Raw genomic sequence first — 57,671 nt, 5'->3', positions numbered from 1 at the left:
CAAGCCGGGATACTCCTGTCCCACCGTGAGCGCGGGTCCGACGAGGGTGGTCTTGCCCGGATACAGCTCGTCGTCGGGGTCGCAGGTCTGCGCGTGGTCGGTGACGACCAGGATCCGGCAGCCGTCCACACAGTGCCGGCTCAGGTGCCCGGCCAGCGCCAGCAGGCTGTCGAAGCCGAGCCGCCGATGGGCACCGACACCGGCGGCGGACATCGGATCGTCCTGCGGCCCCTGCACCGACCACAGGTGAACCACCGTGCGGGGTAGCAGGTTCCGGTCGGCCAGCGCGGTCGTCAACTGGGCGTAGTCGCCGGATGCACCGGGCCGGAGCTGATATCCGCCCGCCGTGGTCGTCGCGAATTCCGTTCCGGGAGAAACGGTTACCACGTCGGCCCCGCCCAGGGCTTTGACCAGGTGCCGGGCCAGTTCGGCGCTGCACGTCTCGGGATCGGTGAAGACCAGGTAGGGGCCGCTGCGCTCGTTCACACCGTCGGCGACTCGGGTAGCGACCCACTGCGGTTCGAGCACCTCGATGGTCCCGGTGCTCGCCGGGCCGGCTTCGCGCACCGGGCGGGCCGCGCGCGCGTCCGGCCAGAACTGCTGATGCTGGAAGGAATACGTCGGCAACGAGACCGACGTACCCGCCGATCCGACCTTGGACCAGTCCACGTCCACCCCGGCCGCCCACAACCGGCCCAGGGTACGGGCGACCACCCGATCGTCCGGGTCACGCAGCGCTGCGGCGCGCAGCGTCGGCACGGTCAGCGCGCCGTCCGAGTGCACCAGGCTCTGCGCGGCCAAGCTGACGAGCTGGCCCGCCCCGAGATCGACGAGCACGCACGATTCCGAGCCCGCGAGTGTCTGCACGCCCTCATCGAAAACCACGGTCGCGCAGAGATGTTCGGCCCAGTAATGCGGGTCGCGCGCCTGCTCGTCGCTGATCCACGTGCCGGTCACGTTGGACACGAACGGAATTCGCGGAGCGCGCAACTCGATGCCGTCGAACAGCTCGAGCAGTGCCGCGCGCAGCGGCTCCAGCAGGTGCGAATGCATGGCTCGGGTGGTCGGCACGCGCAGCGCCGCGATCTCGTCGGCCGCGAGGCGTTGCGCGAGCGCGTCAACGGCGGCCTCGGTACCGGCCACGACGACCGTGTTCGGACTGTTGACCGCGGCGCAGGACAGATCCGGCCCGAGGTAGTCCGCGAGCCGGTGCGCGCCCATGGCCACGGTCAGCATGGCACCGGGCGCGGCGGCCGCGACGAGCTGCGCGCGCCGCACCACCAGCGGCAACGCGACTTCCACATCGAACACCCCGGCCAGGCAGGCGGCGGTGTACTCGCCCAGGCTGTAGCCGAGCAGACCGGTGGGCTCGACGCCGCGATCGCGCCAGAGCTGCGCGGCGGCGAAGCTCAACGCGAACACCGCCGCGTGCGCAAGATCGGTTCGGGACACCAGCTCGTCGGCCGGGGGCGTGGTCGCGCCCCGGTTACGCAGGGCGGCAAAGGGATCCGCCGGCGCGGGTGCCGAGTCCGGATACAGGACCGTGCGCAGATCCAGGCCGAGGGGCACGGCCGCGATCTCGGCGCAGTGGTCGAGTGCCGCGCGGAAGACGGGATCTGCCCGGTAGAGGTCGCGTCCCATCCCGGCGAATTGATCGCCGGTACCGGGCAAGACGAAGCGCACCGTCGGCGCCTGCCTGTGCGGTACCGCCGTCACCGGCACCCGTCGTCCGACCTCGTCGAGCGCCTCGGCTGCCTCGAGCAGCGTTTCGAACGGGATTGCAGCCCGATGCGGCATCGCCGAGCGACCCGTCTGGAAGGTGGCCGCCACGTCGGCCGGGTGCAGGCGCGGATGGCTGCGCAGGTGCTCGGCGAGCGCATGCGCGGTGGCGGTCACGGCCTGCGGCGAGCGCCCCGACAGCGCCAGTATGTGCCTGCGCGCTTCGTCGGCCGCGCGCACCGGCGTGGGTGGTGCGGACACGACGACGTGGGCGTTGGTGCCCGACCATCCGAACGAGCTGACCCCGGCGGTCGGGGTGTGCGCGTGCGCGTCCGGCCACGGAATGTTCTCGTGCGGCAGGCAAGCCGGGCTCGCCGCCCAGTCGATCGCCGGATTCGGTTCGCGCAGATGCAGGTTGCGCGGGATGGTCCGGCGGCGCAGTGCGAGCACGGTTTTGATCAGCCCCGCCATTCCGGCCGCGCCGGTCAGGTGGCCGACGGCGGTCTTCACCGCGCCGACGTACAGCGGCCGTTCGCTCGCCCGCGCGGTGCCGAAAACCTCGGTCAGCGCGGCGATCTCGATCGCGTCGCCGAGCTGGGTGCCCGAGCCGTGCGCTTCGACGTAGTCCACGCTGTCGGCGTCGATGCCGGCGGCGCGGTGCGCGGCCCGGATCACCGCGACCTGTGCCGCTCGGTTCGGCGCGGTCAATCCGTTGCTGGTGCCGTCCTGGTTCACGGCCGACCCGCGCACCACCGCGAGGGCCTGGTGCCGGCGTGCCCGGACGTCGGACAGCCGCTCGACGACGACCGCCCCGCAGCCTTCACCGAGCAGGAAACCGTCCGCTCGGGCGTCGAACGTCTTGCAGCGCCCGTCCGCGGCGAGCATTCGCATCTTGCACGCCTGCAGATAGGTGTCGGGGTGCACGATCGCGCTGACCCCGGCGACCACGGCGCGATCGCATTCGCCGGTGCGAATGCTGTTGATCGCCAAGTGCAACGCGACCAGCGAGGACGAACACGCGGTGTCCACCACCATGCTCGGGCCGCGCAGGTCGAGCAGATACGACAGCCGCCCCGCCACCACACTGGTGGCGCTGCCCAGCCCCACGTACGGGTCGTCGAGTTCGCCGTGACCGCCGCGGTCCACCAGCAGGTGCGCGTAGCGACTGTCGGCCATCATGCCGACGAAGACACCGGTCCGGCTCGCCCGGAGCCGGTCCGCGGGGATCGCAGCGTCTTCGAGTGCCGCCCAGGCGATTTCCAGCAGCATCCGCTGTTGCGGATCCATGCGCAGGGCCTCACGCGGCGAGATACCGAAGAACTGCGCGTCGAATCCGGCGAGGTCGTCGACGAACGCGCCGCGGGTGGTGTACGCCGTCCCTGGCGCGTACGGGTCCGGATCGAAGTATCGCCGGGCGTCCCAGCGGGCGGGCGGCACGTCCGTGGCGGCGTCGACGCCGTCGGCGAGATTGCGCCAGAACAGCTGTGGCGTGTTCGCCCCGGCCGGGAACCGGCAGGCCATCCCGGCGATGCAGATCGCGTCCTGCTCGTCGGGTGGTCCACCGGCAGCGAAGGCGGCAGCCGGTCGTTCGGGTGTGCTCGCGACGGCGGAACCCGTATCCGCAAGCGCCGCACCGAGTTGCGCCACCGTCGGATGCTCGTAGAGCAGGGTTTCCGGCAGCTTGCGGTCGAGCCACTCCTCCAATTCACCGGACAGGCCCACCGCATCCGAGGATGTCAACCCGTACGCGGCGAAGGTGGTGGTCCGATCGATCGTCGCCGGATCCGCGCCGACGATCTCCCCTATTTTTCCGGACAGCCATTCTTCGATCGCCGCTCGATCGACGGCACCGGACCCCACCCGATTCGTCTCCACCAATACCGCCCTTCAACCACCGGGGTCATGGCCCGGCCCGCGCCGCGTCGGTTACCGGTCGAATTTGTCACAAGCTTTCGCCGGACACCCGAATCAGGGAAAGCTCAGCCCCCGTCGGCCCGAATCTAGCACCGACACACCCACCTCGCAACGCTGCCGGGCGCATACTCCTACAAGCGCGGTGTTGAATGAGAGGCGTTGCGACAGAAGTTATTACACGCACGGGCGGGCTGGCATTCTCGCCATTTCGGCGACAACGGCAACCCCCCGATCAGGGGGTTTTCAGCACTCTCGCGAGCGAGGCATGCTACAGGTTGTCCATCTTGAGAGCGGGGGGTTTCTATGCATTCGACCTGATTCATAGGGGTATACACACCGCTCGGGCCGCAGCACAGATAGCCGCAAGGTTACTCATCTGCCCGGACACCACGTCAACGGTAGTTATCCGGGTTGCAGGCTAAGGAAATCCATTGGAAACTCAGCAGCTCACCTGCTCGACCGACAGTATTTCGACGGCGCGCGCGGCGACCGATCGCACGCCATTTGCAAAGACCCTGGACGGACTGCGCACCAATCCGGAACTGAAATTGTTCTGGGACTGCATCTGGACCCCGCCGGCGACCAGAGATCAGTTCTTCGAGTACGCCGGACAACTGCGCCGATTCGCGACCTACAGCGGTGGACTGCTCGGCCGCAGCCCCGATTTTCTGGCCGGTATCGTCTCCGCGTGGGCCACCAATGCCACCCATTTCGGCGAAAACGCCGAACGCGTGCAGGAGTTCCATCGCGGGTGCCGTGCGGCCAATTCGATCCTCACCCATGCGATTTCCGACATCTCCGAACGCGGGCGCATTTCCGAACACCATCTGCTGCGGGTCGTGGCACGAGATTCGGACGGCATCTATCTGAGCGGTTTCAAGCAGCTGGCCACCCTCGCGCCGTACGCCGACGTGCTGCTGATCTACCCCTACCGCATGCTGTCGCAGGCCGAGGCGTCCACCGCGCTGTGCGTCGCCATCGAGCCGGGCAGCGACGGCGTCAAGGTGCACGCACGTCCGGGTTTCCGTGGGGCACACGAGATTCCGGACGAATCCATCGACGTGCTCGACGAGCAGGACGCGATCATCGAGCTCGACCACGCCTTCGTGCCCAACGCCAACGTGTTCATCGACGGCTCGGTCGAGCAGTGCAATACGTTCCGGGCCCGCACCGGCATGACGCACCCCGCCTGGGTGCAGGCGCTGGCGCGGATGTCGGCGAAGGCGCAGCTGTATCTCGAACTCGCACAGCGGGTCCTGGACGGCGGCCCGACCTCGGCCAAGGAGCCCGCGGTGCTGCTGGCGAAGCTGCGCCGGTTCGCCACGAGCACCGAGCGGGATTTCGCCGCCGCCCTCGAATCCGCCACTTTCGATGAGCGCTACGGCTTCTGGGCCGCCGATCGCACCACGCTGCTGCAGGGCATCGGTAACTTCACCGAGCGCATCGAGGGCGCGGCGACGCTGCTGTCCCAGATCGCCGGATTGGACCTCATCTGCCCGAAACCCGGTCGGACCAGCCGGCAGGGCCTGTTGCCCGTCGCGCCGCAGCTCTCCGATTGGACGCTGTTCACCAACCTGTCCTCGGGGGCCTACGGATACCGGCAGAACAAATACGAGCTCGCATTCGTCGGTGATCCCGATCGGCTCGCCGCTGGCTGACCCGCGCAGTACTACCGCAAGAGAGGTATGAACCACATGCTCACCCGGAATCGCCTGATCGAAGCGCTGGAACCGTTCAGCGGATTCGTGCAGTCGGCTGTGCTGTACAACCTGATCGAGCACGGCATTCTCGAACAGATCGTCGTGAACGGCGTCCCGGCCCGCAAAGCGCTGGAGTCGGTCGTGACGACACCGGAACGGGTCGAGGCGCTGCAACTGTTCCTGCGCACCGCGGGATACACCGAGAACGACCGCGCCACCGACAAGCTGGTACAGATCTGGGAGGCCCGCGGCTGGTATCAGATGATGATCGGCGGCTACGGGCGAACCTTCCTCGAGATCGGCCAGGGCTTCACCGATCCGGCGGCGGTGCCCCGGGACGGCCGGATGGTCGGGGTCGGCAGCTGCGCGATCAGCGTGCACGACGCGATCCCGCTGATGTACCGGGTGCTCGATCAGCGCGGGAAGACCTACCGCAGCGGCATCGATCTGGGTTGTGGCAGCGGGATCTTCCTGACCACGCTGGCCGAGAAGTATCCGGACATGCGGCTCACCGGCATCGAGCCGAGTCCCGAAGGCGCCGCGGCCGCGGTGGAATTCGTCGCGGGCTCGCTGCACGCGGATCGGATCGGCATCGTGAACGCGGACGCGATCGGCCATCTCGAGCACACCGACTCGCACTACGACTTCGGCATCATCAGCTTCGTCATCCACGAGATCCTCGGACAGGAAGGCGAAGCGGGCGTACGGAAGTTCCTGCGGACCCTCTTCGACAACAATCCCGGGCTGGAACTGCTCGTCATCGACATCGACTACTGCTGGGACAACGCGGAGTCGATGAAGGACCCGCATCGCACGAACTACTACAACCACTATTTCCTGCTGCACCCGTTCACCGACCAGCGCCTGGCGACCAAGCAGTACTGGCTCGGCCTGTTCGACAGCGAAGGGCTCGAGGTGGTGGCCGCGGACGTGGACACGCCCGGCCTCGACGAAACCGGGATCGTGACGGCAATCCTGTTGCGGTCCAAGGAATCCAACGATGACTGACTACACCGACAGCCAGGCCGTCTCCCGGTTGAGCTCGGGCCCGCGCACCTTCTTCCGGCTCCCCTATCGGCCTGTGCGCGAGCTCACCGCCGGCGACGGTGTCGACGCCGTCATCCTCGGGGTGCCGATCGACGGCGCGACGGGCTATCGCAGCGGCGCCCGATTCGGGCCGGAGGCGGTGCGCGCCGCGAGCACGCTCGCCCGGTTGGGCAGCCGGGAACGCGATCTGGTGATCACCGACCTGCTCTCCGTCGTCGACGGCGGCGACGTGCACATCATCCCGGGGTATCACCTGCAGACGCTCGAGCTGATCGAGCACGGCGTCGACGCCGTGCACGCGATCGGCGCGCTGCCGATCCTGGTGGGCGGCGACCACAGCCTGGCGATCGCCGAACTCCGCACCGCGGCACGGCATCACGGTCCGCTCTCGCTGGTCCAGCTGGATGCCCACCGGGATGTGCTGGACAACTACTTCGGCGTCGAGCATTTCCACGGCACGGTCTATCGCCGGGCGGTCGACGAAGGCCTGATCGATCCGACGACCAGCGTGCAGATCGGCATGCGCGGCAGCGTGCCCCGCGAGGACCTGGCCCCGGATGACATGGGGTTCACCGTGATCCACAGCGACGAGGCGCTCGCGCTCGGCTGCCGGGAACTCGGCCGGATCGTGCGGGACAAGGTCGGCGCCAACCCGGTCGCGCTCACCTTCGACATCGACTTCGTCGATCCGTCGTGCGCGCCCGGCACCGGCACCCCCGAGGTGGGCGGCCCATTGTCGGCCTTCGCGCTGCAACTGTTGCGCGAACTCGAGCTGCCGAACATCCGGACCGTCTCGCTGGTCGAGATCTCGCCGCCCTACGACTCCGCCGATATCACCGCGCATCTCGGCGTCGCGGTGATCTTCGAGATCATGGCGCTCGCCGCGGCCGCCCGGCGGACCCGGATACAACAGGATGGTCGTCTGCATGCCTGACAACATCACCGAGCTCGAGGTCAGGGCGCTCGTCGACGGCGTCAACCTGTCCGACGGGCACCCTCGAATGTCGCTGTCCACCAGTCAATCCGAGATCGTCGCCGCGTTCCCGGAGGTCTTCGCGCATACCCGCAAGCTGCCGGTGGACGTGGTCGAGAAGAGCGCGCGGGCCGCGTTCCTGTCCTCCCTCGGGCAGCACAGCGCGCTCGACGAGCAGATCAGCTTTCGCAGCTGTTACTCCTCCTCCACCGCCATCGACATGATCGGCAAGGCGGTGCGCCTCGCCGGTCGCCCGGTGGCCATGGTCGAGCCGACCTTCGACAACCTGCACGACCTGCTGGCCGGCCACGGCCTGCGCATCCGCTCGGTGGCCGAAAACGCTTTGGCCAGTGGCCCGCTCGACGACATCCCGCCACCGGGCGGGGTGCTGTTCATCGTCTCGCCGAACAACCCGACCGGCACCGTGCTCGCGGCGGACCGGCTGCGCGAGATCGCGGCCGCGTGCGCCGAGCGCGGCACCGTGCTCGTCATCGATTCGTGCTTCCGGGCCCAGGATCTGCGCGCGCAGTACGACATGTACGCCGTGCTCGGCCGCTTCGCGCTCGACTGGGTGATCATCGAGGACACCGGAAAGCTCTGGCCCCTGCAAGAACTCAAGGCCGGATTCCTGAATTGGAACGCGGGCAACCCGCTGCCGCTGGCGCGGATGTACTCCGACCACATGCTCTCGGCCTCGCCGTTCATTTTACGGGTGATCGAGCTGTTCGCCGAAGACGGCAGGCACGGCGGCTACGACCAGCTGCGCGACGGCATCCAGCGCAACCGCGCCCTGGCCCGGGAGAACATCAATCTGCCGCCCGCCTATCCGGATTCGCGGATCTCGGTCGACACGTTCCGGCTGCCCGCCGGCGTCGCCGCCAACGCGCTGTATACCGACCTGGGCGAGGTCGGGGTACACGTGCTGCCCGGCGAGCTGTTCTACTGGGAGCAGCCGAATCTCGGCACCGACCTGATCCGTATATCGCTGGCACGCGATCCGGAAGCCGTCGTCACGGGCTGCCAGCGCGTCGACCAGCACCTAGAGGCATGGAGGCGTGTTGTCATCAGGTGAGCGCGCGACGGTGGTCCTGTTGCAGGCGAAGCAGTCGCTCGGCAGCGAAGGGCTCGCCGACTTCGGAGCGGCCGTAGCGGCGACGGGCGCCCGGCTACGAATCCTGCGAACCGGCGAGGTGCCGCTGGTCCGCGATGCCGAGGTGACCCTGGACGACCTCGGCGAGCAGCGCATCGCCCCGATCGACGAATGGCGGTCGCTGCTTCCCGCCGGGACGAGCGCCGTCGTGACCAACGACGAGTATCTGCTGGGCCTCGCGGCTCAGCTGTGCGGCGAGCGCGGCCTGCCGACACCGGTGCCCGGCTCGCTGGAGAACTACCGGCACAAGGGGCGGATGCGACGCGCCCTGGAAGCGGCCGCCATCCCGGTGCCCGAGTCACTGATCGTGGCGGCGGGCACCGTCGAGACGACCGCCGGATTCACCGGGTTCGGCGACGACGAGCTCGTCATCGTCAAACCGGCCGCGGAGGCCAACCTGCGCGGCATCCGGATCGAGCCGTTCGGCGCGGTCGATCCGGTCGCGCTCGGCGACGGGCTGATCGAACGGTTGCTCGCCGGGCCGCAATATCATTCGGAAGTGCTCGTGGTGAACGGCACTGTGACGCACCTGTTCTCGGGGCTCTACATCCGCTCGCTGCTGGACCTGACCACGGGCGGGCCCTCCGGCTCGGCCCGGGTCGCACCCGAGCTCGAGGCCCGGCTCGCCGATCTCGCGATCCGCACCTGCACCGCGCTGGGACTCGACGGGACGTTCACCGCGCACGTCGAATATCTCTCCAGCGGAACGGAATTCGCCGATGTCGTGGTCAGCGAGGTGTGCGCGCGGGCGTCCGGCGGCGAGGTGCCGTTCCAATCCCGGATCATCACCGGTATCGATCTCGAGCTGCTGAATCTGCGGATCCAGGCCGGGCTCGACTGGTCCGAGCCGAAGGTGGACGCCGACGCTTCGGGCGGCTGGTTGTGGCGCGTCGGCAGGCCGATCGAGGGCGCCGACCGCATCGACGAGCTGCCCGTCGACGCGATGTTCGATCACATCCGCCTCGGCGGCCGGGCCCGGCTCAGCGGCCGCACCGACGCCGTCCTGACCGCACTCGAACTGCTGGCGGTCGCGAATGAGGGGTGAGCAGTGCCAAGCAGGCGACAACCCATAGATCGGTCCCGGCGGCGCGGGAAACCGCTGACCGACTTCGCCTTCCAGGAGTGGAAGGTACCGACGCTGCCGCCGCCGTGGGAGCTGACCCCGGTCACGCCGGACACCGCCGCGGAGATCGATCAGGTGGTCGAGTGGATGGCCCGCCCGCACGTGCAGTTCGCCATGCACAAGGACTGGGATCGGGACGGCTGGCAGGCCGAGATCGAATTCCAGTTCTCCGACAACAAGACTCGGCCGTTCCTCGTCGGACAGCACGGACAGCGCGGCGGCTACGTCGAGCTCTACCGGGCGGCGCTGGACGTGGTCGCCGACTATTACGACACCCCGGACCTCGATATGGGTATGCACGGATGCATCGGCGAGCCGGACTATTTCGGGTACGCGCTGCCGTTCTGGGTCGCGCTCATCGCCGGTGTCTTCGACACCTATCCGGAGTGCACCGGGGTGATCTCCGACCCGTCCGCCGCCAACCAACTCGTGCGTGCACTGGACCGCAGCGTCTGCACCGTGGTGGACGGCCACGAACTCGGCGAGGTGGACCTGCCGCACAAGCAAGCCGCGCTGTTCCGCTTCGAACGCGAAAACTTTTATGCCGCAATGCAACGACAAGGGGGTGTCGACGTTGTCCTCCGTGAGCTCGGTGGTCACTGATCCGATTCGCTGGTTCCTGCTGCACGGCCCACTGCGGTTGCTGCCCGATTCGATGCTCGGTGACGGCAACGACGTGGGCCGGCTCTTCCTGCGCCCGCCGGAGAAGGGCGATCCGTATCGGGCGATCCTCACCGAGATCGGCGCGGACGCCGGCGTGCACGACAGCGCCGCGGGCCTGGTGGTCACCGGATACGAAGAGAGCGAGGAGATCCTGCGCAGCAACGACTGGTCCGCCGACCAGCCGGTGGCGATACCGCCCGCGGCGTGGCTCTATCGCTGGCTGACCCGGCGTTCCGTGCCGATCGCGCTCGACGCTCCCGCCCTCGTCTTCATGGACCCGCCCGAGCACACCCGGTTGCGCAAACTGGTGTTCCCGATGTTCACCCATCGCGCCGTGACGGCATCCATCGACGTGATCACCGGTCACACCGCAGCTGTGCTCGCCGAACTCGAAGGCCGCGAAGAGATCGACCTGGTCGCGGATTTCGCCCGCAAGATCCCGATCCGGGTGATCTCGGATTTCCTGGGCATCCCGGACCTGGGCGCGGACATGCTCGACGCGCTGGGCGGGCACGGGGCCAAACTGCTCGATGTCGGGATCACCTATCCGGATTACCGGCGCGGGATGACGGTGGCCCGCAAGTTCACCGACTTCGTGCTCGATTGCCGCACCGACCCCGACCAGCTCCGCGACGGGTTCCTCAAGGACTGCGTGCACATGCACCTCGCCGGCGAGCTGACTTTCCCGGAGTTGTTGACCCTCGTCGGTTTCGTGTTCGCGGCGGGGTTCGAGACCACGGTCAGCTTCATCGCCAATTCCATCGTCACCGTGCTCGAACACGGCCTCGGCGGCGAGGTGCTCGACGACGGCCGTTTGACCGACCCCTGGTTCGAGGAGCTGTTGCGCTACGACTCCCCCATCCAGCTGACGCATCGCACCGCGCGGGTCGAAACCAAGGTCGGAGACCGGGTCGTCGCACCCGGCACCGGCGCGTTGATCTGGGTCGGCGCAGTCAATTACGACACTCGCGCCTACCCGAACCCGGGCCGGCTCGACGTCGCCAATGTGGCGGCGCGCACCAGCATGAGCTTCTCCACCGGCGTACATCGTTGTCTCGGTGCGTCCTTGGCGAAGGTGCAGGGACAGGTGGCGGTCGGCAGCTTCCTCTCCGCCTACCCCGAGGCCCGGCTGCTGCCGGGCCGTCAATGGCGCGATTCTGTGGTACTGCACGGCCATATCCGCGTTCCACTGGCGTTGACCGCCGGACGCTGATGCGGCCCGTCACGGTGGATCGGTCGACGCTCTACTGTCTGGGCGCGTCGACCGATCCCGCCACGATCGCGGGCCCGCTGCGCGATGCGCAGGTGCGCGTCGAAGCGGTGCCGCCCGGAACTCCGCTCTCCCGCACCATGGTCGCGCTCGCGGCCCACGACCTCACCGCCGCGGAGCTGGCCGAAACCGCCGCCGCGACAAAGGATTGCTGGGTACACCTGGTCTCCTCCGCGCCCACCTACCCGCACGTTCCGGCGCTCGCGCGCGACAACCTCGTGACGCGCAGCGCCAGAGCGTATGCACCCGCCCTGACGGAATATGTGGTCACCCAGCAGGTATTGCACTGTGCCACCACTGTTTTCGAAGACATGCCCAAGCCGTTCCACCGGCGCGCGGCGCTCGTGGTGGGATACGGCGCATTCGGGCGCACCGTCGCGCAGACTTTGGCCGGACTCGGCGCCGCGGTGACGGTGATCCGTCCGCGATCCGGTGCCGCGCATCCGCTCGAGACCGGCGCGGCCGTGCCGCTCGACCGGTTGCCGGGCCGCTTCGCGCACCTGATGATCGTTGCGCTGCCCGGACTTCCCGAACTGGTCGACTACATCGGCGACACCCTGTTCGGCCTGCTGCGCCACGACGGGCATCTGATCAATCCCGCCCGCTCCGCGCCCGTCGACGCAGGCGCGCTGCTGCGCTGGCTGGCGGCCGGCACCGGACGGCTCACCAGCGACGTCGAATCCGAGGAGCGCACCGAGCTGTTGCGGCCGTGGATCGACCAGGGCCGCGTCACGCTCACACCGCATATCGCCTGGCGGCCCTGGGACGGTGATCCGCTGTATCACCGGGACTGGTCGGCGATCTTCGCCACGGGAACCCGCGATCGATCGACAATGGGCGAACGGTCGCTGCGCCTGGACCCGGACACGATCGCCACGGACTTTCTCATCCCCTGACCACCCGCCATTGGAGGCCCGATGCCGTTCTGGTTGATAGCGATCACCTTCGCCGTATTCGTCTTCTACACCGACGACTACATGATCGCCGGCGTGCTACCCGAGCTGGCCGTCGACCTCGGCATCTCGGAATCCGCGGCGGGACAGCTCGTTTCGATCTATTCGCTGGTGCTGGTGATCGGTGCGCCGCTGATCGCGTTCGCCTCGGCCCGACGCAGCCGTTTCGGCGTCTTCGTCGCCGCCGCGGCCGTATTCGTCATCGCGAATCTGCTGGCCGCCCTGGTCGATTCGTTCTGGCAACTGATGCTGCTGCGGGTGCTCGCCGCGGGTGCGGCCGCCGCCTGCCTGCCCGCGATGTTCGCCCTCGCACCCATGCTCGCGCCGCCGGAGAAGCGCAGCTCCTACATCGGCATCGTGTCCACCGGCATCGTCGGCGCGCTGGCGGTCGGCGTGCCCTTCGGCACGTTGTGTGCCAGCGTGTTCGGCTGGCGCGGCAATTTCGTCGTGTTCGCCGGGTTGAGCGTGCTGTCGACGGCGCTGCTGTTCGGGGTCCGCGCGCAGCTCGACAAGCCCGGCGAATTGGCTTCGGCGCGAACGCATCTGCAGGCGCTGTCCAGTCGTCCGGTGGTCACCGTACTACTGGCCAACACCATCCTGCTCGGCGGCGCACTGATGATGTTCACCTATTTCGGTCCGTTCGCCGCCGACTTCTCGAATTCGTCGCTGCGCCAACGCGGTCTGCTGTTCGCGGTGGCCGGTGTCGCGGGGCTGCTCGGTTCGGTCGCGGGCGGCATCTACGTGGACAAGAAGGGGCCCTCGGCCGCGCTGCGGATCGGCTTCGGATTGTTCCTCGGCACCATGGTCGTGTTCTCCGTGCTCACCGCGTTCGCCCCCATCCCGCTGCCGGTGCTCGTGCTGCTGACGCTGGTGTGGTCGCTGTCGCTCTACTGGAACGCGCCGGCCATGCAGACCATGCTGCTCGATTCCGCGCCCGATTCGGCGACCCAGGTGCTGGCGCTCAACTCGTCGTCGACCTACCTGGGCGTCACCCTCGGCAGCATCGCCGGCGGCGTCACCCTCTCGTTGTTCAGTCCCTTCGCCCTGCCGATCGCCGCCGCGGCGCTCAGCGCGGTCGCCTTCGTCGTCATCGAGGGTTACGCGCGGCGCGCGGGCGCGGCGGGGCGGCCTCAGCCCGACTCGGCGGAAAGGACCACCTGATGACCGGCGCATACCCACCGGCACCCCGACTACCTCGACTAGTCCAGACGGTGTTGCACACCAAGCGGCACGCCCAATTCCTCGGCGCGCAGGCGCGCCGCTTCGGCGATGTCTTCACCGTGCGGCTGCTGCCGCCCTATCCGGACCGGATCGTGGTGTTCTCCCGGGCCGACCATATCAAGGAGATCTTCGCCGCCGCACCGGCGGATCTGCATGCGGGCGAGGCATATCGGGAGCTCGCGATGATCATGGGCGAGCATTCCGTGCTGCTGACCGACGGCCGCGAACACGCCCGCGCCCGCCGGTTGCTGATGCCCGCCTTCAGCGGTGCGGCCCTCAACGGCTATCGCGCCCTGGTCGAGGACATCACCAAAACCCAGGTGGAACGGTGGACCGCCGGAAGTACCGAGCACCTCCTCGCGCGCATGGAAGACCTGACGCTGGACGTGATCACCCAGGTGGTCTTCGGCGTCGCCGACGAGCGCCGCCGCGCCGAGCTGACACCGCAGCTGCGCCGCGTCACCGCGATCAGCCCCGTCGTGCTGCTCGGCTGGAAATGGCCGTGGCTGCGGCGTTTCGGGCCGTGGCGCCGCTTCGCCGAGACGCTCACCGCGATCGATGACCTGCTCTACGCCGAGATCGCCCGCCGCAGAACCCAACCCGACATCGACCAGTACGCCGATGTGCTGTCGAGGCTGCTCGCGGTGGGTTCCGGGGACGATCCCGCCACCGCGCCGCTCAGCGACGCGGAACTGCGCGACCAGCTCGTCACGCTGCTGCTCGCCGGCCACGAGACCACCGCGTCCGCACTGTCCTGGGCCTGCCACGAATTGGCCGCCGCGCCCGCGGTGCAGGACCGGGCGCGTCAGGCGAGCCGCGACGGCGACGACAAATACCTCGAAGCGGTGATGAAAGAGGCGCTGCGCCACCGCATGGTGATCGGCCGGGTACAACGCCAGCTCACCCGCGACCTCACCATCGGCGGTATCGCCCTGCCGCGCGGCACCAGGGTGTCGACCTCGATCGTCCTGGCCCACCAGAACCCCGCCAATCACCCTGAGCCACACCACTTCCGACCGGAGCGCTTCCTCGACGGCGACGTCACCCCGCAGACCTGGCTGCCGTTCGGCGGCGGCGTACGCCGCTGCCTCGGCGCAGGTTTCGCCCTGATGGAAGGCGCGGTAGTGCTCCGCGCCGTCCTCACCCGCTACCAACTGACCCTCCCCGGCCCCCCAGAACCCGGCCGCGTCCGCAACATCACCAACGTCCCCGCCCGCGGCGCCCGCCTGGTAGTAACCGCCCTCCCCGACCGCTAGCAGCCGCCTCCCGCGCCCCTTTCAGCGTCCCGCGCGCGTGTCAGCCGAATGACACGCGCGCGGGACACCAACAGGTGCGCGGCAGGTCGCTGCCGCGTCAGTTGCGGGCGGCGAGGATTTGGGTGAGGTAGTCGGGGGTGCCTTCGATGCGTTGCAGGTGGGGGAAGCGGAGGCCGTCGTGGTAGTTCAGTTCGATGGTGCGGGTTTGGTCGAAGTCCTTCACCTGCAGGCGGATCGGGGCCGGGTTCGTCTTGGCCGCCTCGATCGCGGCTTCCATCGTGGCTTGGGAATAGGGGGCGTCGTTGACCGAAACCACCGTCATCCCGGTGCCGACTTTCGCCTTGAACGCGGGTCCGTCCCAGCGCACATCGGTGACCTTGCCCGCGCCGGACACGTTCAGACCGATCGAGTAGGTGTAGTTGACGGCCCCTTCAGCCGTTTTCATCTGCGCCGTGAGGAGGGCGCCCGGATTGTTGTCGTAGACCAACTTCCAGCCCGTCTTCTCGACGCTCGAGGCGAACGGTTCCTTCCCGTCGAGACGATCGCGCAGGTATTTCGACCAATCGTCGGCGACCACGCCATTCAGCGTCGAGACGACGTCGTCGAAATCGTAGGTGTTCTGGGACTCCCACTTGCTTTCGTCGACACCGAAGAACGCGCGCGCGAAATCATCGAGCGACTTCGTGTTCCCGGACAGTTCGCGGATCCGCGCGTCCACGCCCAGCCATACCAGTTGCCCGCCCTGGTAGTAATCCTCACTGAGCTGCCATGACCGATAAGGCTTCGTACGCCGCTGCGCGATGATCGGATCGTTGGTGGTGTCCTGCACATTGCGCCAGGAGAGTCCTGGCCGGTTGTCGGTGTACGCGGCGACTACCGAGGCCAACGCGTCACGCGAGACTTCCACGGGCCGCAAACCGGCTCGGCCGGTGAGCACGTTGCCCCAATACTGCGTCTGTCCCTCGTAGACCCACAGCAAACTGTCTTGCATCGGGACGTTGTAGTTGGGTGTCCACAGGTCGGCCGGACGCCGGAATTTGCCGTTCCAGGAATGGGTGTACTCGTGCCCGAGCAGATCGGCGCTGCCGACCGCCGGATTCCACCCGGTGAAATAGTCCGTCGGTTGACCGTTTTCGCTGGAACGCTGGTGTTCCAAGCCGTTGGAGCTGAGCTGATCCGACAACGACAGCAGGAAGTCGTAGTGGTCGTAATGTTGCGAGCCGTACAGTTTCACGGCCTGTTGCACGAGCGCCTTGTGCAGCTCGATGTGCTCGGGCTTGGCTTCGAGCTGCTCCGGCGCGTCGGCGAATACTTGCAGCCGCACCGGGGGTTTCGCGCCGGGAGCCAGGTCGAACTCCTTGTGATAGCGCCCCGCGTACACGGGCGAATCGACGAGGATGTCCAACGGAACAGTCTTGTAGTTCACGGTGTCGCCGTCCTTGCCGGCGACATCGAGCGCGGTTCCGGCTTCGAATCCCGGCGGGTAGGTGACACTCGCGGTGAAGGGGATTTCGCTGGCGGGCGGGCCGGCCGGATAGAGGACCACCGCATTCCACTGCAGATTCAGCATATTCGGGGTCATCACCACGCGCCCCTGCGAGGAGTCGGTGGGGGTCAGGTACTGGAACCTGGCGTCGATCGAGTCCACGCCGTCGGGCACCGCGACCTTGAACGCATACACGTTCTTCGGATCACGCTTCCACTCCAGCTTGTTCCCGGCGTTGGTGAAGGTGATGCCGCCGATCTTGTCGATCGGGCCGGACGGCGAGTGGTTACCGGGCAGCCACTGCGGAAACAGCAATTCCACTTCGCCCGACTGCACGGGGATCGTCTGTTTCACCTGGATCACGCGCTGCGGCAGATTGGTCACATCGACCGCGACCGAAATTGCTTTCTGCTTCGCCGGCGCGTCATCGGACTTGTCGCGCAAGCCGAAGTACAGCGAGCCGGCCAGAATAAGAACAACGACGACGCCGACAGCGCCGAGAATACGAACCTTCGACAACGACACTCCCCGAGTCACACAAACAATCCTCGGCGGATGGGTGTTCGTCGGCCAAGGATGGGACCTACCGATTTCACATACAGTGCGACCGCCTGCCCCATCCCCTCCTCCCACATCAAGCTTCGAACAGGCCGTCCGCCTCGGCGAACGCCCCTTTGCTGGCTGAGCTGATTGTCGATACTACGAGGGTTGGTATCACAGCGTGTGATGAGCGAGTGTGGGCTACGTCATACCTACCGTCCGCTGCACCGGCCATCCGGGTTCGGGGTGGTCCGGATCAGGTGGGTCACGTGGGCGGCGGTGACGAGTTGGTTTTCGCCGATCAGGCGGGCAAGGTGGAGCAGGGCGGAATCGTGCATCCGTTGCGCCGAGTGGCGAGTTGCGTTGGACGCCACCGCGTCTCGGACGATCCACGGGACGTAACCGCATTCGAACGCGTCCAAGGCGGTTTTGAGCACGCAGGCGTCGGTGGCGATGCCGCAGATGATCAGGTCGGTGACGCCCAGTGCGCCGATCAGCTGCGACCCCTCGGCCGTGAGGGCGGTGTACACCGTTTTGTCGAGCAGGTGCGACTTCGGGTGCGCGGTGTAGGGAGCCAGCTCGTCGATGAGGTCGGTTTCCGGTGGTCCCTGCAGCGCGTGCCAGCCGAGCAGTCGCTCCCAGGGCGAGTTCGGGTAGTTCCGGTATCGGGTGAAGACGGTCGGCCGGTCGCCGGCGGACCAGCCGGCCACCAAATCGACGATCACGGGCACTGCCGACGCCGAGCCCTCGTTCACGAACCCGTTCTGTACGTCGATCACCAGAAGGGCAGCCGCGTCCAGGTCGATGGTTGAATGCATAAGCTCCCGCTCCCCACTTGAACTTATATCCGACCCGGGGGCTTGCCGCAAGACCTGGGTGATACCGCAGAATGGCCGCTCGTTGCCGATTCCACCCGAGAAGGAGCGTCTGTGACCGATTTGAAGTCCTTCGCCGACCTGGTGCCCGTCGATTCCGGGCTGTGTGTGGCCGTCACCCTGCGCGCGGACGGCACACCGCAGGCCACCGTCGTCACCGCGGCGGTGCTGCCACACCCGGCCACCGGGGCCGACACGGTGGTATTCGTATCCCCCGGTGCCACTGTGAAACTCGCGAACTTGCGCGCCGATCCGACCATCACGCTCACCATCCGGGCCGGCTGGCAGTGGACCACCGTCGAAGGGACAGCGCAGCTGGTCGGCCCCGACGACCCCCACACCGGCATCGACGCCGAGCGACAACGCCTGGTGATTCGCGACATTTTCGCCGCGGCAGGCGTCACCCAGGACTGGGACGCCTACGACCAGGCGATGCAGGACAAACGCGGCACCCTCGTTTTCGTCACGCCGCACCGCACCTACACGAATGCCGCCACACCGTGAACCGTCTATCGGGTACGCCTGACATAGGTCAGCGATAGGCGATGCGCGCAGGTTTATCCAAGCGCACGAAGGGATTTCGGGCCCGCGGGTGACAGGGATCGGGTGAGCGGGGAACCGCGGGGGTGGCGGGCACCGTCGGCACCGCCCTCGATTCCCACCACGGGCGAAACGAGCCGGGACGGTGCACCATCGCGGTGTCCGAGCCCGGCGCGGTGTGTGTGCGGACGGCAGCGGAACTTGTTGTGGTCATTGCGTTTTCCGGTCTAGTGGAGCGGCGTCGAGCCAAGTCGCCCGCCCGGGACTCGGCCCCGTCGGCGGGCGGATCAATAGGCGAGGCAGTAGTAGTCATCGTCGAAGGGGGCGGGGGTGATCCAGTTCTGGTCGATACGGTCGGTGAGGTCGGCGGCATCGAACGCGGCGCGGATGCGTTCGGCCACCGGGTGCACGGCGGCGGTGTCGAGGCCGAGGTCGCGGTCGCGCTCATCGGCAAAGGCGTGCTGTCCGGCGCGGTCGACGTCGCCGCCGGCGGGAACGAAGGTGGTCATCGCGATCTCCTTTCTCGTGCCGAGAGTTTCGCACCGTCTCGCCGGGGCGCCGGCGAGGAGCGAAGGACCGGTGGGCCCGAGAGCAGTGCCCATGCGGGCCCACCGGTCGGAGGAAGAGATTTCGAAAACGTGATGGTCTTGCTCAACAGTTCGGTGGGGGCCGGGTATCGCAGCGCCTGCTGCCATACAAGGTGGCCGAGCACCTGTCGGTGCAGGCCCGGGGCGACATGGCCGCGCCCCCAACCGAGAAACCAGTGGTTGCATATTTGACAGGCATCACCTCGCTTTCACCAGTTGCCAACCGGGCGAACACGGTTGGGCAGTCCACGCTCGTACGCGCGTGCCGGCCCGGGACGACGTCCGGCACCTCGCGCCCGATTCAGGCGTTGATGGCCTGACGGTCGGCGGTTTCGCTGCGGATGACCTCGATCTTGCGCGGCTTGGCCTTTTCCGCGACGGGCACGGTCAAGCGCAGCACCCCGTCGCGGTAGTCCGCGCGGATCGCGTCGGTGTCGAGGTTCTCGCCCAGGAACAGCTGGCGGGAGAACACGCCGCGGCTGCGTTCCGCGGCGATCATCGACCGGCTCTGATCCAGTTGCGGGCGGCTGGCTTTCACGGTCACCACATTGCGTTCGACGTCGAGGTCGAGGGAGTCCGGGTCGATACCGGGCAGGTCGAATTCGACGAAGAACTCATCGCCGTCCCGCCAGGCGTCCATCGGCATGGCCGCCGGTCGCGCAGGTGTACCGAAGACCTGCTGCGTCAGGCGATCCAGGTCACGGAAGGGATCGGTACGCATCAGCATGGTCGCCACCGCCAACTCACTCCAATCTCGATCAGTAGGAACTCAGATAACCTCTGTCATCTGACATAGATAATATTTAGCACTCGACACAGGAGAGTGCAAGTGGGGTCCAGAGAAAATGTTCAGCAACCGGAAGGAGGCGATACCCCCTCCGCTGAGTACTCAGAACGGCAGCATCGGCACGGCGTCCAGGAGCGCCCGGGTGTACGGGTGCTCGGGGTGGGCGAGAACCGTTTCCGCGGCGCCGCGTTCGACGATCTCCCCGTCTTTCAGCACGAGGAGTTGATCGCACAGCTGCTGGACCACGCCGACGTCGTGGGAGACCAGGATCAGGGAGAGACCGAACTTTTCCACGAGATCGCGGAGCAGTTCGATGATCTGGGCGCGAGTGGGGGCGTCGAGGGCCGAGAACGGTTCGTCGCCGACGAGCACCTTCGGGTTCGGCGCGAGGGCGCGGGCGATTGCGATGCGCTGACGCTGCCCGCCGGAGAACTCGTGCGGATAGCGTGCTGCCGCATCGGGTTCCAGGCCCACCGCGACGAGCAGTTCCGCTACGCGATAATCGTGGTTGCCCGGGATCCGCAGGCACTCCAGGGGTTCGGCGATCGAGTCGCCGACGATCATCCGCGGATCCAGCGAACTCAGCGGATCTTGCAGCACCACTTGGACTTCCCGGCGAAACCAGGTCAGATCGCGGCCGCGGACCGGCTTTCCCTGATAGCGAACCGCACCGCGATCGGGACGATCGAGAGCCAACAGCAGGCGCAGCAAAGTCGACTTCCCGGAACCGGATTCGCCCACGATACCGAGGTGGCTGCCCTCCGCCAGCGTCAAACTCACCGCACGCACCGCATCCCGGCGCGGGGCATGGCCGAGCAGCCTGGTGCGGGGCAAGCGGAACGAGCGGCTGAGGTCGTCGGCCTCCAACAGGATCACGAAACCACCTCCGCCGAACCGCTGCTCACCTTCGCCGTACCGCGCCGGAACGACGACGCCCGTGCGAGTTCCAGTAACGTCCGCAGATACGGATGCTTCGACTCGCGCAGGGTCTGCGCCAGATCGCCGTCCGCCAGCACGCGCCCCTCCCCCAGCACCAGCACCCGCTGCGTCACCTGCGCGAGCACCGCCAGATCGTGCGTGACGAACAGCAGCGCCGAACCTTCCTCGGACACCAAATCCGCCAGCAGGGCCAAGATTTCGGCCTGCACGGTGACATCGAGCGCCGTCGTCGGCTCGTCGGCGATCAACAGCGCGGGCTTCGCGGCGAGCGCCATCGCGATGCCGACCCGCTGCCGCTGCCCGCCGGAGAGCTGATGCGGGAACGCGCGCACGATATGCGCCGGGTCCGGCAGGCCGACGCGGGCCGCCAACTCGATGGTCGCGGCGGCGGCGGCACGCCGGCTCAGCTTCTGGTGCAGCCGTAGCGGTTCCGCGATCTGCTTGCCGACGCGCATCAGCGGATTCAACGCCGACAGCGGTTCCTGGAACACCATCGCCATCCGGCTGCCGCGAATCTTCGACAGCTGACGGTCGCCCCGCCCGAGCAGCTCCATACCGTCGAGCGTGATGCTGCCGCGCACCCGCGCCTCCTCCGGCAGCAACCCCATGATCGCCAGGGCGAGGAGCGATTTCCCGGATCCGGACACACCGATCAGGCCGAGCCGACCGCCCGCGTCCATCCCGAAGTCGACGTCGTCGAGCAGCACCCGGTCGCCGATCTCGACCGTCAGTCCGGTCACCTTCAGCAGTGTCATCGAGTCGGCACCCCTTTGCGCAGCCGCGGGTCGGTGACGCTGCGCAGCGCGTCACCCAGCAGATTGAAGCCGAGCACCGTCAGCGCCACCGCCAGGCCCGGCCACACCACCAGCAGCGGCCGCACCTTGATGTAGTCCTGTTGCGCGCGCAGGATGCCGCCCCAGGACGGCGCCGAGGGCGAACTGCCATAACCCAGGTAGGTCAGCGCCGCCTCGGCGAGCACGGCCAGCGCCATCACCCAGGACAGCTGCACGATGAGCGTGGGCGCGATGGCGGGCAGCAAGTGTTTGACCACGATCCGGCCCGTCGACGCCCCGGCGGCCCGGGCCGCGAGGACGAAATCGCTGGTCAGCACGCGCGCCACTTCGGCACGCGCCACCCGCGCGACCGCGACGCCCGAGCTGATGCCGATGGCCACCGCCACCGTCAGCATCGACCCGCCGTACACCGCGGCCAGCACCATCGCGAGCAACAGCGCCGGGAACGCGATCATGATGTCGATCAGCTGCACCACCACCGAGCCGACCGGACGTGGCGACAGTTGCGCGGCCATCGCCAGCAGCAGGCCGAGTGTGCCGGCGATCGCGGCGACCACCAGCGCCACCGCGAGCGTCTGCCACGCGCCGGCCAGCACCTGGCTGAACACGTCGTGCCCGACTCGATCGGTGCCGAGCAGGTGGCCCTCGCGCAGCGGCAGCAGCCAGGCCCGGCCCGGATCGGTGGCCTGCGGATCGTAGGGCGTCCACCACAGCGACAGCACACTCGCCACGACCAGCGTGCCGACCATGGCCAGTCCGAAAGCGCCACTGGGCTTTCGGACCAGGGCGGCGAGCACGACCTGTATCGCACGGCGCCTGCGCCGCCACTTCGGCCGCTCGACGGCTCGGATCACAGCGTCGCCTCCACCCGTGGATCGATGAGCCGGTGCAGGATGTCGACCGCGAAACCGATCACCAATACCGCGCTGACGATCAGCAACACCTCGCCCTGCACCTTCACCAGATCGCGGTTCGCCACATCGGAGAGCAGCATGCTGCCCACGCCCGGCAGGGTGAACACCCGCTCGATCACCACCGCACCCACGATCAACACCGCGAACTGCAGGCCGAGGATCGAGACCACCGGCGGCGCCGCATTGCGAAACCCATGCCGTACCAACGCCTGCGTGCGGGTCAGTCCCTTGGCCCGCGCGGTGCGCAGGTACTCCGAATACAGCACGCCCAGGATCGCCGAGCGCACGAACCGGAACAGCACCGCGCCCTCGGACAACCCGAGGGTCACGCACGGCAGGATCAGACTGCGCACCGCATCGCCCGGTTCGGCCCAGCGATCGGCCGGAAATCCCTGTGCGGGCAGCACTTTCAGCTCCACCGCGAACACCAGGATCAGCAGCATCGCCAGCCACAGGCCTGGCACCGCGATCCCGAGCTGCGACAAGGCGTTCGCTGCCTCACCGGTCCGGCTGCGATGCCGGATCGCCGCCCAGGTGCCCAGCGATACCGCCAAACACAGTGCGATCAGCAGGGATCCGACGATCAGCGGGCCGGTGACCGCCAGTTTCTGCTGCAACTCGGGCCCCACGGAGGTCCCGTTGAGCTGGGAATGACCGAAGTCACCGTGGAACACCCCACCGATCCAGGACAGGTACTGCTCCGGCAGCGACCGATCCAGTCCGAGATCGGTGCGGATGGCGGCGATCTGCTCCGGTGTCGCCTGGAGCCCGGCGACGGTCGCCGCGACGTCGCCGGGCAGCAAGCGCAGCAGCGCGAAGACGAGCACGCTCGCCACCGCCAGGGATACCAGGAGCAGCCCGACTCGCTGGATCACATACCAGAGCAAAAGACCTCCGTCACTTGGCGACCGCCAGCTTCGTCAGCGGAAACCGGTTGTTGGTCTCGTGCTGCGGCACACCGTAAACCCCCTTGCGCACCACCGTGTTCAGCTCGACGAGGAACAACCAGTCACACGGCGCGTCCTCGGCGATCTGCCGGGTCATCTTGCGCAGCAGGGCATTACGCGCGTCCTCACTGTCCGCGGTGCGCGCTTCCCGATACCACTGCTGGACCTGTTTGTTGTCGTAGCCGAAGTAGTAGTCGGCGCGCGCGTAGTTGTTCACGTCCCGCGCCTCGGCGTGATTGACCACGCTCAACTCGTAGTCGTGGTTCTTGTACACCTTCGACAACCAGGTCTGGAACTCCACCACCCGGACGTTGAGCGTGATGCCGACGTCCTTGAGATTGGAGACCAGGATGTCGCTCAGCGCGGTGACGTAGTGGTTCGGATATTCCACCGACAGCGTCAGCCCGTTGCCGTATCCGGCCTTGGCGAGCAGCTTCTTCGCGTTCTCCGGGTTGTATTCGTCCAGCGCGGTGAGGTCCTCGTACCAAGGATCCTGCGGCGGCACGGGGCTACCGATCTGGATCCCCGCACCCACCGCCTTGATGATCGCCTTCTTGTCCAGTGCTTGCCGGATGGCATGGCGCACATCCGGATTCGCCAGAATGGGATTGGCTTCGTTGAAGGCGAGGGTGTACTCGTCGGTGCTCGTCCCGCGCAGCACGCTGAACTTGTCGCTGTCGGTGAACGGTTGCAGCAGGGTCGGATCGGTCGCGGTCTGAACGTCGAGCTGCCCGGTCAGTTCGGCATTGTTCGCGGTGTTGGCGTCGATGATGTAGTGGAACACCACCTTTGCGACCTTCGGCTTCGGCCCCCAGTAGTCGTCCCACCGCGTCAGGGTGAGGGTCGAGCCGCGGTTCCACTGCGCCAGCCGGAACGGACCGGAACCGTTCTCCGCACCGTCGAGCGCGGCGAAATCGGTGCCGGTCTTGTAGACGATGCCGCCGCGCTGGGTCAGGTTCCACAGCAGGTTGGTGTCGCGCTGTTTCAGCTGGATCGTCACGGTGGCCGGGTCGGCGGCGGACACCGACGCGATGGACGCGAGCTCGGCCGCGCGCAGCGACTTGGAGCCCGGGGCGATCTGCTGCTGCAACGACCACACGACATCGGCGGAGGTCAGCGGCGAGCCGTCGTGGAACTTCGCGTTCGGCACCAGGTGGAAGGTGTAGCTCAACCCGTCCGGCGACTGCTCCCATGAGGTCGCCAGGCCGGGCACGATCTTGTCCTGGGCACCGGCGTCCACCGTGACCAGGCCCTGATACACGTTGTCGAGCAACGCCTGATCGAGCGCGACGCCCGCGGTGGTGAAGGTGTTCAGGCTGACCGGCTCCAGCGCGAACCGAACGTTCGCCGTCGCATCGAGGTTCAGCTGATCGTCCGGGGGTGTCGCGGCCTGGGTGGCCTTGCTCGGGTCCCCACCGGGCACCACGTCACCGCCGGTGCCGCAGGCCACGCCGGTCAGCCAGACCGCGAAGGCGAGCGCGACGACGGCAACGGGACGACCGCGCCTCAACGGATGCCCCCGCGGGTGCGCACCGTCATTCTCCGAGACTGCAATTCAGCACTCCTGACTTCGTTTCGACGCCGATCGAGCCAGACACCGATGACACGATATCTCCGATCAGCGAATTTGTTTCAGTGGCATACCTTCACGGAACGCCGCGTGTCCGGGCGGCGGCGTCGGTGCACCGAACGGGTTGAGCCAGAGCCGAAGTAGCTCACGGGCGATCTGATCGGTGTCGATGAATGCGGTGCGGGCGTGCACGATCACATTGTTGTTGAGGAACTGGATGTCGCCGGGCCGAATCCGCATGGTGATCTTGTTCTCCGGCCGGGCGGCGATCGCCTCGAAGGTATCGAGCGCGTACCGCTCCACCGGGGACAGGTCCAGATCGAATCGATCGTGCGCGGATTCGACGAATTGCCGCAGGTAGTACCGGCAGCTGAGCCGGCCTTCGTGCCAGGCGTAGACGGAATTGCGGTAGTACGGCCGCTCGCCGTCGACCTCTTCGTCGCGCCGGTCGTAATAGAAACCGGCGTAGTACAGGCCGAGCAGTTCCCGGTGCTCCCGGAGCAGTTCGTTGTGGATGGTCACCGAACTGGTGAGGCTGCTGTAGCCGCCCTCGCCGGCGGAGTGCAGGCAGAGCAGTCCGACGATATCGGAACTGTCGGTGTGGAACGGAAGAGCCTCGTTGGTCTGGTAGCCGCGGGTCGCCGCGTTCAACAGACCGCCGTTGCCATAGTTCTTGACCGGCACCAGGAGGTCGCCGCGGGCGTTCTGCGTCACCGCGGGCCCCAGGTGCGCGCTCAGCCCCCAATACATGAGTTCGATATCGGAGCGCGGAATGTCGGCCGTGATCGGAAAGCCGCTGAGCACGGCGAAACCGCGCCCGGAGACCAACGTGTCCGATACCGCGGCGAGCTTGCGCGCCAGGCCGTCCAGCGGAAAGTCTGCGCGGGTGATGTCACCGAGATCCTTGCCGGTCCGTCGGCAGTGCTGCAGCGCGGCGAACAACTCGCCGACATCATCGGTGGTCAGTGGTGTCGTCCACTGGTCGGGATCGGTGTAATCGCTACTGCGCCACGCGGCGGGGCCGGTGAGCGTCTGGGTGCAGAGGGGAAGAGTTGCGTGAGTCATTTCGTTCGCTCATTCCTGTCACAAACGGAGATTGGTCACGAGTGGACGTTTATCGATGCCCGCGGGCATGGTGAGATCCGCGCCGGCACCGTAGTCGCAGGTGACCAGCAGTTCCAGGGCGAGGTCGCGCTGCACCATGCTGCCGCCGACGCCCACCACCGCGGGCAGCACGGAAATCAAACGCCGCACGGCCTGTTCGGGATTCGACTGGCAGTAATAACGGAAACTCTCCGCCACACCGACCGCGGTGCGCCGGGTGCCGATCAGATGCGCGGCGGTATCCGTTGCCTCCGCCCCGAGTTCGTTGGCCAACTGCTCGGCGAGTTCGTGCCGGTCGGCCCCGATGATCGCCAGCAGGACGTGCAGATCGACGAATGCCGAATTCGAGGCCGCCCGAATGTCCGGCGCCTTGTCCGCGACCGCCGTGAAATCGTCCGGTCCGGCCCGGCCTGCCAGCCGCAATCGCCACAGCAGCGATACCGCATCGCAGAATTGCATGGCCGAACATTCGGTGCCGAGTACGCCGGTGACCTCACCGGTGAGCCCGACCAGCGCGTCGTGGTCGGAGCCCGCCATCGAGTTCAACGCGTGATGCCAGCTCAGATGCGTACGCAGCAGGCACCTTTCGGCGTTCCAACGGGATCGGGTGGCGGACAACAGGTCCGCGACCCCACCGTGGTCCCTGGTTTCGAACAGGGCGTGCGCGCACGCGTGCACCGCCCACGGATTGTCGTCGGGGGCGAGCTCCAGCGCCCGGCTGCCTGCCGCGTGCGCCTCGGCGAATCGATGGTTCTCCCCGAGCGCGAAAGCCAGCATTGCCAGCAGGTACGGATACGCCTCGGTCGCGCCCTCGGTCAGCAGCGGACTCGCGGACAAGCGGGCGAGCAACGTCTCGGTGGCACCGGTCAGGAAGTCGACCTGATGCCCGGCGGCCAGCGCCAGTTCGTCCGCGGGGAACTGCCGCGATATCTCCAGCAGCGTGGTACCGGCCGTGCCGAAATCGCCGCGCAGCAACTGCCGGATCGCGTCGAGGTGCGCCGATTCCAGCGCGGTGATCGCACCCTGGTCGATATTCCTGAGGGCGGCAACGACTTCCACCGGTGGCCGGACCCCGCCCAGCAGATACAGGTAGGCGCGCAGCATCACGATGACCGGTTGCGCGTCGTCGTCGGGCTCCAGCGCGTCCAACGACGTGACCATGGAGCGGTCGAATCTGAGCAGCCCGTTCAGGGAGCCGGACACCGCGGCCGAGACCCGGTCGTCATATGCGGACAGATCAATCGGATTCATCTGCACCTACCTCTGGCGATGCGGGCAGTCCGCCGAGGTACAGCTCACGAATCCCCGGCCGGGCCCGGCGGGCCCAGGCCACCGCGCGGGCCACTTTGTCCATGTCGATATCGAAGTAGGGCTGGGACATGTCGGTCAATCCGAAGGACGGCGGCACGAAATCGACCTCCGCGAACAACTTTCGGAATTCCGACACCGCGGTGTCGCGGCTGGTCTCCCGGCTCCAGTAGGCCGTCATGATCTGGTCCGACTTCCGATAGAAGGCGTCGATGAAGCCATCGAGCCCGGTGCCGGGCGCCGCATCGGCCTGCTGCGTCGGTTCCTTCCCGGCGGCACGCGCGGCCGCGAGCGCGGTGACGTGCCGCAACCGATTCTCGGTGCGCATGGTGCCCGTCACCTGATTCACCTGCCAGACCCGGAACCACGCGTTCCAGAGTTCATAGTCGGTGAACGAGCGGAATGCGTTGCCGACCAGGAAGTCGTTCTCCTCGATCAGGCTGGACTGCATTTGTTCGATGTCGTCGAAGGTCTCCGGCGTGAAACCGCCCCGGAATCGGTCGATCAGCCGTTCCGCCAGCCGATCCACCACGACCGCCGTGTTCTGCATGCCACGGGAGAACAGCGGGTCGATGAACCCGGCCGCGTTGGAGGTGAGACACCAGCGATCGCCGACGGTTCGGGTGGCCGAGTATTGCAGCCGGCCCGCGCTGATCCACGAGCGCGCGTTCTGCGCGTGCTCGAACTGCTTGCCGATCTCCGGGTAGGTCGCCAGGAAGTCGGCGAAGGCCTGCTCCGGGTTCGGCAGCGGCGCCTCGTCGCCGTCGTCGATGCGCCAGACGACGCCCACGCTGCACAGCGGATTGGACGATTTCTCGTTGTTGTCGAACGGGATCACCCACATCCAGCCGCCGTCGAAGACGTGATGCAGTGTCCCCGTGTGCCATTCGCGCGGACCGTGCACGGTGGTGATCTCGTCGAACGGGGTCACGCCCGTCATATGGGTGAACACGGACTTCGAGGTGGTGCGCAGACCTTCGGTGGTACGCAGGCCCAGCGCGGCCGCGACGGGCGAGCCGCGTCCACCCGCGTCGACCACGTATTCCGCCGAAATCCGGGTTCCCTCATCACCTTCGAACAGCACGCCGGCCTCGGTGATGTCGAGCCGGCTGGCGCCCACGCCCTCCAGCAGGACGGCGCCGTAGTCGCGGGCGCGCAGCGCCAGCCAGTGATCGACATCGGCCCGGAACAGATGCGACTCGGTTTCCACGATCTCCGACAGCGGGAACTGATGGGCGCGCCGGGCCGTGGTACCCGGCTCGTGGTAGATGAAGCCGAAGTTGTTCTTCATGCCGCAGGTGCCGACCGACCCGATGAGGTTGTCGAACGACGACAGCGCGGCCAGTTCCGGCACACCGTATTTGATGCTCATCAACTTGTAGAGCTTCGAGGTGTTCGGGATCGTCGATTCCCCGATGGCGAAGCGAGGATGCGTTTTCGGGTCGACCATGCAGGTCCGCAACCCGGACGCCTGCAGACACAGCGACAATGTGCTTCCGGAAAGGCCGGAACCCAATATCAGAACGTCATAATCGGTACTCACCGCGAAACTCCCTCGGCCGATCCTCTGCGCAACGGAGTCTGCTGATGATATTGCATGAGCCAGCGATTGTCGCGACGTATATACACCGTAGAAATTGCGGCATAGATACCATCGAGCCCGACCCGCTTCTGATACATCTCGTAAAACACGATATGCGCGTCCGGACCCAGGGAACGCTCGTGGAACTCGAGTATCTGATAGGCCTCGATCGGCGGTGCCGTACCGACCGCGTTCAACATGATCCGCCGGGACAGCGAAGCATGCGGAGAAGGCACCGCGAACACCGCATCGGCCGCCGTGGCGTGGTCATAGAATTTCGCACCGTCACCCGCGCTCAGCGCACGCCACTGCAAAAACTCTATTTCGGTCGGACTCGGATCGGCCGGATTCCCGTCAACCGGGTTACCGGTGTTTTCTGACGCATGCATGACCATTGAGTACCCGTCTGATTCCCAAGCGGAGAATGCCAGGTCGCCGGCACCCTCCCCAGGGCCGTCGATAATTTATGTTCCGGAAGGAACAATATCACGGTGCGCACACCGGCGGCAACGTTTCGGCGGAGGGATCCGCGAAACCAACACGCTTGATCTACAACGGATCTCGATTACGTCAACAGCTGCGTCGGCGACCGCGTTCCGGTACCGTCGAAGTGATCTATCAACACGCCCGTTGCCGCTGCCGAAAGCGCGTTCGGAGCGCACCGGAGGGGAGAATCATTGAAGCCACCGGATGTCACCAATTATGCACAGGGAACATTGACCGTCCAGGAAGCTCCGGCGGCAATCTCGCACATTTCCGCGGAACTGCGGGCGCAGGGTCGCGAGGTCACGTTCGTGCCCACCATGGGCGCCTTACACGACGGTCATCTCGCATTGGTCGAAGCGGCCCGGAAAAACGAGGCCGAGTGCATTGTCTCGATCTTTGTCAACCCATTACAGTTCGGGGCTTCGGAGGATCTCGACCGTTATCCGCGAACATTGGCGGCCGATCTCGATCGGCTGCGCGCCGCGGGCGTGCGGCTGGTGTTCACGCCGACCCTCACGGGGATGTATCCGACCGGCCCCCGGACCACCGTCACGCCAGGCCCGCTCGGCGCCGAACTCTGCGGTGCGACAAGGCCGGTGCTCTTCGGCGGCATGCTCACCGTGGTCGCCAAACTGCTGCAGATCACCCGGCCGCATGCCGCCTTTTTCGGCGAAAAGGACTATCAGCAGCTGGTTTTGATTCAGCAGATGGTGCACGACCTGAACTTCGACATCCGGATCGTCGGCGTCGCGACCGTGCGCGAGCCGGACGGCCTGGCCCTGTCCTCACGTAACCGCTACCTCGATGCGACCGAGCGGATTTCGGCCACGGCGCTGCCCACGGCGTTGCAGGCGGGTGCGCGCGTGCGCGACCGGGGCCCCACCGCGGTACTCGACGCGGCCCGCGCGGTACTCGACGCCGCCGCGGGTGTCGAGGTCGAATATCTCGAATTGCGGGATCCCGATCTCGGTCCCACCCCTTCGTCGGGCCCGGCCCGGCTGCTGGTCGCCGCACACGTCGGCAGCACCAGGCTGATCGACAACATCTCGTTGACCCTGACCGACCTTCGGGAAATGTGAAACGGAAACACCATGTGCACCTGTATGTTTTTCCTGGACAGCGCCGATGGGCGCTTCGTCGCCATCGAATCCCGCGACCATTCGATTTATCGGCCGCATGGTTTCGAAGCCGCCCGTGCGCTCGGGCTGGCCCAGCCGTTCTCGTATGGTCCACACTGGCAGGACAATCCGGATCTCCGTAAAAAGGCGTGGACCGTGCAGGCGGCGGACAGCCCCGAATTGGCCGACGTGGTGAGCGGTCTGGATATCGACGGCGGCTCGTGGCTGGCCTTCCATCGGCGCACCGGTGTCTATTGCCGCATCTTCACGCCGGAATGGGATGAGCACACTCGGTCGGACACGGCCGGGAATTCCACCGCGGCGGAATTGATCGCGCCGGGCGGGCTGAGCCTGGATTGCGCGACCGCCACGTCCGCGGAGCACGCGGTCGAACTCCTGCGCACGCGACTGGTGCCCGCTTTGGGCGATTCCGGCACATTGTTCGCCTTTCACCTGGTGATCGCCGATCCACAGCATGCTTTCGTGGTAGCGTTCGACGGTCGCGAGACCGTGACGGTTACCCCGATGGCCGCCGGTCGCCCGCAGGTACTGACCACCGCGGGTCCGGCGGGCGACGAATTCGGCCGCGGCCTCCAGCAGCGCGCGGAAACCGCCGAAGCGCCCGGTGCGAAATTGACCTCGTGGGCGCCGTGGTTGTCCGTTTTCGCCGGTATCGAAACCGGTGCGCCGGATTACTCGGAGGCGGGTTGGACCGCCGACCGGTATTCGGCCATCCGGCCGCCCTATCGCGAGAGCACCGACGCAGACCGGTACAAGAATGTCACACTTTTCCCGGTGACCGATCCGCGCCATATAGCGTGGACGAAGAGTGTCTCGATATACTCTGCCGGACAGACGGGGGCGGAGTTGTTCGCATACAACGAGCGGCAATTGTTCGAGTACCAACCGGTGCCGGCCGATGTGCGGCGTATGGGCTTCCCCACGACCCCGGATGACTTCTTCGTCGTGATAGCGAATACGAATTCTTGAGCTGAGGTGGGTATGACGATAAACATTCCCGGCGTGCGGGTCGGGCACTGGTCCGATCCGCACGGGGAAACCGGATGTACGGTGCTGATCCTGCCGGAGGGCACCGTCGCCTCCTGTGAGGTGCGCGGCGGTGCGCCGGCCAGCCGCGAGTTGGACGTGCTGGCGCCGGACAAGACCGTGCCGTTCATCGACGCGGTGGTGCTGACCGGCGGCTCCGCGTTCGGCCTCGCCGCCGCGGATGGCGTCATGCGCTATCTCGAGGAGCACGATCGCGGCGTGCCGACGCCCGGCGGCAAGGTGCCGATCGTGCCCGCCCTCGCCCTGTTCGATTTGAGCGCAGGCGATCCCAAGGCGCGTCCGACCGCCGAGCGCGGGTACGCCGCGGCGCACGCGACCACCGGCGAGCAGGTGCTCGCCGGGCGTGTGGGGGCGGGCACCGGCGCCTACACCGGGCACTGGCGCGGGCCCGGCGCCCGCCGGGCGGGCGGACTCGCCTACGTCGAACGGCGCTGGAACGATCTCGTGGTCGGCGCGCTCTGTGTGGTCAACGCGTTCGGCGACATCGACGACGGCGCCTCGGAGATCGCGTTGGACTCGGTCACGCAATTGGATCTGGTCATCTCCGCCGCGTCCGCGGCGCGGATGCACACCACCATCGGCACCGTGATCACCAATGCCAAGCTGGACAAGGTCGGCTGCCATATCGTCGCGCAGGGCGCGCACGACGGCCTCTCGCGCGCCCTCACGCCGCCGCACGGTCGCTTCGACGGCGACGGATTCATCGCCGCCGCAACGGGTTCCGTGGATGCCGACGTCGATCTGGTGCGCCTCATGGCGTTGGCGACGGTGACCGACGCCATTCGCTCGGTCGCCGCGGCGCCGCAGTAGGGCACACAGCCACCGGCTACCAATCGCCACTGTCGTACTCCGCGCGGACCGCGGCCACCGCGGCCTCGATCCGGCTGGTCACCTCGAGCTTCGCGAGAATACGACTGACGTACTCCTTCACCGTGTCCGGGCTGATGAACAACCGAGAGCCGACCTCTCGGTTGGACAGCCCGTCCACGACCAGCCGCAGAATCTCCCGCTCCCGCTTGGTCAGCGTGGAAAGGCGTTGGCGCGCCTTGTAATCCATCGCCAACCCGCTGTGCATCCGGCTCGGCTGCGGCGCCATCGCCAGCACCGCGCCCGAGATCAGCACCTCGAGCACCTCCAGTACCGCCAGCACGCCGCGGTCCTTGGCCACCACCGCGTCGACCTGTTCGATATCCGCCTTGGCGGCACCGTGTTCCACCAGCAGCGTGATCATCGGCGGGTGGTCCGAATCCCGCAGCCGTGCCACGGTCGCGGCCAACCCGCCGAGCCGGGCCACCGAGGCGTCCAGCACGATCACGTCGGGACGCAACCGCGCGGACCGATCCACCACCTCACGCCAGGAGCACGTGCCCGCCAGGGCGAAGCCGTCGTGCACGGCCACCGCGTTCTCGAAATCCGTTCGGGCGAACGGGAAATCGGACGCGACGAGCAGACTGCGCCGCGGCACGACAGTGGAACTGCACCATTCGACCGGGCGGCGGCGACCGGTGCGCACCTGGCTCTCCTGATCCGATCCGAATCCGACGGTCATGGCGGGCCGTCGGCCGCGTCGACCCGCTGGTGCCGCATCGCCTGCTCGGGTATTCGGGCCGGTTCCGGTATTCGCGTCTGGTGTGACTCGCGGCTCTCCTCACCCGACGGACCGAACACGACGCCGTGCTTCCATCCACTGCGTTCGAACATCCGCATCACCGGGGTGGCGACGAAGGTCGTGACGATCGTCATCAGCGCCAGGATGGTGTAGAGCTGCCCCGAGATCAGGCCCGCGGTGAGACCGATGTTCAGCAGGATCAGCTCCATCAGGCCGCGGGCGTTGGCGAGCGCCCCCATCGCGCCCGCCTCCCGCCAGCTCATCCCCTGCCACCGGGCCACCAGGCCGATCGCGCCGAACTTGCTGGCGAACGACACGATCATCACGATGACCGCGACCAGCAGCACCTTCGGCTCGAAGATCAGGCTGAGCTTGGTGTTGAGACCCGAGTAGATGAAGAACGCGGGCAGCAGCAGATACGCCACCAGCGGTTCGAACCGGTCCCGGATGACGTCGAGCAGCTTGCCGCGCGGCATCACCGTGCCCGCGACGAACGCGCCGAACACCGAGTAGATGCCGACGTAGTCGGTGAACCAGCTCGCCAGCAGCACGACCAGCAGCACGACCGTGAGCGGCACGATGGGAATACCACCGCTGCGTTCGGTGTCCCCGCTGCTCGGGGTCCACCCTTCGAGCCGTTTCAACGCGGGACGCGCCACGACGACCATGAACGCCAGATAGCCCAGACCACCGCCGACCGCGAGCACCGCGCCGGACATGCTGTCTTTCGTCGTCGCGACCACCGTCGCCAGCAGTACCCAGGCGCAGGCGTCGTCCACCGCGGCACACGACAGCGACATGGTGCCGAGCCGGGTGTTCAGCAGACCGGACGCGTAGATGATCCAGGCCAGCATCGGAAATGCCGTGATGGCCACCGCCGAAGCCACGAACAACCCGCCCTGCCAGGTGCCGACCTTCTCGGTGAAGTAGTCGCCCTGGCTCACCATCCAGACACCGACCAGTCCGCCCAGCACCAGGGGCACCGAGATACCGGCCAGCGAGGTGGCGCCGGCCTTGCCCAGATGCGACCGGAGGATGTCGAGCTTGAACGAGGCGCCGACCAAGAACATGTACAGCACCAGCCCGAGCTGGCCGACGACGTAGATGGCCGTGAGATTCGGGTGCGTGATCGACGAGCCGCCCACGTCCAGCGTCGTGGGGAACAGCCACTCCTGCCCCGTCGGCCAGATCAGACCGAAAACCGATGGCCCCAAAACGAAGCCGGCGGCCATGATCGCCACCACCTGGACCTGACCGAGCCGCTGGAACAGCGGCCAGAGCAGGCGGCAGGTCACGAGAATGATCGCGAGCTGCAAAAAGAAATGTGTTGTGACTTCGAGCAATGAGGGCATCGCAAACCTCGCTGAGAAAGATGTCCACCTTCGCCGTGGCGAAGGTGGACCGTCGACTACGGAGTCGGCATCGACAGAACTTGAACCGTGGACACCGCTGTCGCCACCAGCTTCCCGTCCTCGCTATGTGCTTCCGCGGCAAGGTAGATCGCCGTGCGCCCCGCCTTGCGCACCACGGCGGTCAACCGCAGCCGCTGCCCGGGAAACGTCTGGCGCATGAAGTGCGTCGTCAGTTCCAGGGTCGTCGTCGGGCCGCGCGCGGTCAGGTAACTGAGCGGTCCGATGAGGTTGTCGAACATGGCGGAAAGGAACCCGCCCTGCACGATGCCGACGGCGTTCGCATAGCTCGGCGGCGCCGCCACCGTCGCGGTCAACGAGGTGCCCGGCACGTACTCCTCGAACTGCATGTCCATTTCCTTCGCCGAGGGCGGCGGCAGCTGGAGGGTAACGCCGGGCGGGGTGAAGCTGCGAAAGAGCTCGACCGTGTACTCGAGCACCTTCTCATGGCCGTGAATCGTTGCGTCATCACTCATTTGGTGCCTCCTCGTCCGTTGCCGCGGCTCTGTTCCGCGGCTGTCAGAAATGTTTCCAGCATCGTGTTGAATCCGGGGGCATGTTGGACGGCATGACCCGCACCGGGCAGCTGGACCCGTTGCGCGTCGAGGTGGTCGGCGAGCGCATCGCAGACCCGTTCGAGTGCGGGGTTGTGCTTGCCGGAGCACACCAGCACCGGCACGCCCGCCTCGGCGATCGTTTCGAACCGGGGCTCGGCCTCCCGCGGTGAACGCAGTTTGCGTCCGAATTCCAGCGCGTGCCGGACCTCGTCGCCCACATCGGCGAGCATCGCGGGATCCACACCGGCCACCGCGAAGAACTTTCTCTCGGCCTCCGCGTCGTCCGGGTTCTGCGCGTATTGATCGGACAGGTCGGCCAGCTCGCGGACGTACTCGTCCTCGGCCGCGGCGTTCCACAGCGGCGCCTCGATCACGGTCAGCGACCGCACCAGGTGCGGCAACCGCTCGGCCACCAGCAGCGCGCCGATACCGCCGTACGAAAACCCGATGAGGTGCACTCCCCCAGGCACTTCCGTGATGAGGTCCACCAAATCGTCTGCGTCGGCGCGGAAGTCCTGCCATTGCGCGGCCGGGCTCGGCGGAAATCCGCGCCGGCTCGGCACGATCAGCGACCAGCGCTGCGCGAGCTCCTGCTGGGCGGCCCAGGTCATCGGCGCGGGCATCCCGCCGTGCACCAGCACGACCGGCGGGCCGATACCAGAACGCGCGATGGCCAGCGGGGCGTCGGCCCGATCGTAGGTTTCTTCGAGTGTCATTGGCCCTCAGTTCTTTCCAAGGTCACCGACGCCCGCTCGTCGCGCATGATCGCCGCGTAGCGTTGCGGTGTCAGCTCCTGGTAGGCGGCGTCCCCCGCATCGCGGATATAGATGGGCTCCCCGTCCCGTGGCGTGAAACCTTCCCGTTGTAGTGCGAGTTTGGCCAGCTTCAGCGTCGCGGTGGTTTCCAGCGACGGGCACACACGAATGAAAATCGGCCGGGCGTAAGGGGGCAGCACCGCGTCGAGGTACGACGCGAGTTCGACACCGTCGAAGCGGGAGCCACGGGCCAGCACGATGGCCGCCATGCCGGCCCGGCCCTCGCGTCCGGGCACCTGCACGCCGTAGACGTTGGCTGCGGCGATGCCGGGCCAGCGCACCAGTTGTTCCTGCACCTCGGTGGTCGACACGTTCTCGCCCTTGTAGCGGAAGGTGTCGCCGAGCCGGTCGACGAAGAACAGATTCTTCTCGGCGTCGATCCGGAACATGTCGCCGGTGTTGAACAGCGCGTCGCCATCACGGAAGGCATCGGTGACGACCTTTGCGCGCGTGGCGTGTTCGTCGCGGTAGCCGCCGAACGGGGTGCGCTTGCGAATCGGCCCGAGCAGCACGCCGACCTCACCGGGCCGGCAATCGACCAAACGCGCGCCGTCGCGGGCGAAATCGTCGCGATCGAAATCCCACTTCGCCAGCCTGCCGCCGAGGCGGAGCTTGCCGACGGAGCCGACCGCTCCGGACAGATTGAGCGTCGCGATATTGCCCTCGGTCGAGGCGTACAGTTCGACGATCCGGGGTATCTCGAACCGCGCCTGCAGCGTCGCCCATACGTCGGCTTGCAGCCCCTGCCCGACGATCACCCGAACCCGGTGGCCGACATCGTATTCCGTCGGGGCGGTGTTGATCAGGTAGCGGCACATCTCACCGATGTAGTTGAACCCGGTCGCCTCGAAGCGATGCATGTCGTGCCAGAACGCACTCGCGGAGAACTTGCGCCCCAGTGCGAGTGTGCAGCCGTGCGCGATCACGCTCGACAGCGCGATCACCAACGCGTTGGTGTGGAAGAGCGGAAGACAGTTGTAGATCACGTCTCCCGGCTCCAGGCGCCACGCCAACGCGCCGGTGACCCGGCCCACCGAGGTCAACCGCTGATAGCTCATCACCGCGGCCTTGGGTAAGCCGGTCGTACCACTGGTGAAGATGTAGGCGCCGGTGTCGGCGAGCGAATGCAGCGCCGTCTCGGGCGGATCGGTGCTGATCTCGCTCGGCACGAACCGCACCAGCCCCGCGACGTCGCCTGCGGCCGAGGCCTTTTCGTCCTTGTCCACCCGGCAGCGGTCGACCAGCTCGGCCGGCACCCGGTCGCGCACGGCGAGAAACGCGGGCAGACATTCCGAACCGACGGTCAACTGCTTGGCGCCACACGCCGAAAGCGCGTGCACCAACCCGTCGCCGCGGGTCTGCGTGTTGATGAACGCCACGACGACCCCGAGCTTGCCCGCCGCCAGATAGTGCCAGATGAACTCCGGCCGATTCTCCATCAGCAGGGCGAGCACGTCACCCTTGCTCAGGCCTTCTTCGCGATACGCGTGCGCGATCCGGTTGACCCGGCGATTGGCCTCCGCGTAGTCGAACCGCTCGTCGGCGTACAGCAGAAAGGGTTGCGCCGCATGCTCGGCGCGCCCGCTTCGCCGCTCGAACTCGAGCGCCAGCGTTCGATTCGAGCCCGCACCTTCGAGCATGCCCCGTGCGAGAACCCCGTACGACCGGATGCGTTGGGTCAACGACACGGTTACGCGCCTCCCGACAGTTTCGCCGCGGCGGCCGGATCGGCGGCGAGCACGGCGGCGAAGTACTGCTGCCGCGCTTCGTCGGCGAGCCGGTCCCAGCGCTCCCACGTCATCGGCGTCGGCTCGTGGTCGGGCACCATCCGGTAGCGCGACAGATCGTCGATGCCCTTGAACCGGGCCAGGATCTCGTCGTCCACCAGCGCGTTGCCGGTGAACTTCGCCGGATCCTGTTCCAGCACAGCCAGAATGGCGTCCACGACGATGTCCTCGGTGCGCCAGTCCGCGGGACTGCCGAGGCCGAGGTTCTGCGTCGCCAGCGTGCCGATGAGGGTGCGCGTCCAGATCGCATTGCACGCGATCCCCGTGCCCGCCAGCTCCTGGGCCAAGCCGAACGCGAGCAGCGTCGCGTTCAGCTTGGACGCCATGTAGGCGACTTTCCCGCCGACATGGTCGAGCACGTCGGGGTCCAGTGGCGGACTCAGGTTGATGATGTGTCCCCAATTGCCCTTGCGCATATGCGGAATGCAATAGTTCGCCAGCAGGAACGGCGCGCGGGAGTTGATGCTCATCACGAGGTCGTACCGCTTCTGCGGCGTGGCCTCGACCGCCTGGATCCACATCGCGCCCGCGTTGTTCACGAGAAAGTCGACTCGACCGAATTCGGCCACCGTCCGCTCGACGACGTTCTGCAGATCCGCGTCGTCGCGCACATCGCAGCGCAGGCCGAGCGCACGCGCACCGAGCGCCTCGATCTCGCGCACGGTGTCCGGCACGCTACCGGGTAGTCTGCCACCGCTTTCCATCGTCTTCGCCGCGATGACGACCGCGGTGCCCCGGCGCGCCAGCGCCAGGGCCAGGGCCTTGCCGATACCGCGACTGCCGCCGGTGATGATCGCTACCCGGCCTTCGAATTCGGTCAAGTTCGCCACTCTCCTCGCTACTGCGCCGTCGCCTGCAGCGCCGACTCCGCCGGATCCCGCTGCGGCAGGTCGATCCTGGTGGCGATTTCCTGTTCGAACGAATCCGCCCACGCCTCCAAGCGATCGACATTGCGTCGCATATCCGCGAAGGTCTGCGTGGCGGTCTTGTCGGTCAGCAGGTCCAGATGCAGCTGCGCGCAGATCGGCACCTTGCTGTATTCGACGAACAGGTACTTCTCCGGTTGCGGCGCCTGCGCCGCGAAGGCCCGCAGGTTCGCCTGCATGCGCGACTGGATGCCGAAGAACCGCGACGCGATCGGATGGAACTCCGCCGCCGCGTCCGGGCTGGTGAGCAAGCCGCGGAACAGCATCTGCGAGGGCAGCGCCCAGTAGAACGAGGTATCCCACATCACCTTGGTGAACATGGCGGGTGCGTGGCCGAAGATGCTGTAGTTGTCGTGGTACATCTGCAGGTAGTTCGGCCACAGATCCTCGAGCAGCAACCGGTTGTAGGACTGCGCGACGTCCTCGGTCAGCCTGCCCTTGCGGTCGAGCTCGATGAGCCGGGTCGTGATCGTGTTGGTGTAGGCGATGTAGTCCGAGCCCGGGCTGTAGAACGCGTCCAGGAACACCGCCGCCTCACCGACACAGGCCCACCGGTTGTGCGAAAACGCTTGCGTGGAGCTGTAGCTCGCGTTGCGCAGCACCAGGAAGTCGAGCAGCTCGGCCTGTTCGGTGAATTTCGCCAGCGTCGGCTCGTGCTCGGCGATCCACTGCCGCGCTTTGGTTTCCGTCGAGTACGTGCGGAACGGGTGGTAGCGCTCGTCGGTGACGATGCCGATGCTGGTGTTCCCGGATGAGAGCGGGATCATCCACACCCAGTAACCGGTGCCCATCAGGTGGTTGGTCGAGAACCACCGGCGCTCTTGGGTTTTCGGCCGCCAGGTGGGGCTGGTCGGCCCCGCCATCTCCTCCACGTCGTACTCGCCGCGCAACCGCCACCAGGCCGCGTTGATCTTGTGCGGGCTCGGCGCGCCGAGACCCAGCTTGCGCTGGATCAGCTTGCCGCGCCCGGAGGCGTCGGCGACGAAGCGCGCCCGGACCGAGCGCTCCGCCCCGCCGGCCACCTCGTAGGTGATGACGTGATCGTCGTCGCCCTGCGCCAGATCCACGTCGACGACCTTGGCCTGCTCGATCAGGTCGATGCCGAGATCCTTTGCGCCACGGCGCAGATCGCGCTCGAAGATGCCGCGGTCGATCTGATACGACGGCACCCGGGCGAACCGGCGCGCGCCGATCTCCGGCCGTGCCTCGAAGGGACCGTGCTGGTCGCCGAAGAACAGGCGCAGTCCGAGCTTGTGCAGGTGGTGCTTGTTGAAATAGCCGGTGAGGCCGAGCTGTTCGGTGAAGTAGTGCGCGCCGCCTTCGACGGTCGCCTCCCCCACCTTGTACGCGCCGTCGGGGATATCGCCGCCGGTGCGCTCCAGCACCAGCACCGAGAGTTCGGGCATGGTCCGCTTGAGCTGCCTGGACAGGGTGAGCCCCGCCAGCCCGCCGCCACAGATCACGACGTCGTATCGGTCAATCGGTTTCATAGCATTCTCCGTTCGAGCAGCTGCTCAGTGCCCATCCATGAGACTGGTGAAGCTCGGGTAGTGGTCCTCGGCGGACAGTTCGTCGGCGATCGTCCGCATCACCTGCGCGCTGGGGTTCTGGATGAACAGGTGCCCGCCCGGGACCGTGGTGAGCGAGAACCGGCCGCTGGTCAGCTTTTCCCAGCCCTGCAGTTGGTCGGCCTCGAACAGGGGGTCCTCGGCACCGCGCAGCACCGTGATCGGGGCCCGCAGCACCACACCGTGTTCGAATCGGTAGTCGCCGAGCATCTTCAGGTCCGCCCGCACCGCGGGCATCATCGGCTTCACCGAGGCCTCGTCCTCGACCGGGATGTTCAGCAGATCGTTGTCGCGCAACACTTCCAGCACCCGGCTGTCGGTTTCGCGGTCCATGTCGAAGCCGTCGCGAATGTGCTTGAGGTTTCGCACATAGCTTTCGACCAGCGCCGGCGACGGCCACCCGCCGATGATAAGTTTCAGCGGCACTTCGGCGTACTGCTGTTCCAGATATTTGGTGAGCTCGTAGGCCAGCAGGCTACCCATGCTGTGCCCGTAGATCGCGAAGGTCCGATCCAGGTGCGGCAGCATCGCATCGGCCAGTTCCTCGATGAAGGCGGGCATGGAGTCGAACGGGACCTCGTTCACCCGGTCCTCGCGGCCCGGATACTGAATGCCCACCACTTCCACCGTGTCCGGCAGGAAGTTCGGCCACGGCGTGAACACCGAGGCGCCGCCGCCGACGAACGGCATCGCGAACACCCGCAGCGACGCGGTACTCGACCGCCCCTTCACCGTGTGGATCCAGCGTTGTGTGCCCGCGCTCTCCGACGCGACCGGCAGCACGCCGTTGGCCTCGCCGAAGACCTGGGCGAGCACCTCGTCGGTGAGCTCGACCAGCGTCGGGCCACGCATCAGACCCATCGTCGGGAAGTCGATGTCGAGATGCTTGGCCAGCGCGTTGCGGATCTGCCCGGCCATCAGCGAGTCCATGCCGAGGTCGGTCAGGGCCACGTCGTGGGCGAGCCGGTCGATCGGCATGTCGAAGATCCGCGAGATCTGTTGCGAGAGCGCCTCGATCAGCCGCGGCTGGCGTGCGGACTCTTCCAGCTCGAGCAGTTCGGCGCGCAGCCCCTCGGTGCCACCGCTCGCGGTGACGCCCGCGCTTTCGGCGAGCGCGAGATGGGCCAACCGCGGCGAGCTCCGGATGATCGGCATGACCTGATTCATCTTCGACCAGTTGACGCCGAAAACGCTGGTACTCGTGACACCTTGGGCCAGGCACCGCCCGATGAAGTCCAGGGCGTGGTCCGGGATGATCGGTGTCCACCCGAGCCGGGCCAGGGTGTCGAGCTTGGTGCGCGCGACGAAGCCGACCTCGGCGAGCGCACCCCAGTTGACGGTCAGGGCGGGCAGGCCGTGCGCGCGCCGATGCTTGGCGAGCGCTTCCAGGAACCCGTTGGCCGCAGCGTAATTCGCTTGGCCGGGGGTGCCCACGTTCCAGCTCATCGACGAGTACATGACGAACGCGTCGAGTTCCAGCTCGCGGGTGTGGTTGTGCAGGTGCCAGGCGCCGTCCACCTTGGGCTGCACGGTCCGCAGGAACTGTTCCTCGGTCATGCCGGCCAGCGGACCGTCCGCGAGCACCATCGCGGCGTGGTAGATCCCGCGCAGCGGCGGCAGTTCCGCGATCCGTTCCAGCAGTGCGACCACATCGGCCTCGATCGACACGTCGGCGCGCTCGAGCACCACGTTCACGCCCTGGGCCCGCATCTGTTCGATCGGGCCCTCGTTCTCCTCGTCGATCTGGGCCCGGCGGCCGACCAGCACCACCGTGCGCGCGCCGTTCTCGACCAGCCACTGTGCGGTGCGCAGACCGAAACCGGAGTAGCCGCCGGTGATCAGGTAGGCGCCCTCGGCGTCGAAGGCATGATCGCCGGTCACCGTCGGATGCACGAGCACTTCGGTGTCCGCGTCGAATTCGACGACGACCTTGCCGATCTGCTTGGCCGAGGCCATGAACCGGAACGCCGAGGCCACCTCGACCGCGCCGAAGGCGGTGTGCGGCAGCGCGGGCAGCGTATCGGCGGCGATGCGCTGCAACACCTCCACCATCGCCTCGCGGCACAGTTCGGGATCTTCCAGCAGCAGCCGGTCGATATCGATCGCCGCGTAGCTCAGGTTGTTGCCGAACGGCTTCAGGCCGAGCTTGTAGTTGTCGTAGATGTCCTTCTTGCCGATCTCGAGGAACCGGCCGCGCGGCCGCAGCAACTCGAGGCTCTTCGGAATCGTCTCGCCCTGCAGGGAATTCAGCACCACGTCGATACCGTCGTAACGCTCCCGGATCTCGTCCGCGAAGGCGAGCGAGCGCGAGTCGAAGACCGCCTCGATACCCAAGGCCCGCAGGTATTCCCGCTTCTCCTCGCTGCCTGCGGTGGCCAGCACGGTCGCCCCCAGCGAGCGGGCGATGTGCACCGCCGCGAGGCCGACACCGCCGGCGGCGGCGTGCACGAGCACCCGCTGCCCCTTGCGCAGCCTGCCCACCTCGACCAGCGCGTACCACGCCGTCAGGTAGGCCATCGGCAGCGTCGCGGCCTCGGCGTCGGACAGCCGCGACGGCGCCTGGTAGACCCGCCGGACATCGGCGACCACCAGCGAACCGAAACAGCCACGGGCGAAGGCGATCACCCGGTCGCCGGGTGCGAACCCGTCCACCCCGGGCCCGACCTCGGTGATCACACCGGCGCACTCGACGCCGAGGTTCTTCTCGTAGAAGCCACCGAAAGTCGCACCGTCGGAAAGCATGCCGAGCGAGAGCATGATGTCGCGGAAGTTCAGGCCGGTGGCCAGCGGCCGGATGGCCACCTCACCGGCGCCGAGCACCGGCACCGCCTGCCGTTCGTAGCGCAGCTGTTCGATCTCGGGATCGGCGGGCACCGACAGGGCGAACGGGGTCGGGTCCGAGACCCGGGCCGGCGTCGCGACCGAGGCCTCGAATTCGGCGAGCGACACATGTTCGAGCCGGTCGATGAACCGGGTCTCGCCGCGGAAGGCGATCTCCTCGTCCGCCGCGTCCACGTGCAGCAGCTCCTGGAAGAGCTGCGCGGCACGCTGCGGCGCCGCGGCCGCCGGGTCGAAGTCGAAGATCTTCGCCCGCAGGCTGCTGTGCTCGCTCAACAGCACCCGCAGGATGCCCCAGCTGGGCACCTGGGTGAGCGCGACGTGTTCGGCGCGCTCCAGTACCTGCGCACCGGAGGTCGCCACCCACAACCGCGGCGCCTGCTCCCAGTCCAATTCCTCGACCGCCTGCGCCAGCGCGATCACGCTGTAGGCGCCTTCGGTCTCGACGGCGGGCAGCAACTCGGTGGTCAGTTCGGCGCCCGCATGATCCAGGTTCCACAGGTGCAGCACGCCGGCGATCTCACCCGCCTGCGCCCGCACCTGCTCGAGCACCCGCTGCAGGTCTTCGCTGCTGTTCGGCCGCACCCGGAAGGTGTTGGCGTCGAGCTCCTCGAATTCCGCGCCGCGGGTGACCACGACGCCGGCCGCACCGCCCTCGGTGAGCAGCGCGATGTAGCGATCGCCGACCCCGGCTTCGTCCGCGAGCACGACCCAGGAGCCCTGCTCGATCCGCGGCTGATGCGGTTCGAGGTCGATCGCGGGGTTGCGCGCCAGGATCACCGAATTGCCGGTCTGCTCCGGTGTCGCCATATCGGAGAAGATCTGCACGTTCTCGAAACCGATGCTGGGCAGGAACTCCCGCCACTTCGACTCCGCCATCAGCGGGTAGTCGGGCCGGACGTCGTGATCGCTGAACGCCCACCAGCCCTCGGTCATGCCGAAGGTCAGGTCGACCCAGTGCGGCGGCACCGTCGCCTCCACCACCAGCAGCATGCCCTGCGCGGTCAGCAGGCGCTGCACGTTGGCGAGCGTGGCGCTCAGACTCGCGGTGGCGTGCACCACATTCGAGGCCACGACGATGTCGTAGTAGTGCGCGTCGAAGCCCTGGGCCTCGATATCGTGCTCGATGTCGAGCACTCGATAATCGACGAACTCGAATTCGGCGAAGCGATGCCGCGCCTTGCCCAGGAACAGCTGCGTGACATCGGAATACACGTATTCGGCCCGGTCCGCGGGCAGCTCCGGCAGGACGTAGCCGGTGGTGCCGCCGGTGCCCGCACCGATCTCCAGCACCCGGATCGGCCGGTCGCTGGGCAGGGCGCGCACGCATTCACCGACGATCTTGCTGACGATCCGATTGGCCTTGCCGAACGAGAACGAGGGGCCGTAAAGATCTGCGACCGACTGGAATTCGTCCTCGGGGAAGATCAGCTCGATGGGGTTCACGTCGTCGCGCAGCACCGCGGCCTGCTCGGTGCCACAGCGGCCGAGCACCGCCAGTTCGGGCTCGCATTCGGGATGCAGTTCCTGCAGCCTGGCCAGTTCCGCGCGGGTGTCGACCCGCTCGGGAACCGTCAGCAGCCGCCACGCGTCGCCGTCCTTCTCGGTGATCCCATGCCGCGCAAGCAGTTCCAGCAGCCGGGCGAGGTAGCGCCGGTGCTTGTCGTGCACCCGCATCTCGGCGGCGAGCTCGTCGAGAGTGACCGTGCGGCCCACCGAGAACTCCAGGCCCAACTGATGGAAGGCCTCGGTCACGAACGCGATGCACAGCGCGTCCATCACCGTTTCGGTGCTCGCGTGGTACTCGCGGTTGACCGACCAGTTCTGCAACTCGTCGACCAGCGGCGCCACCGCCGCGTCGAGCGTGGCCGGCGCGGCCAGCGCGGCGGGCATGCGGGTCTTCGTGCGCACCGGCGCCTCGTGCCAGCGGAACTCGTAGAGCCACTGCAACAGCGCGTCGCTGTCCTCGGCGGTCGTGGTGATCGACTTGCCCCGGAAGCCTTCGAGTTCGGCGACGAGCGTGCCGTCCTCGTTGACGATCCAGAGATCGCCGAAGCAGTAGTTGATGTCCTCGCTGATCTGCGCCCGGCCGTAGCAGTAGACCCGACCGCTCGCCTTCGCGTAGAAGCTGAGCCGCTTCACCTCGACGGGGAGATAGAGCGTCTTGTCCTCGTTGTTCGGATCGTTGCCCATCGAGATGGACAGCGACTGGAAGCAGGAGTCCAGCACCGCCGGATGGATCGCGTGGCGCGGCGCCTCGTCCGCGAGCGCGGCCGGGGTGTCGATCCGGCCGAGCGACTTCAGATCGGCGTAGCCGAGTTTGGTGATCGCCTTGAACGTCGGGCCCAGCATCAGACCGTTGTTGCGGAGTTTGGCGAAGACCTTGGCGGGCTCGATCTCGAGCGGGCATTCGGCGTCGAGTTCGGCGAACGGCACCGGCAATTCGGTGTCGGGCGCGCCGCGGCGCAGCGTCCCGACCGAGTGCAGGGTCCAGTCCTTGTCACCGTCCTGCCTGCTGTACACGGAGTAGTCCAGCGACGGCGTCAACACCACCTGGACGACGGGCGCGGGACGATCGTCGAAGACGAACAGCGCACGCCGGAACTCGACGTTCTCCAGCGAGTACCGGCCGGCGCCGAACGCGTCCTCGGCACAGCCGAGCACCATGTCCAGATATGCCGCACCGGGGAAGACGATGGGACCTTGCACCCGATGGTCGTCGAGCCAGGGGAAGCGATCCGGATCGAGCACGATCTCCCAGACGTGCTTGTCCGGTTCGTCCGCGACCCGGCCGACCTCGCCCACCAGCGGATGATGCAGCGCCGGGAAGCGCCGGTCGCGCGCGGAAGGCGTTTCCAGCCAATAGGTTTCACGCTGCCACGGGTAGAACGGCACCTGTACCCGGGCCGATACCCCGTCGAACAGGGCCGCCCACGACGGCTCGAAACCGGCCGTGTAGAGCGCGGCGAGCGAGGACAGCAGGGTGGCCCGGTCGCTCTGCTTGCGATGCAGCGACGGAACCGCGATCCCCTCGGCGTGCCGCTGTTCGAGCAGCTCGCCGATGGCCGTCGCGTGGATCGGGTGCGGGCCCAGCTCCACGAACGCCAGGTGCTGATCCTCGATGAGGCGGTCGATGGTGGGCGCGAACCGCACTGGCTCGCGCACGTTCTGCCACCAGTACTCGGCGTCGAGCCCACCGGTCGGCACGGTCTCGGACGTCACCGTGGAATACATCGGCACCGTCGCCGGACCCGAGGTGAGCCCCTCGAGCGAGGACAGCAACTCGTCGTGCAGCGGATCCATGTGGTGGCTGTGGAAGGCCACGCTGACCTGGAGCATCCTGGCGAAGATCTTCTCCGCGCCGAGCTCGCGCTCGATCTCCTCGAGCGCGTCGGGATCGCCGGCCAGCGCCACCGATTGCGGCCCGTTGAGCGCGGCGATGGCGACCCGGCCGCGATATCCGGCGACCCGCTGCTCCACCTCGCTCAGCGGCAGACCGACGGCGAGCATCTTGCCCTTGCCCGACGCCTGCTGCTGAACCCGGCTGCGGTGGAAGATGACTCGCACCGCGTCCTCGAACGACAGCCCGCCCGAGACGTAGGCGGCAGCGACCTCACCGATGCTGTGGCCGACCACGGCGGCGGGCACGATGCCCCAGCTCTGCCACACGGCTGCCAGGCCGACCTGCACCGCGAACACCGCGGGCTGGGCGATGAACGTCTCGCCGATCCGGCTGTCGGCCTCATCGCGCCCGAGTTCCTCGGAGACGGTCCAGTCGGCGTATTTGCTCAGTTCCGCGTCGACGCGCTGCACGGTCTGCCGGAACACCTCGTTCTGCGCCAGCAGCTCCCGCGCCATGCCCCACCACTGCGGGCCCTGACCGGAGAACACGAACGCAATCTGCTGTGCGGCAGGCGCTTTCACGCCGGTGCGCACGGATTCCGGGGTCGCGCCGCGGGCGACTTCACGCAGCGCGTCGCGCAGTTCGTCGGTCGAGGCGCACACCACGGCGAGCCGATGGTCGTAGTGCGCGCGGGTCTGCGCCTGGGTAGCCGCGATGGCCGGCAGGCTCGCCGCGGCGGGCGGCTCCTCCAGGAATTCCGCGTAGCTCTCGGCGTAGGCCCGCAGCGCGTCCTTCGTCTTCGCGCTGAGCGCGAACACCACCGGTTCCTGCGTCTCGACCGCGGTCACGTGCCCGTTCGCCTTGTCCGGCAACGCGGTTCCCGCGGCCTCCGGCGGGCCCTCGAGGATCACATGGGCATTCGAGCCACCGAACCCGAAGGAGTTCACACCGGCCAGTCGCGGCCGGTCACCCGGCCACGGCTGGCGGGACTGCGCCAGTTGCAGGCCCAGCTCGTCGAAGGGGATGGTCGAATTCGGCACCTCGGCATGCAGATTCGCGGGGATCTCACCGTTGGTGAGCACCAGGCACGCCTTGATGACGCCGGCGATGCCCGCCGCCGACTCCAGGTGGCCCAGGTTCGATTTCACCGCGCCGACGATGCACGGGCCGTGCCCGTTGCGCCCCTGCGCCAGCGCCTTTCCGAGGGCGCGCGCCTCGATCGGGTCGCCGACGGAGGTGCCGGTCCCGTGCGCTTCGACGTAGCCGATATCGGCCGGCGCCACGCCCGCGTCGCGACAGGCGTCCGCGATCATCTGCGCCTGGGCTTCCTCGCTCGGCACGGAGATGCCGTTGGTGCGGCCGTCCTGGTTCGTCGCACTGCCCCGGATCACCGCGTAGACGCGGTCACCGTCGGCGAGCGCCGCGGACAGCGGCTTGAGGATGATGGTGCCCGAACCCTCGCTGCGCACATAGCCGTCGGCCGATTCGCTGAAGGATTTCGATCGCCCCTCCGGCGAGAGGAAGGTGCCCTGGCTGAAGCCGATGGTCGCCTCGGGAATGAGCAGCGTGCTGACGCCGCCGACGATCGCCATCGACGCCTCGCCCGAGCGGATGCTGCGGCACGCGAGGTGGATCGCGATCAACGAGGACGAGCACGCGGTATCGACCGTCATACTCGGGCCGCGCAGGTCGAGCAGGTACGAAACACGGTTCGCCACAATGCAGTTCGTGACGCCGGTCATCGTGTGACCACCGATGAGGTAGCGGTTCTCCGGGTTGAGCTGGATGATGCCGTAGTCGTGCCCCGAAACACCTGCGTACACAGCGGTTTTCGTGCCCGCGATACTTTCCGGCACGATGCCCGCGTCCTGCAACGCCTCCCAGGTCGTCTCCAGGAAGAGGCGCTGCTGCGGGTCGATTCGCGCCGCCTCGTGCGGCGTGATGCCGAAGAAGTGCGCATCGAAGGACGTGACGTCCTCGAGGTAGCCGCCCGCCCTGGTGCGCAGGTGGCCCGGCCGCGCCGCATCCCGATCGTAGAACGCCGCGCCGGACCAGCGGTTCTCCGGAACCTCACGGACGGCGTCCTGCTCACCGAGCAGCAGTTGCCAGAAATCACCCACGTCGGAAACCCGTCCGGGGAACCGGCAACCGATTCCCACGACGGCTATGCCCTCGTGAGCGGTCGACTCGGTCTCGATCGATGAGCTGTGCACAGAATCCATCGCATTACCTTCGTTTTGTAACCACACGTCTATCGACCGGGCGAGACAACCGCTCAGTTGGTGTCGCCCAGTCGATCAGGATCCGTATCGACCATTTGCGCTTCGCCTGCGCGAAACGCCCCACCACGCCTTCGATTCCAGGTACGCGGTGGCATCGAGCAGGCTGATTTGATCGTCGAGTTTCCGACCGTCACTTGCCGAAATCGAGCCGGCGGTCATGTTCCCCCCTCGAGGACCATGACCGCCGATGCGAAATGTCCACCCGCCGAGCGCTTTTCGGTGGACCGCCGGACGGCATGGAGCTCCCGGCCGGTGCCTACTCCCCCCGAACGAGACCTCGGCGGTCGGACCGAGTCGTTCGGACGCCGGACAGCCGGCGATACATCGACACTGAGGCGGTTGAGCTGGGTGGCACAGGGCGGCACATCATCAGGGGTCGTGCTGATCGTGCTGAACGTCCACATGATTTGTGCCCACCTCACGCCCGGTGCCCAGATCCGCACCCATGGTCAGAATTTATCGACCACGAGCAGTCATGTCAACACATCGGTGTGCATTCGTGTGCATCCAAGATCCCTGCCATGCGCACGCTCGTGCAGTCTAACCCGACCCCGCGCGTGACGTCGGGTAATGATCTTGCTAAGGTGCTCGTTCGCGACCGGACATGAGAGGACATGCACGCGCATGATGACCAGCTCTGCACAGTCAAGTGGTATGGTGCTTGCCATGGGCGACGAGTTGGGCGCCAGCGAGACCGTGAACCGTGCGAGAGTCGAGTCGGCTGGACAGCGGTTCGGACGGCAGCTGAAGGCGTTCCGGCAGCGAAATCTTCCCGATGAGCTGATCACGCACCAGCACATCCATGACCTCGGGGGTCCTACACGAAATGTTCAGTCCCGAATCGAGAGCGGGCAAGTCGACACGATAAGCGCCACCACGGAGGCGAAGTACAACCGCGCGCTCGAAGCACTCGGGCTGGCGGCCGGAAGCGCAACCGCCGCACTGCATCACGGCGGCACCCTCGGGGCGTCCCCGGTGGACGAACCCGTCGAGACCGGCGTGCCCGACGATGTCGAGAGCGGCGTGGACGCGTTGCAGAACCTGGCCCGCAAGCACCGGTCGGTCGTGGACCTCGTGACCGAGCTCGACCGGCTCGGCATCGAGTTGAAACGCGCACGCAGCCACACCGAGGGCTATCAGCTGGTCTTCCCGAAGACCGCGATCGATCGCCTGCTACAGGCGCTACAGAACACGGCCGAACCCGCACAGCCTGGGCGCGAGTCCGACCGAGACGACCATCCGCAGACCTAGCCTCCGAAGCAACGGGTCATGGACGTACGCACCCTCGAGACATGCCGGACGACCCGAGGATGCGGATCGGGGACGGCCCCTGCGGGTCGCGCGACGCGACAGAGGTTGAAACACAAAGTATTTCAGCGAACCACGGGCGCGAGCGCCCGGTATCGCGCACGCCCGGAACGGTTCCGGCGGCCGCCGGACCGCGCGTCTGCCCGGCTCCGGCCGCCCCCGCTGAAATCCGGTCGGCATCGCGATGTTTCGCGGTCCGGCGAAAACTCCCTCGTACCCTGCCCCTCCGCCCGCGGTCGAGCCACCGTCGGCCGTGCCACCAGGACCGATCGCGTCCCTCCGACGGCGCCGATGCCGAATCTTGCGTTACTGTTCACCCATATCGGCCCAGGTCAAAGTGACAATCTGCAACTTCTGACCAAGGAATTACAGCTACGCGAAGCCCGGGTGACAGGTAGGGTATATGCCAGCCCGGCAAGTCGACGATGGTGAGTCGATGTGTGTCGACATGCCGGTCCGCTGAAGGCATCCGGGACGATGGACGACGTCGCACTCCCGTCGAAACGGACGACTTCGACGAACAATATCGCGCCGGTGGCAACGATGCCGCTGTGGTGCGCGATAACAAGGTGGGATCTCCAGGTGCTCGGGGGAGGAAATCGTGAACGCATACGATCTGCATTCCACCGGCCTCGACGCAGCAGCTCTTACCAGCGGTTATGCCGACGGGTCGGACCTCACTGACGCGGATCGCCTCACTCGAACGAGGAGGCAAGTGACATGTTGAAACTGTTCCGGCGCAAGGCCTCCACTCTCTCGTGGAAGCCCACTCGCGGCAAGACCTCCACGCGGGCTCGCCTGCAAGCGCTGGTCGACAGTCTCGAGTTGCCGACGGACTGGACCATCGAGGAGTTCATCGCGTGCGTCGAACGCACGCGGGGGCGGCGCATCGTGCGGTTGCTGCTGCCGCCCACCGCACCGGTTGGGCTGTGCGGACTGTGGCTGGCCTGCAAGGACTACGACGTGATCTTCCTCAGGCAGTCCTCGGACCCGGCGGTCGAATTGCACGTGGCCCTGCACGAGGTCAGCCACATGCTGCTCGGCCACGGCCAGGACACCTCACTGTCCTCGGTCGAATGGAAAACGCTGACCAGCGAGGTCGCGTTGAACGACGCCATCGACCTGTCCATGGTCCGCGCCGCTCGCGGCGCGTCGAGCTACGCCTCGGTCGAAGAATACGAAGCCGAGCTGCTGGCGACCCTGATCAGCTTCCGCGCGCGGACCGTCGGACCGCGCCGCGACCCGATGTTGAGAGAGTTGTGACGCATGTGGCCGAACACCCAGCTGTCGCCCTGGATCACCATCTCGGCAACGGTGTTCATCGTCGCCATCACCCTGATCCGGCTGGCGTCGACCCTGCACACGACGCTGTTCGGCCGCTTGATCAACACCCTGCTCGGCTTCGACGCCGCGGCGGCGCTGCTGCGTGAACCGGTCATCGCGCGGCAGGCGGCGAAAATCGTCCCCGGCGGCCTGCCCACGGTGTTCGACGCCTGGCACTGGCTGACGGTCACCGCCTGGGCCTTCGGGCTCGGGATGGCGCTGCTGCACGAGAACGGCCCGGTCCGCTACCGCACCCAGTTCAAGGTCGTACTGGGCCTTTCCGCCGCGATCGGCCTGATATTCCTCGCGCTCAGCGCGCCCGCCCGGGCCCACGGCCTGACGTCCATCGCCGAATACGGCGGCTGGCGCTTCGGCATCTACATCGGACTGTATTCGGCCCTGCCCGTGATCGTTTCCGGGTACTACTACGTGTTGAAGGTCCGCGGCACGGTGTGGCGGACGAACACGCTGTGGGAACGGTTCACCGTCGCCGCTCTCGTCTGCTTCGGTGTCGCCAGCTCGCTGCCCGTCTTCCTGATGGCGGTCGCCGCGGCGGCGGATGCCATCGGCGTGGGCAATGCGTTCACGCGCAGCATCTTCGAGCTCGTCGCCGACGGTTTCACCTCGGGCGAGCCCGGGCTGTTCGTGTTCGCCGCCCTGGTCATGGTGTATGTACCGTCCTCGGCGCAAGCGATCGTGCAGTTGCTGCGGCTCGATCGGGAATCGCGCGCCGCACGCCGGGTGTATCCGATCTGGCGCGACCTCACCGCCGCCGCGCCCCAGGTGGTCTTCCGGCTCAAACGCGCGGACAGTTGGAATGTGTCGCCGCAGGAACGATTGCACCGCAGGCGAATGGAAATCCACGACGCGGCCGAAATTGTCGCCAGATACGTCCTGCCGCTGCCGACTCCGGTCGACGAATTGATCGAGAACACCGTCGTCGAAGACGAACAGGAACATATCCGAATGGTCGCCGAATTGGTGCTGGCCGCGCGCCGGCTCGCCGACGGTACCGAGGCGGCGGGCGAGCCGACCACGCGCGGGACCGACGTCCCGGACGAGCAGACCCTGGTCCGGCTGTGGCAGCACGCGAAATCCCTGCTGCACGCGACCGATCTCACCACGACGATCCGAACACCAATCAGCACACCATGATTCGCGACGGTGGGCGCCGCACGCAGGCCGCGGCATCGCGCGCGCGATTCGGCATGCGGCCAGCGGTGCGCTGTGGTGTAATCGGTCGATTCCCGCAGCCGAATCATTCGCCGGCAGTGCGCATTCCGAGGGTCGGCACGAGGGTCGGCACACCGTCGGAAAGTCGACCGCGCAGGTCCCCCACCCGGACGCGCCTCTCAGTCAAGCAAAGGTGAACCATGGCATCGAACGATCAGGTGAGCACGGCGTCTCCGAATGTTCTCATCATCGGCACCGGATTCGCCGGTGTCGCGATGGCGATCAAACTGCTGGAGGCGGGCGAGCGTGATTTCGTCATCCTCGAGAAGGCCGACGGCGTGGGCGGGGTATGGCGCGAGAACACCTATCCGGGCTGCGGTTGCGACATCATGTCGATGATGTACTCGTATTCCTTTGCGCCGCATACCGGGTGGAGCCGGATGTATGCTCCGCAGCCGGAAATCCTCGACTACATCAAACGAGTCGTCAAAGACTACGGGATCGAGCCCTATATCCGCTTCCGATCCGAGGCGGTGTCCTATGAATTCGACGCCGCCGCGGACCGGTGGGTGGTCCGCACCGCCGACGGCGAAGAGTATCGGCCCCGCGCCGTGGTCGCCGCGCACGGCGCGCTGCACGTGCCGAACATCCCGGAATTCGCAGGGCGAGAAAACTTCACCGGCCCGGTCTTCCATTCCGCGCAGTGGGATCACTCGGTGGACCTGACCGGCAAGCGGGTCGCGGTGATCGGCACCGGCTCCAGCGGTGTGCAGCTGGCGCCCCAGATCGCCGGTACCGCAGCGCATGTCGAGGTGTTCCAGCGGTCCGCGCACTGGGTGATGCCGAAGATGGACCGCCCGGTCAGCAGCGTGGAACAGCGCATGTTCAAGGCCTTCCCCGGCCTGATGAAGATCTACCGCAACTTCGCCTTCTGGCTGCACGAGGCACCGGTCTACGGCTACTTCCACCCCCGCTGGAACTTCCTGCTGAAGTTCGTGGCGCTGCACCATCTGAAGAAGCAGGTCCCCGACCCCGAACTGCGCGCCCGGCTCACGCCGACGCATACCTTCGGCTGCAAGCGAATCCTGTTCTCCAGCGACTTCTTTCCGGCCCTGCAACGACCCGATGTCAGCCTGGTGACCGCAGGCATCGAGGAATTCACCGCGACCGGGATCCGCACCACCGATGGCGTGCTGCACGAGGCGGATGTGATCGTGCTCGGCACCGGGTTCGCCACCGACAACCGGTGCGCGACCGAACACATCGTCGGTCGCGACGGGCTCACCATTCAGGACGCCTGGCGCGACGGCATGCAGGCCTACCTCGGCATGACCGTGGCGGGCTTCCCGAACTTCTTCATGATCATGGGCCCGAATTCCGGTGGTGGCGCCCAGTCGATCGTGTTCCTCATCGAGGCGCAGGTCCGCTACATCGTGCAGTGCCTGCGGCTGATGCAGAGCCGGGGTGCCACCCGGATCGAAGTGAGCGGCGCGAAGCAGGACGAGTTCAACACCTGGCTGCACGGCAAACTCGACCGGTCCGTGTGGGTGTCCGGCGGTTGCCACAGCTGGTTTCTCGACCACACCGGCCACAATCGCCAGTCCTGGGCGGGCACCGGCACGAGCTACTGGCGTGCGACGCGCAAACCCGAACCCGCGGCCTTCGAGTTCGCCGCCGCGACGCGCGCCGATCTGGGCACGCCCGCGGCCGGATAGCGAATACGTCTGGGCTCCCGGGGGTTTCGTCCCCGGGAGCCCACGGCGCGCCTGCGCTCAGGGATTGCGCGTGGTACCCATGCGGGTATGCGCTTCCTCCGGGCTGGCGACATGCGATCCGCCACGGGGGCGTGCCGCGGCCGCGCTGCCCGCCGCCACCGGCGTGCCCCGGCCCCGCCCGGACGCGCTGTGGTTCGATCCGCCGCGGCCCACCATCGCCGCGAGCGCACCCGCGATGGCCGCGATCACCAGACCGATCGGCAGCGCCCACCACTTCGCGTTCGAACTCGAGCCCGAATCGGAGTCGGACTCGGCTTCGGTCGCGGGTTCCGGATTACCGCCGGACACCACCGAACCGGGAGCCGCACCGGGCGCGGACACATCCAGTCCGCTCAACTGACCCGCGATCTCCGGCGGCACGGTGCTGAAACCATCGGCCTTGCTCCAGCGGATCTGCACCGGATTGCCGTTCTGGCCGCTGAAGGTCTGGGTGTAGACGCCGTCGGCCACCGTGGTGTCGGAAGTCGGGCTACCCAGGGGACCGTCGGTCGCCTTCAGATGTGACCACGCGGTGCGGATCGGACCGCGCACCAACCACGCGCCGTTCTGCGGGCTCCACTGGATGGTCGCGCCATCCGCGGCTGAGAACTCGCTGTACCGCGCGGTACCCGCGACCGGCGCGTCGGACTCGTCGTTCACCGGGTAGCCGATATCGGTGCTCGCACCGCCGAGCGCCAGATACTTGTCCAGGATCGCGCCGTACATCACCTTCGCGCCGGTCTCCGGCGAGTAGACGATCTTTCCGCCGCGATAATCCTGTGCGGCCCCGTCCGGCCCGAAAGCGTAGACGGCGCCGACCTTTTCCCCGAGCGGCGTGGACGCGCCGCCCTTCTCGTCGTAGTGCGCGGTGATCGCGGCGTCCGCGTCGGCCGGTTGCGCACCGGCGCTCGGGCTCAGCAGCACACCGGCGCCGAACGTCGCGATCAATCCGCCGGCGAACGCGACGGCGGATAGAGATTTCTTCAAGCTCTTCATCGAAAGACTCCTCACAAGGGGCGACAGGGCTAGCACTTGCAGGCAATCTCGAAGCTGTCGGTCAGCGAACTTCGCCGGCCTTCGGTTTGGTGGCCACTCCGATGATCGCGGACAGCACGGCACCCACCACGCCGCCGCCGGCGACCTGGGCGAGGATCTGCCCGAAGTCCAGCCCGCTACCCGTCGCGGCCTGGATGATCCCGCCGGTGATGCCACCACCGACCGCACCCGCCGCACCGTTCACCACGGGGCCGAGCGGGTTCTTCGAACCACCGATCCCGCCACCGACCACCCCGCCCAGTAATCCCAGAAGCCATTCCATGGGTTTCCTCCTTCGCAATGCCACGGATGTTGCGTACAGCGAGACAAACAGCTGTTGTGGAAATCATCGAGTCTGGCGTCAAGACCCCATAGTGCCCCTTCGATCTACCCGGCATGATCGATTTCAATCCCACTCGGGTATTTACGCGGAAAATGCCGCAGTATGCGGCGGGAATGCGTGGCGGCCGGTGGCCGAACGAGGAACCCGCAGGTAGGGCCACATCGATCGGCCACCGTTACGGATGATCCCGGTGGTGCCCGAGGACAGTGTCGGTGGCACTTAACTCGTTTACAGAAACGCTAACATTTCTGGTCCGAATCGATTGCGCGCCATAAACTCTCAGACCCGACGGGTATTCGAGGGAAAGCAGCCGATGGGTAGACACCGCGCACCACGAAAGTCCGAAGTCACGATGCAGTTCGCCGTGGTCTCGACCGCCGCCGTACTCACCGCGCTGGTCTGCACCCACCGCGACGGACCGCCGGCCGGTCGCTCCGCGTCGAGCCAGGACCACACGACCTCGGGCCTGTCCGGCCGGCCCCTGGTGCCACCGCCGGTCAGCGGGCCGGAAGCCGTGCCGGAGCCGCCGATCTACCAGGCCCCGCCCGCACCCGTCGAACCGCCCGTCTCCCCCTGGACCCCGCCCGCGTCGGCCCCGCAGCCGGCCGAACCCGAGGCCCCGGCCCCGCGCGACGTCGTCGGCGGTATGACGGCGGCCTGGGTCTCCGGCACCCAGCAGGGCTACGACTGTCTCACCAGGATCGAACAGCACATCGCCGCGCACGTGCGTTCGGTCATGGACCAGCGCCCCGTGTGATACTCCAGTTCGAGGTGCCGTAGTACTGCGGTGCAATGTGGCTGCGGGCCTTGGGTTTCTACGGTCGGGCCATGTGGTTTCGAGCTCTCGCCCTCCCGATCTGCACTGTGTCGGTGCTGCTGTCCGCCTGTACGACGGCCACGGTCGCGCCGACCGCCGCGCCCGCACTCGCCGGCACCGGCGCGGACCGTGTGCGCGACGACCTCGACGCGCTGATCGGCTCCGGCGCGGTCGGCTCCGTGGCCACGCTCACCGCCAACGACGTCAGCACCGTCGTCACAGCCGGTGTCGCGGACATCGCCGCGAAGACTGCGATCAGCACCGATCGTCCGCAATACGTCCGGGTCGGCAGCATCACCAAGACGTTCACCGCCGCCATCGTGTTGCAACTCGTCGCCGAACACCGCGTCGACCTCGATCAGCCGATCGAGACATATCTGCCGGGATTGCTCGCCGGGGCCGGCATCGATGGTCGCGCCATAACCGTCCGCCAAGTCCTCGGCCATCGCAGCGGACTGCCGCAGCCGGCCGAATCCCCCGACATCAACGAGTACACGGTGGCACGCGACGGCCGCACCTTCACTCCTGTGCAACAGATCACCCTGGCCTTGGCCCATCCCGCGCGGTTCGCACCGGGCACCCGATTCGAATACACCAACACCAATTACATCGTCGCCGGAATGCTGATCGAAGCGGTGACCGGGCACCGCTACGCCGACGAACTGCGCGACCGGGTCCTGACGCCGCTGGGCATGTCGGATACGTATATGCCTGCGACCGGCGAAACCGGTTTGCGCGCGCCACATCCGAACGGCTACGCCACGATCGACGGCGTCGTCACCGACACCACCCGGGTGGAACCGTCGGCACTGTGGACGTCGGGCGCGCTGGTCAGCACCGGCGCCGACCTGAACCGTTTCTACACCGCGCTGCTGACCGGAGCGGTGGTGCCACCGGCACTGCTGCCGCAGATGCTCGACGGCACGGACATGGGGTCCGGCGACGGCATGTCCTACGGTCTCGGCGCCGGCTACACCCAACTCCCCTGCGGCACACAGTATGTGGGCCACATCGGCGGCATAGCGGGCTTCTCGACCGTCGCCGGCGCCACCACCGCCCGCGCGGTCACCATCGCCTACACCGGCACCCCCACCCCCGTCGATATCCGTGCGCTGCTCACCGATGCGCTGTGCGGTTGAACGGCCGGCCG

The 57,671-nt window shown here is 67.1% G+C and carries 44 protein-coding genes (1 of these 44 running past the window's edge); 20 read left to right on the top strand and 24 right to left on the bottom strand.

Annotated elements, in window-relative coordinates:
• On the bottom strand, positions 1-3,594 hold the 5' portion of the coding sequence (locus NVU01S_RS00220) for a type I polyketide synthase (protein ID WP_063048026.1). Its footprint begins 1,260 nt before the window's first position; 3,594 of the gene's 4,854 nt are visible here — the first part of the coding sequence; it begins with the start codon at positions 3,592-3,594; its stop codon lies off the left edge, out of view.
• Positions 3,595-4,064: 470 nt separating this feature from the next.
• Here NVU01S_RS00220 and NVU01S_RS00215 point away from each other — a divergent pair, with 470 nt between their 5' ends.
• Genes NVU01S_RS00215 through NVU01S_RS00170 form a run of 10 tightly spaced genes read left to right on the top strand, consistent with a single transcriptional unit; the run spans position 4,065 to position 14,989 of the window.
• On the top strand, positions 4,065-5,291 hold the full coding sequence (locus NVU01S_RS00215) for a 4-hydroxyphenylacetate 3-hydroxylase N-terminal domain-containing protein (RefSeq protein WP_043675309.1): 1,227 nt from the start codon (positions 4,065-4,067) through the stop codon (positions 5,289-5,291).
• A 36-nt stretch (positions 5,292-5,327) separates the two neighbouring features.
• Positions 5,328-6,341 (top strand): methyltransferase domain-containing protein, encoded by a 1,014-nt coding sequence (locus tag NVU01S_RS00210; RefSeq protein WP_167829413.1) that lies wholly within the window; start codon positions 5,328-5,330, stop codon positions 6,339-6,341.
• Positions 6,334-7,314 (top strand): arginase family protein, encoded by a 981-nt coding sequence (locus NVU01S_RS00205; RefSeq protein ID WP_043675315.1) that lies wholly within the window; start codon positions 6,334-6,336, stop codon positions 7,312-7,314. Before NVU01S_RS00210 ends, NVU01S_RS00205 begins: the two co-directional genes overlap by 8 nt.
• Entirely contained in the window at positions 7,307-8,425 is a 1,119-nt protein-coding gene (locus tag NVU01S_RS00200; protein WP_043675318.1) for a pyridoxal phosphate-dependent aminotransferase, read from the top strand. The genes NVU01S_RS00205 and NVU01S_RS00200 overlap by 8 nt, the downstream gene beginning before the upstream one ends.
• Positions 8,412-9,548 (top strand): ATP-grasp domain-containing protein, encoded by a 1,137-nt coding sequence (locus NVU01S_RS00195; protein ID WP_156161727.1) that lies wholly within the window; start codon positions 8,412-8,414, stop codon positions 9,546-9,548. The genes NVU01S_RS00200 and NVU01S_RS00195 overlap by 14 nt, the downstream gene beginning before the upstream one ends.
• Before the next feature lie 3 nt (positions 9,549-9,551).
• On the top strand, positions 9,552-10,229 hold the full coding sequence (locus NVU01S_RS00190; protein ID WP_052280905.1) for a GNAT family N-acetyltransferase: 678 nt from the start codon (positions 9,552-9,554) through the stop codon (positions 10,227-10,229).
• Positions 10,210-11,502, top strand: coding sequence for a cytochrome P450 (locus NVU01S_RS00185; RefSeq protein WP_043675323.1), 1,293 nt, complete (start codon positions 10,210-10,212; stop codon positions 11,500-11,502). The genes NVU01S_RS00190 and NVU01S_RS00185 overlap by 20 nt, the downstream gene beginning before the upstream one ends.
• Positions 11,502-12,455 carry an NAD(P)-dependent oxidoreductase gene (locus NVU01S_RS00180; RefSeq protein WP_043675326.1) on the top strand — a complete coding sequence of 318 codons (954 nt, stop codon included), beginning with the start codon at positions 11,502-11,504 and terminating at the stop codon, positions 12,453-12,455. The genes NVU01S_RS00185 and NVU01S_RS00180 overlap by 1 nt, the downstream gene beginning before the upstream one ends.
• Positions 12,456-12,476: 21 nt before the next feature.
• The gene (locus NVU01S_RS00175; RefSeq protein ID WP_043675329.1) at positions 12,477-13,673 is read left to right on the top strand and encodes an MFS transporter; all 1,197 of its coding nucleotides are present in this window, start codon (positions 12,477-12,479) and stop codon (positions 13,671-13,673) included.
• On the top strand, positions 13,673-14,989 hold the full coding sequence (locus NVU01S_RS00170) for a cytochrome P450 (protein WP_043675332.1): 1,317 nt from the start codon (positions 13,673-13,675) through the stop codon (positions 14,987-14,989). The genes NVU01S_RS00175 and NVU01S_RS00170 overlap by 1 nt, the downstream gene beginning before the upstream one ends.
• A gap of 97 nt (positions 14,990-15,086) precedes the next feature.
• On the opposite strand, the gene NVU01S_RS00165 is transcribed toward NVU01S_RS00170, so the two are convergent.
• Positions 15,087-17,000, bottom strand: coding sequence for a M61 family metallopeptidase (locus NVU01S_RS00165; protein WP_043675335.1), 1,914 nt, complete (start codon positions 16,998-17,000; stop codon positions 15,087-15,089).
• Between the two features lie 227 nt (positions 17,001-17,227).
• The gene (locus NVU01S_RS00160; protein ID WP_209444829.1) at positions 17,228-17,833 is read right to left on the bottom strand and encodes a cysteine hydrolase family protein; all 606 of its coding nucleotides are present in this window, start codon (positions 17,831-17,833) and stop codon (positions 17,228-17,230) included.
• Between the two features lie 111 nt (positions 17,834-17,944).
• Between NVU01S_RS00160 and NVU01S_RS00155 the strand changes: the two genes are divergently transcribed.
• Positions 17,945-18,394 carry a TIGR03618 family F420-dependent PPOX class oxidoreductase gene (locus tag NVU01S_RS00155; protein WP_043675339.1) on the top strand — a complete coding sequence of 150 codons (450 nt, stop codon included), beginning with the start codon at positions 17,945-17,947 and terminating at the stop codon, positions 18,392-18,394.
• Positions 18,395-18,717: 323 nt separating this feature from the next.
• On the opposite strand, the gene NVU01S_RS00150 is transcribed toward NVU01S_RS00155, so the two are convergent.
• The 11 genes from NVU01S_RS00150 to NVU01S_RS00100 form a co-directional block, all read right to left on the bottom strand.
• The gene (locus tag NVU01S_RS00150; RefSeq protein ID WP_156161729.1) at positions 18,718-18,939 is read right to left on the bottom strand and encodes a hypothetical protein; all 222 of its coding nucleotides are present in this window, start codon (positions 18,937-18,939) and stop codon (positions 18,718-18,720) included.
• A 379-nt stretch (positions 18,940-19,318) separates the two neighbouring features.
• The gene (locus NVU01S_RS00145) at positions 19,319-19,744 is read right to left on the bottom strand and encodes an Hsp20/alpha crystallin family protein (RefSeq protein ID WP_043675426.1); all 426 of its coding nucleotides are present in this window, start codon (positions 19,742-19,744) and stop codon (positions 19,319-19,321) included.
• Between the two features lie 162 nt (positions 19,745-19,906).
• A complete protein-coding gene (locus tag NVU01S_RS00140; protein ID WP_043675345.1) occupies positions 19,907-20,680 on the bottom strand; it encodes an ATP-binding cassette domain-containing protein in 774 nt (257 codons plus the stop codon).
• Positions 20,677-21,498, bottom strand: a complete 822-nt coding sequence (locus tag NVU01S_RS00135) for an ABC transporter ATP-binding protein (RefSeq protein ID WP_043675348.1) — start codon at positions 21,496-21,498, stop codon at positions 20,677-20,679. The genes NVU01S_RS00140 and NVU01S_RS00135 overlap by 4 nt, the downstream gene beginning before the upstream one ends.
• Positions 21,495-22,391, bottom strand: a complete 897-nt coding sequence (locus NVU01S_RS00130; RefSeq protein ID WP_175068852.1) for an ABC transporter permease — start codon at positions 22,389-22,391, stop codon at positions 21,495-21,497. The genes NVU01S_RS00135 and NVU01S_RS00130 overlap by 4 nt, the downstream gene beginning before the upstream one ends.
• A complete protein-coding gene (locus NVU01S_RS00125; protein WP_043675350.1) occupies positions 22,388-23,338 on the bottom strand; it encodes an ABC transporter permease in 951 nt (316 codons plus the stop codon). The genes NVU01S_RS00130 and NVU01S_RS00125 overlap by 4 nt, the downstream gene beginning before the upstream one ends.
• Positions 23,339-23,348: 10 nt before the next feature.
• A complete protein-coding gene (locus NVU01S_RS00120) occupies positions 23,349-24,908 on the bottom strand; it encodes an ABC transporter substrate-binding protein (RefSeq protein WP_043675353.1) in 1,560 nt (519 codons plus the stop codon).
• A gap of 108 nt (positions 24,909-25,016) precedes the next feature.
• Complete coding sequence (locus NVU01S_RS00115) at positions 25,017-26,033, bottom strand: TauD/TfdA family dioxygenase (protein WP_052280906.1); 1,017 nt, start codon at positions 26,031-26,033, stop codon at positions 25,017-25,019.
• An 18-nt stretch (positions 26,034-26,051) separates the two neighbouring features.
• Entirely contained in the window at positions 26,052-27,323 is a 1,272-nt protein-coding gene (locus NVU01S_RS00110) for a tetratricopeptide repeat protein (RefSeq protein ID WP_043675356.1), read from the bottom strand.
• A complete protein-coding gene (locus NVU01S_RS00105) occupies positions 27,310-28,923 on the bottom strand; it encodes an NAD(P)/FAD-dependent oxidoreductase (RefSeq protein ID WP_156161730.1) in 1,614 nt (537 codons plus the stop codon). Before NVU01S_RS00105 ends, NVU01S_RS00110 begins: the two co-directional genes overlap by 14 nt.
• A complete protein-coding gene (locus NVU01S_RS00100) occupies positions 28,920-29,351 on the bottom strand; it encodes a hypothetical protein (RefSeq protein ID WP_146153988.1) in 432 nt (143 codons plus the stop codon). The genes NVU01S_RS00105 and NVU01S_RS00100 overlap by 4 nt, the downstream gene beginning before the upstream one ends.
• 288 nt (positions 29,352-29,639) lie before the next feature.
• On the opposite strand from NVU01S_RS00100, the gene panC reads away from it, so the two are divergent.
• The 3 genes from panC to NVU01S_RS00085 are packed head-to-tail and all read left to right on the top strand — an operon-like array spanning position 29,640 to position 32,444.
• Positions 29,640-30,527, top strand: a complete 888-nt coding sequence (gene panC, locus NVU01S_RS00095; RefSeq protein WP_043675361.1) for a pantoate--beta-alanine ligase — start codon at positions 29,640-29,642, stop codon at positions 30,525-30,527.
• A 24-nt stretch (positions 30,528-30,551) separates the two neighbouring features.
• Positions 30,552-31,556: a hypothetical protein gene (locus NVU01S_RS00090; RefSeq protein WP_043675365.1), complete on the top strand. Its 1,005-nt coding sequence runs from the start codon at positions 30,552-30,554 to the stop codon at positions 31,554-31,556.
• A gap of 12 nt (positions 31,557-31,568) precedes the next feature.
• Positions 31,569-32,444, top strand: a complete 876-nt coding sequence (locus NVU01S_RS00085; RefSeq protein ID WP_043675368.1) for a P1 family peptidase — start codon at positions 31,569-31,571, stop codon at positions 32,442-32,444.
• Between the two features lie 16 nt (positions 32,445-32,460).
• Here NVU01S_RS00085 and NVU01S_RS00080 read toward each other — a convergent pair whose 3' ends face one another.
• The 8 genes from NVU01S_RS00080 to NVU01S_RS00045 are packed head-to-tail and all read right to left on the bottom strand — an operon-like array spanning position 32,461 to position 48,708.
• The gene (locus tag NVU01S_RS00080; protein WP_043675371.1) at positions 32,461-33,183 is read right to left on the bottom strand and encodes a response regulator transcription factor; all 723 of its coding nucleotides are present in this window, start codon (positions 33,181-33,183) and stop codon (positions 32,461-32,463) included.
• Positions 33,180-34,595, bottom strand: coding sequence for a cation:proton antiporter (locus NVU01S_RS00075; protein WP_043675373.1), 1,416 nt, complete (start codon positions 34,593-34,595; stop codon positions 33,180-33,182). The genes NVU01S_RS00080 and NVU01S_RS00075 overlap by 4 nt, the downstream gene beginning before the upstream one ends.
• Positions 34,596-34,651: 56 nt before the next feature.
• Complete coding sequence (locus NVU01S_RS00070; protein WP_014984581.1) at positions 34,652-35,128, bottom strand: PaaI family thioesterase; 477 nt, start codon at positions 35,126-35,128, stop codon at positions 34,652-34,654.
• On the bottom strand, positions 35,125-35,925 hold the full coding sequence (locus tag NVU01S_RS00065; protein ID WP_052280909.1) for an alpha/beta fold hydrolase: 801 nt from the start codon (positions 35,923-35,925) through the stop codon (positions 35,125-35,127). Before NVU01S_RS00065 ends, NVU01S_RS00070 begins: the two co-directional genes overlap by 4 nt.
• Entirely contained in the window at positions 35,922-37,712 is a 1,791-nt protein-coding gene (locus NVU01S_RS00060; RefSeq protein ID WP_052280910.1) for a long-chain-acyl-CoA synthetase, read from the bottom strand. The genes NVU01S_RS00065 and NVU01S_RS00060 overlap by 4 nt, the downstream gene beginning before the upstream one ends.
• Before the next feature lie 2 nt (positions 37,713-37,714).
• A complete protein-coding gene (locus tag NVU01S_RS00055; protein WP_167829414.1) occupies positions 37,715-38,632 on the bottom strand; it encodes an SDR family oxidoreductase in 918 nt (305 codons plus the stop codon).
• A gap of 17 nt (positions 38,633-38,649) precedes the next feature.
• Entirely contained in the window at positions 38,650-40,227 is a 1,578-nt protein-coding gene (locus tag NVU01S_RS00050) for an NAD(P)/FAD-dependent oxidoreductase (RefSeq protein WP_052280912.1), read from the bottom strand.
• Between the two features lie 24 nt (positions 40,228-40,251).
• A complete protein-coding gene (locus tag NVU01S_RS00045; protein ID WP_043675375.1) occupies positions 40,252-48,708 on the bottom strand; it encodes a type I polyketide synthase in 8,457 nt (2,818 codons plus the stop codon).
• 684 nt (positions 48,709-49,392) lie between these two features.
• On the opposite strand from NVU01S_RS00045, the gene NVU01S_RS00040 reads away from it, so the two are divergent.
• The 4 genes from NVU01S_RS00040 (at position 49,393) to NVU01S_RS00025 (ending at position 54,287) form a co-directional block, all read left to right on the top strand.
• On the top strand, positions 49,393-50,019 hold the full coding sequence (locus NVU01S_RS00040) for a hypothetical protein (protein WP_156161731.1): 627 nt from the start codon (positions 49,393-49,395) through the stop codon (positions 50,017-50,019).
• Positions 50,020-50,796: 777 nt separating this feature from the next.
• Entirely contained in the window at positions 50,797-51,339 is a 543-nt protein-coding gene (locus NVU01S_RS00035) for a hypothetical protein (protein ID WP_043675379.1), read from the top strand.
• A gap of 3 nt (positions 51,340-51,342) precedes the next feature.
• Positions 51,343-52,554, top strand: coding sequence for a DUF6545 domain-containing protein (locus tag NVU01S_RS00030; RefSeq protein ID WP_043675382.1), 1,212 nt, complete (start codon positions 51,343-51,345; stop codon positions 52,552-52,554).
• Between the two features lie 218 nt (positions 52,555-52,772).
• On the top strand, positions 52,773-54,287 hold the full coding sequence (locus NVU01S_RS00025; protein ID WP_043675384.1) for a flavin-containing monooxygenase: 1,515 nt from the start codon (positions 52,773-52,775) through the stop codon (positions 54,285-54,287).
• Positions 54,288-54,344: 57 nt separating this feature from the next.
• Here the strand turns inward: NVU01S_RS00025 and NVU01S_RS00020 are convergent, their stop codons facing one another.
• Together NVU01S_RS00020 and NVU01S_RS00015 are read right to left on the bottom strand one after the other, a co-directional pair.
• Positions 54,345-55,322: an LGFP repeat-containing protein gene (locus tag NVU01S_RS00020; RefSeq protein WP_043675387.1), complete on the bottom strand. Its 978-nt coding sequence runs from the start codon at positions 55,320-55,322 to the stop codon at positions 54,345-54,347.
• Positions 55,323-55,383: 61 nt separating this feature from the next.
• Positions 55,384-55,644 (bottom strand): hypothetical protein, encoded by a 261-nt coding sequence (locus NVU01S_RS00015; protein ID WP_014984570.1) that lies wholly within the window; start codon positions 55,642-55,644, stop codon positions 55,384-55,386.
• Positions 55,645-56,017: 373 nt separating this feature from the next.
• On the opposite strand from NVU01S_RS00015, the gene NVU01S_RS00010 reads away from it, so the two are divergent.
• Both NVU01S_RS00010 and NVU01S_RS00005 read left to right on the top strand, forming a co-directional pair.
• Positions 56,018-56,461: a hypothetical protein gene (locus NVU01S_RS00010; RefSeq protein WP_156161732.1), complete on the top strand. Its 444-nt coding sequence runs from the start codon at positions 56,018-56,020 to the stop codon at positions 56,459-56,461.
• A gap of 71 nt (positions 56,462-56,532) precedes the next feature.
• Complete coding sequence (locus NVU01S_RS00005; protein WP_244467370.1) at positions 56,533-57,660, top strand: serine hydrolase domain-containing protein; 1,128 nt, start codon at positions 56,533-56,535, stop codon at positions 57,658-57,660.
• Positions 57,661-57,671 lie beyond the last annotated feature (11 nt).

The sequence above is a fragment of the Nocardia vulneris genome, from assembly GCF_001613425.1.
Lineage (GTDB): Bacteria > Actinomycetota > Actinomycetes > Mycobacteriales > Mycobacteriaceae > Nocardia > Nocardia vulneris.
This window is presented reverse-complemented; position numbering and strand designations above follow the sequence as displayed.

Excerpts from the sequence above, each read along its gene's own strand:
- NVU01S_RS00210 (WP_167829413.1), top strand. The coding sequence starts at position 5,328 with ATGCTCACCCGGAATCGCCTGATCGAAGCGCTGGAACCGTTCAGCGGA.
- NVU01S_RS00205 (WP_043675315.1), top strand. The coding sequence starts at position 6,334 with ATGACTGACTACACCGACAGCCAGGCCGTCTCCCGGTTGAGCTCGGGC.
- NVU01S_RS00200 (WP_043675318.1), top strand. The coding sequence starts at position 7,307 with ATGCCTGACAACATCACCGAGCTCGAGGTCAGGGCGCTCGTCGACGGC.
- NVU01S_RS00180 (WP_043675326.1), top strand. The coding sequence starts at position 11,502 with ATGCGGCCCGTCACGGTGGATCGGTCGACGCTCTACTGTCTGGGCGCG.
- NVU01S_RS00175 (WP_043675329.1), top strand. The coding sequence starts at position 12,477 with ATGCCGTTCTGGTTGATAGCGATCACCTTCGCCGTATTCGTCTTCTAC.
- NVU01S_RS00170 (WP_043675332.1), top strand. The coding sequence starts at position 13,673 with ATGACCGGCGCATACCCACCGGCACCCCGACTACCTCGACTAGTCCAG.
- NVU01S_RS00160 (WP_209444829.1), bottom strand. The coding sequence starts at position 17,833 with ATGCATTCAACCATCGACCTGGACGCGGCTGCCCTTCTGGTGATCGAC.
- NVU01S_RS00150 (WP_156161729.1), bottom strand. The coding sequence starts at position 18,939 with ATGACCACCTTCGTTCCCGCCGGCGGCGACGTCGACCGCGCCGGACAG.
- NVU01S_RS00145 (WP_043675426.1), bottom strand. The coding sequence starts at position 19,744 with ATGCTGATGCGTACCGATCCCTTCCGTGACCTGGATCGCCTGACGCAG.
- NVU01S_RS00135 (WP_043675348.1), bottom strand. The coding sequence starts at position 21,498 with ATGACACTGCTGAAGGTGACCGGACTGACGGTCGAGATCGGCGACCGG.
- NVU01S_RS00115 (WP_052280906.1), bottom strand. The coding sequence starts at position 26,033 with ATGACTCACGCAACTCTTCCCCTCTGCACCCAGACGCTCACCGGCCCC.
- NVU01S_RS00110 (WP_043675356.1), bottom strand. The coding sequence starts at position 27,323 with ATGAATCCGATTGATCTGTCCGCATATGACGACCGGGTCTCGGCCGCG.
- NVU01S_RS00100 (WP_146153988.1), bottom strand. The coding sequence starts at position 29,351 with ATGCATGCGTCAGAAAACACCGGTAACCCGGTTGACGGGAATCCGGCC.
- NVU01S_RS00090 (WP_043675365.1), top strand. The coding sequence starts at position 30,552 with ATGTTTTTCCTGGACAGCGCCGATGGGCGCTTCGTCGCCATCGAATCC.
- NVU01S_RS00085 (WP_043675368.1), top strand. The coding sequence starts at position 31,569 with ATGACGATAAACATTCCCGGCGTGCGGGTCGGGCACTGGTCCGATCCG.
- NVU01S_RS00080 (WP_043675371.1), bottom strand. The coding sequence starts at position 33,183 with ATGACCGTCGGATTCGGATCGGATCAGGAGAGCCAGGTGCGCACCGGT.
- NVU01S_RS00075 (WP_043675373.1), bottom strand. The coding sequence starts at position 34,595 with ATGCCCTCATTGCTCGAAGTCACAACACATTTCTTTTTGCAGCTCGCG.
- NVU01S_RS00070 (WP_014984581.1), bottom strand. The coding sequence starts at position 35,128 with ATGAGTGATGACGCAACGATTCACGGCCATGAGAAGGTGCTCGAGTAC.
- NVU01S_RS00065 (WP_052280909.1), bottom strand. The coding sequence starts at position 35,925 with ATGACACTCGAAGAAACCTACGATCGGGCCGACGCCCCGCTGGCCATC.
- NVU01S_RS00050 (WP_052280912.1), bottom strand. The coding sequence starts at position 40,227 with ATGAAACCGATTGACCGATACGACGTCGTGATCTGTGGCGGCGGGCTG.
- NVU01S_RS00045 (WP_043675375.1), bottom strand. The coding sequence starts at position 48,708 with ATGGATTCTGTGCACAGCTCATCGATCGAGACCGAGTCGACCGCTCAC.
- NVU01S_RS00040 (WP_156161731.1), top strand. The coding sequence starts at position 49,393 with ATGATGACCAGCTCTGCACAGTCAAGTGGTATGGTGCTTGCCATGGGC.
- NVU01S_RS00035 (WP_043675379.1), top strand. The coding sequence starts at position 50,797 with ATGTTGAAACTGTTCCGGCGCAAGGCCTCCACTCTCTCGTGGAAGCCC.
- NVU01S_RS00030 (WP_043675382.1), top strand. The coding sequence starts at position 51,343 with ATGTGGCCGAACACCCAGCTGTCGCCCTGGATCACCATCTCGGCAACG.
- NVU01S_RS00025 (WP_043675384.1), top strand. The coding sequence starts at position 52,773 with ATGGCATCGAACGATCAGGTGAGCACGGCGTCTCCGAATGTTCTCATC.
- NVU01S_RS00020 (WP_043675387.1), bottom strand. The coding sequence starts at position 55,322 with ATGAAGAGCTTGAAGAAATCTCTATCCGCCGTCGCGTTCGCCGGCGGA.
- NVU01S_RS00015 (WP_014984570.1), bottom strand. The coding sequence starts at position 55,644 with ATGGAATGGCTTCTGGGATTACTGGGCGGGGTGGTCGGTGGCGGGATC.
- NVU01S_RS00010 (WP_156161732.1), top strand. The coding sequence starts at position 56,018 with ATGGGTAGACACCGCGCACCACGAAAGTCCGAAGTCACGATGCAGTTC.
- NVU01S_RS00005 (WP_244467370.1), top strand. The coding sequence starts at position 56,533 with ATGTGGTTTCGAGCTCTCGCCCTCCCGATCTGCACTGTGTCGGTGCTG.